We start from the raw sequence: 57671 nt of genomic DNA on the forward strand, positions 1-57671 counted from the left end.
TATTAATTTGGTTAAAATAAACAATTTAAAATGTTTTTCAGACACGCTCTAGAGCAGGGAAAGATGTTTGTAAAGGTTTTGAAAACCAACGATACCTGGTATGGTATGACCTACCATGAAGATGTCGCAGCTGTAAAGGACAGCTTCAAGAAGATGCTGGAGAACGGCGTATACAAGGCTGATCTGTTCAGTGATCTGTAATGGAAGCAATAAAGGTATTAGCCAAAATTCTCACAAACATCCTGACTGCTTTGTACGAGCCGTTTGGATTCTCGCTCCTGCTTTCATTCTTTGCCATGTTCTTCTATCTATATGCATATGAACCTGAAGAGGCTGGCAAAGGATGGAAGAGTGCCATAGTGACCTGGTATCAAAAATTCAAGGGGAGCGTGTTCTTTCGGAAGTTATTCTTGCTGGCTTTTGTAACATCGATGATTTTGTTTAGGACGTTACTAAACCGTAATCTATGGCTAAATCCTTTGTCCGATGTCATGGGTGGTTGGGGCATCTGGGAGACTGTGAATGGCGAACAGAAGCTGACCACCGAGTGCATCGAGAACGTAATTATGATGGTGCCATTTTCAGCAGTAGTGATGTGGACGTTCGGAGAGAAGATAGGAAACAGTTGGAAGAAGATACTGTGGTATAGCGGAAAGATAGCATTTATCTTTTCGATAAGCATAGAAATGCTGCAATTATTGCTTCGCTTAGGAACGTTCCAGCTATCAGACATCTTCTATAACACAGTCGGTGGAATGATCGGTGGATTGATGTATTGTGCGGCGATGAAGGCAAGAAAGCATCTGTAAAACTGGATGAAATTGTGATATACTGGGAGCGGATGCTCCCTACGCTGCTCTAATAATATCACACACCTCTCCGTGGTGAGCAGCGGGCAACGATCTTATGATCGGCTGAGATGTGAGAAAAGAAATCTGTTAGATTGGAGGGATTTCGTAATGACAAGTCTTGAAATGAGAAATTTGATATTTGAAGCTCTTGCAGAAAAAAATCCAGAAAAGACTCCTTGGAAAAAGACATTTGAAATGTACGGCTATAGGGGAACTGTTTCAGCTCTGCGAGCATTAGTCGAGTATATCGGCATTGAACATGGCGTGATAGAAAAAGTGGTAGAAATCCCGACAATGGCATGGGGAGTTCCGGGTGAATATCCATATTATCTGAGCAATACAAATTTAGATAATGATAATCTGGATTTGTTTAATGAAGAAGTTCATTTGATGACATATCATAATATTTTATCTCCTGGTGCAATTGGTGGTTACGGAGATAGCCTTCCATATTTTCATGTTACGAAATATGGATTGAAATGTATAGAAGAACGCGATATTTTTCCATATGACCCAGATGCCTATATGCAGAAGATTTCTTCGATTTCATCTATTGATGAATGGGAAAAATTCTATATTGAACAAAGTTTAAAATGCTATAATGCAGATGCGTTTGAATCAGCACTTATTATGCTTGGATTGGCTGGTGAGTATTTGGCAACGCAACTTATAGAAAAAATGGAAAGCTTTCTTGCTAATAAAGAACCGACATTACAAGCAACTTATGTAAATGCTTTACAGGGGAAGAATGTGGTTTCGCAGCGGTATGCGGAATATGAAAACATATTGCTAGAAGTTCTTAAGTTGAAAGATGCGACTACAAATCAGATTAAATATCCGACAGTGAAGGGTTTGTCGCCTTCGCTTGATAATGCGGCAAAGGCAATATATGCTACATATTTAAGATTAACTCGCAATGAACTGGCACACCCGTCTGGATTAAAAGTAGACAGAGTGCAATGCCTTTCTTTGATGACAAGCTATATCAAATACTGTGAGACACAGCATAAATATTTGGATTTTTATACTGCGAATTCATGATATTGCCCGTCCCCCAACACAGTGCTATACTTAAACAACTAATAAAGGAAAGAGGTTATCACGATGCCCAGAACGAAAGGCAGCAAAAACCGTCCCAAAACTAATAATGACTACGCATCCCAGATCGCAGAGAAGCAGGAATATATCACTTCCCTGACTGCTGAGATCGCATCCATCCAGAAAGCGATTGAAGAGCAGAAGAACACATTAAAAGAGAAGAAGACTGCTCTGAAGAAGGCCGAAAAAGAAGTGGCAACCCTGGAAGCGAAGAAGGCAAAGTCCGATGCTAAGGCTGCTGAAGAAGCAAAGAAGACCGAAGCAGAGGCTGTGCTGAAGAAGCTGCTGGCAAGCGGGATGAGTGCGGATGAGATTCTGGAAAAGCTGAAATAACAAGAACCCAAGAAAAAAAATAAATGCCGTGTGGACAAACTGAACTCCAGGAGTTCACACGGTAATTTTTGAAGGTTGTCATATAGTTTATAACGAAAATAAAAGAAGAGCAAAATTTAAAGAAATGGAGCGCGACACAAAATGAATTTATCAAAAGTACATCATATTGCAATTATCGTATCTGACTACGAAGCAGCTAAGGATTTCTATGTGAACAAGCTGGGCTTTTCTGTCATCAGAGAAAACTACCGCCCGGAACGCGAGGATTGGAAGCTGGATTTACGTGTCAATGAGCACACAGAACTGGAGATTTTCGCTGAGAAAAACCCTCCGAAGCGTGTGAACCGCCCGGAGGCCTGTGGCCTACGTCACCTTGCGTTCTGCGTTGATAGCGTGGAGCAGACGGTCAGAGAACTGGCGGAAGTTGGCATTGAATGTGAGCCAATCCGCGTGGATGATTACACCGGCAAGAAGATGACTTTCTTCCACGACCCGGATGGTCTGCCGCTGGAGCTGCATGAGTAAAATGAAGAAAACAAGAAAACCCGGCGGCGGTCGGAAGAAGCTGAAGCCGGAGTACGATGCCGGAAAGAATTTGAAAGAGCAGATGGATGCGGCTGTGGCGCTTTATAATTCTGAGATGTCCTTGCAGGCCATCGGCGATGCTCTGGCTCTAAACCCCATCAAGGTACGGAAGCTGCTCATCACGGCAGGTGTGTATGAATCAGAAGTGGCGGAAAAAGTAAAAAACACTTTTGAAGAATACAGAGAAACACAGGACTATAAAACCTCCATACTCTCAACTGCAAACACCCTGAAACTCTCCAAAGCCTCCGTCACTTCGTACCTGCCTTATAAAAAAGGCGTGTACTTCCCAAGTACAGAGAAAGAAAAGATCAGTGTCGGAGCAGAGCGGCAGAGAAGATACAGAGCAATGAAGCTGTGGAGGGCTCATCCGACAGAAGAAAACCTCTGGGGTGTGGTTCTGGCCTATGCCGGGATAAAATTCAAAACCTACTCCGGGTTGCCATTCTCTTACGAAATAAAAAAAGGTAGGAACGGCGAGTACACGAAAGAGCTGTGGATCGACCGCCGGGAGAAGAGTAAGAGTTTGGCATGGAGTTCTATAGTTTTGGCACTGGGAAATATAAAAGAAGAAGTAGTAGAGAGACCCAAAGCTCTGGGCAATATCCGGGGAGTGACTTACATTTATGGGATGTTCTATCGGTTTGGACTGATTGATGTGCCGGATGAAGTGAAGGAGAAGATGGGACATCCGAAAACCCGCAAAAAATAGGTTGCTATGTACAGAAGTGTGCGGTAATATGTGCCATAACTGAGGATGTGAATCTCAGTTGGGAAGGATGGTAGCATTATAGAAAAATTGAAGGAAATGCTGGAGGAGTATTTGAAGAAAACAGAGCCGGAGTATTACCCGCCGGTGGAGAACCTGCTGGATCTGATCTACGAGCATTACACGGAGAATAATCCAGTAGAGAAAAACACAGTTGCCGGGAAAACTGCAAAGGCCAAGGAAAAGGAGCTGGAAGAGTGGCTGCGTGGGCTAGATGGTATGGATAGGTTGGTAGATGATTATGTAGGAGATAAGATTCCGCTCTGGGAAAAGATCATGGACCGGCAGGGGACGGTGTGCTGCGCATGGGAGAAGACCGCTTTTGAGGAAGGACTGAAAGTCGGGATACGACTTATGATGGAAGTATATAGTTTGTAACGGAAATAAAATGAACTCCTGGAGTTCAAAAAAGCCCTCGCTTGTTACGGCGAGGGCGTGTGTTCTTATTTTTCAGGATTTTCAGCTTTTTTCTTTTTTGGTGCAATTTTGTGGCCTGAGTAGATTGCCATGCCCATGCAGACCAGAGAGCCGCAAGCGAAATACTTATGAGCCTGCATCAGTTTCTTGCAGCCTGTGTAGAAGCACCCTGCCATGCAGGCAAGTGCGCCGAGTGACCAATATTTATGTGCTTTCATTTTGTGTGTCCTCCTTATCTTCTTTCTGTATTTTGAGCAATTCCTCGATTTCCGTTTTACTCGCCGGCCGTACTGCCTTTTTATTATTGTGTGCTACCGCTCCACAGTCAGGACAACGGTCGGGTAGCTTCTCTGCAGAGAAGCAGTAGCGGCAGGCATCGCAAAAGTAGTAATTCAAGTCATATTCACCCCAATCTCTAATATATCTTCAAATGCAATAATGGTCGGCAGCTCTTTGCCGGTATCATTTATAAATCCTGTGTAAATTCGTAGTTCTTTAGTTATCGCATCCACAGCATCCAATACTCCGGCTACATTCTCATAGTAGCCGTCCGTGAAATATTTTATTGTGAGCTCTTGTCCTTTTCGAAGCTGGCTGATCTTTTGGCTCAGAGCTTGCTTGCCTTCTTCAGACAGCTCGATTCTGTTTCCTTTGAGATGATCTCTGCCTTCAGAAGTAATCTCATCCTCATAGCCTCGCAAGGCGGCAAAAGGAGAGAAGATTTTAGCGCGATTTGACATCGGCATCCGGGGATGATTATGTGGCGGCTCCGGGCGGGAAGCATGGAGTATTTTGCCATACTTACTTTGGACGGATCTGCCTTCCGGTGTGTTCTTGTAGTCCATGTTCTCCCTCCTCACTTGGCCTTGTGGCCGCCTATCTGTTGATTTCTTTCTCTCATCGTAGCGCCGTCCAGATAGTTGGTTCCTTTTAGTACAGCGTTCTTGCCGAACTTCTTCTTGAGACCCAGCATCGCATTCTGTAGCTTTTTCTCTTTTTCCAGTTTGGTTGTGTCCGTGAATAGGTCAACTTGGAAGAATCCCTCATCTTTGACCACACGGTTGGCAGCTATTGTGATCCGTCTTACCGTCAGGGTTTTATCAGCTATTCTCTCGAACAGCTCAGTTGTGGCAGAGATCAGGATGCTTCCGAGGTTGGTCGGATTATCCAGTTTTGTGCTGCCATGAGCACCTTTCGGAACAGTGCGGCCGTAGTGGTCAATGTGTACCGGACCTCTGTACTTGCCGCTGTCACAGTTTTCACGGTCATAGCCCACATCCAGTGTCAGGCTGTCCGTAACCAGACCTTTGTCCGTCAACTGTAATACTAAGCTGTCAGCCATCTCCATGACAATGATTCTGGCTTTGTCATATGGGTAAGGGCAGGAGAGTACCTGACCTTCGGAGATGCTGTTGGTGCTGGGCTTGTAGGCTTTGATTTCTTTCATACCGCAGGGCTCCAGCCCCCAGGCATGGTCAATCAGCAGTTCGGCGTCAACACCGAATTCATTATATAAGATATCCTGATTGACGGTGCTGAAATATGCCAGCTCGCCCATCGTATGGATGCCGTGCTTTTCTAGTCGCTTGACGGTACCGGGACCAGTCATCCAGAAGTCTGTGAGAGGCTTGTGATCCCAGAGGAGATAGCGGAAGCTCTCTTCATCCAACTCAGCGATGCGGACTCCGTCCTTGTCAGGCGCAGCGTGTTTGGCAGTGATGTCCATTGCCAGCTTCGCCAGATATAGATTGGTACCAATCCCGGCGGTGGCAGTGATGCCGGTCGTATAAAGCACTTCCCGGATCATTGTCATGGCAAGGTCGTGTGCGGTCATATTATAGTGGGATAGGTACGAGGTGGCATCGATGAACACCTCGTCGATGGAATATACCACGATGTCCTCCGGGGCAATGTATTTCAGATAGATGCCATAAATCTGCCGCGACACCTTTTCATAATATGCCATCCGGGGTGGTGCAACAAGGTAAGAGAGTTCGAGTGATGGGTCGGCGGCAATCGATAAGGAATCATAGGAAGCAGAGGAGAAGAATGGCCTACCGTCCTTATACACGGCTTTTCTAAGTCGTACCGCTTCCCTTAACCGATTCGCATTGACCTCCTTGACCTTCTGCACGACCTCGAACAGTCTGGCGCGACCCGGAATGCCATAGGCTTTCAGGGAAGGAGACACAGCGAGACAGATAGTTTTCTCAGTGCGGGAGGAATCTGCTACGACCAGATTTGTAGTAAGCGGGTCGAGGTGTCGAGCAGCGCATTCCGCACTCGCGTAATAGCTTTTAAGATCTATTGCAAGATATGTGCGTTGCATCGTGTGGTTCCCTCCTTTCTGACTATGTCCTTGTTATATTGCTGTTAATGTCCGGATCTCTCAACGAACCACCGGCCTAACCGACCGTTGAAGTGTGGATCAAGATGCTCAAAGAACAGATGCTTTTCCTGCCCTTGGATGAGCACAGTAAAGCAGTCACCAGAGTAACCGTTGTCTGCGGTTCCGGCAGGGCGGAAATCACGCACAGTTTCGATTGGGAAGGTACGTCCATCCGACCAAGTGATCGATGTCGGCTGCATATAGCCTGTAGAATCAAAGTCGGAGGATACCTTTACATAGACTCGTTCTTTTGTCATAAGCAGTCACCTCCATGTTTAATCATAGCACTTAGAGCAATTTTTCATGGAATCTTTCAGAAAGTTGCTCTTAAGCTCCGGCACAGCAGGAAGCTGGTACCCTTTTGCGGTAAGAATGTTCAGTTTAAAATCAACAAAGTTTTTTTCGACTCCAGCCACCTGTGCAATCTCCTCAAGGGTGGCGAATCCTGTATGCGTGTATTGAAAGTCTTGCAGAAGCTCGTGGTATTTCAAGGCACGGTATGTGCTGGAGCAGTGGGTTGGCAGAGAAGCCTCCATCTGAAGCCTGTCGGCATTAAATTCATAGAAGCCGATTGGTTTCAGCACATCATCATCTGACAACAGCAGTTCAGCAGCAAACGTATTCGCCCTGCGTTCTGCTTTTGCGTTGCTGAGACTATAAAAATATGTATCTTGGAAAGCCTGACCGGATGCCGCATGTTTCCGGTCAAAGATAGCGTGCCCAAGTTCGTGAGCCAGTGCGGATCTGCGTTGCTGCTTTGAGCAGTTTGGATTGATGCCGATGTATTCGCAATTTAGAAGCACCGTGTAAAACCCAAGGAGCTCTTCGCAGAACCGGATGTCTTTAATTTTAATGGCGCGCTGGGCAATGATAGCTTCCGGGTCATTGCTTTTGTATCGGCGGCTTACAGCGTCGGCGGCAGTAATAGCAAAGTTGTCCAACAGCGACTCCTTTCCTCTGCAATTCAATTACAGATATTTTTTAGGAGTAAACTTTTTTGCCTCTTCTTTTGCGTCAAGGAAGAGGGCTTCCATTTCCTTAATGAAATTAGCCTGATCTTCTTCGGACAGCTCGCCGCCTGCAAAAAGGGCAGAGGTCTGTTCTTTTATTTTCTTTGCCTGCGCTACACCGCGGGAGCCATACTTCTTACGGACATCAGCGTAGAATTGGTCATCGCTGAGTTCCTTCTGGAAGGTGGCATCATCCATAAAGTAGTCGGTCGTGACACCAAGAGCAGCAGCAATCTTCTGGATTGCGTCCACGCTTGGTTCGCGTTCGCCGGCTTCGATATAGCGGATGGCACGATCAGACATGGATGCTCGTCTGGAGAGTTCGGCCATGCTCATACCTTGTGCGGTTCGCAGAGCTTTGATCTTTTCGCCGTTGGTCGCATTCGGTGTAAGTGCAGTGGCTGCCTCAGCCCGGACATCCTGTGTGTTTAGTAAGTTCGTATCTTTTTTCATGTCATGCCTCCATGTGGGATATTTTGCTGTTTTTTGCCGGAAGGGAAAGTTGCCGGTGAGAAGCAGCGATTTTTTTTGTAAAGCCTACTCGACTCAACATTTAGAAGAATTTTCAGCAGCAATGGATGAGGAAGATTATGAAAAAGCAAAAATGCTTTATGATGAGTTAAAGGAAATGGTGAGTCCAGGAAGTAACGAAAGTAAGATTTTAAAACTGGATATGGAGATGATTGAAGCAGATGATAAAGCTTGAACGAGGAGAAAGACCAAAAGAACTCACAGATGAAGTCTGTGAAGAATTAAAAAAGTTGTATGCAGAAGATAGGGATAAAGATGTCTGGAACTCAACTAAAATTAAGAAGCCATTAAAAGAAGCTATGCTTGATATGAGTCATGGAAAATGTTCTTATTGTGAGTGTAGGTTAGAGATAGAATCTAAAGATGCGACAATCGACCATTTTTTGCCGAAGTCTAAAAATCCAGATGAGGTAGTAAACTGGGAAAATCTTTTTCCATCTTGTTTACGATGTAACAGAAAGAAAAATAATCGTGAGGAAAAAATTATTAATCCATGTGAAAATGAACCAAGGGAATATCTCGGAATCGTAAATGCTAATCGTTTCAGATTTAAAGCAATTGATTCCGGTGGAATTGGAGAAAGTACGATTGATGTAATAGGACTCAATGATATTCGGCGAGTGATGGTTCCAAGAATGGAAGAGTGGGAATCATTAAAAGAGCGTTTAATGGAGATTGAAACTGATTTAAAAGAAGAGGGATTTAAAAAGAAATACAAAAACAGATTACGAAAAATAATGGAAAATTGTTTACCAGATATGTCCTATTCAGCAACTAAAGCGACAAATCTTTTAAATGATGATACTTATAATGAAATAAAAAATATTCTTCTGGAATCAGAACAGTGGACAGCTGATTTAAAAAAGTTAGAGGAAGATATAGAACATATCGCATTAAGATTAGTATAATAACAAGACTCTCACATGATTTATATTAAGCATATTTCATGGGGAGTCATTTTTATGTATGCGTTCCAATTATATAAGCATAGAAGAAAATTCCGTTATTTTTCAGATTGTGTAGCAGATTCTTATGAAAAAGTGTTTGGAATCATCTTGACAATATGTCGAATACGACATATTATAATTATAAAGAGGAAGGAGCATTCTAATGTACGAGAGCATTTTATATGATACAGAAGATGCCCTGTGCAGGAACTATTAGATTCCCTGGATCCTAAGTTGCTGGCAAAAACTTTGCGGACAATTGACTTACTGGAAATGAACGGTCCATTACTTCGTGAGCCATATTAAAAACGGAGAATGGGATATTTGAGCTTCGCACCAAGCAGGGATCAGATATTACAAGAGTACTGTATTTCTTTGTTGTAGGCAAGAAGGCGATACTGACCAATGGATTTATAAAAAAATCGCAGAAGACACCAAAGGCAGAAAAAGAACTGGCAAAGAAGTATAAAGCAGATTATGAACGGAGGTATGGCAATGAGTAGCTATAAAGATTATAAAAAAAGAGCATTGCAGAATCCGGAGGTAAAGGCAGAATATGATGCATTGCAACCGGAATATGATATTATCCAGGCGATGATTGATGCAAGAGTGCAGCAGAATATGACACAGAAAGATTTATCAGCTAAAACCGGAATTACGCAGGCAGATATAAGCCGGATTGAGAACGGAACAAGAAATCCCAGCCTGAGTATGGTGAAAAAACTTGCACAGGGATTAGGGATGCAATTAAAGCTGGAATTTGTTCCGATGCCAACAAAAAATAAAATGTAAAGAGTATGAGAAAATGGGAACTGTACTTAATCAAGCAAAAGAAGCATTGCGAACATATGAACAAGTAAAAGAAGATGCTAAAAAATGTATTCTATGCATACTAGTACAGCGAAAATTAAGTTTCTGCTATATTGACGCAGGATGATTTCTTCAGCTGCAAGGCGGAGGAATGAGGCGTAGCGGTGGCTACGGCGATTGACGACAACGCCGCAGATGAAAAATCAGACAAGTCAATATAGCAGTTACTTAATATTCGCTGTACTAGAGAGGGTAATCCGAGTATGATGGATATATTAGCATCAGAAAAGGTAAGGGATGATGCTGGAATAGCAATATAAGATACTATGTTTTTTGTATCTATGAAGGAATTAGGTTCAATGATGGATTCACGGAGGAGCAACATGCTACAAATATTCAATTACAATGCAGGCAAAGGAGATTGCCTTCGCCTGCGCTACACAGGAGCATCTGGTATATCGCATAATATTTTAATTGATAGCGGTGAGATACGTTTTGGATTAGAATTTGAAGCGATTTGCAAACAAATCGTGGCAAATCACGAAAAAATTGATGTAATGGTGCTTTCGCATGTAGATATGGATCATCTGGGCGGGCTTCTGTACAACCTACGCAATAAAATAAAGCTGAGTATCGAAGAAGTCTGGATGAATCATGGCAGCTTAATGGGGAAAAATGCAGAGTTATCTGTGAAACAAAACGATGAAGTCTATACCGCACTCAAAGAACAAGGAATACCAGTTAAACCGGTGATAGCAGGAACGACCTATGAATTAGATGGAGCAGTTTTTCGAGTTTTATGGCCGGATGAAGAAACATTATATCGGTTGTTTCCGCAACCGCTTGGTAATGTAGTGCTCGGAAAGCCATCTGACTATGGATATTCTTTTGGAGAGTTGATGAATATGCCAATTAAAGGAAAGGATACCAGTCCTAACAATCGGGCAAGCGTCATTATGGAGGTCGCATATAAAGGGCAGAAGCTTTTATTTACGGGAGACGCTTGGGCGGAGGATATTTTGCAAGTTGTGGGAAATAGTAGCTATGATTTTATAAAGCTTTCGCATCATGGTTCCGTGCGAAATCTTTCAGAAGAGTGGAGTGGAAAGATAAAATGTCAAACTTATATGATTTGTGCGGATGGAAGTACTCATCCGGATAAGCAGACAATTGCAAAGCTTTTGAAGTGGAATGATGAAATTACAATTTATGGTTCGACAGACTGGTGGACGAGTATGTTGAATATTGAAGAGCAAGCAAAGTTGGAAAAGATACATTTTGAGGAAGGAGAATATTTATGGAAGCTTCCAAAGAAAGAATAATTGCTCAATTAGAACTGGAAACGCAAGAGTATTCGGTTTTCATCACAGATGAAAAGAGAACGTCGTCGGGAAGCGGAGTTTTATTTTATCCGGGAAGCGGAAGTAATCTTTATATCTTTACCTGTGCGCATGTACTAGATAACTTGGAAGAACCATTTCAGATTTATTCTTTACTTCCGCTAAATCGGGAGCAGGAACTATATCGGGTAGAAAAGCTGGAAGCGATGCGGGAGCAAGTAAAGTATTCTCCAATCGATAAAGTGAGTGAGAGCGCAGGAGGAGTAATAGAACATTCCATCGATGCAGCAGTCATTTGCTTGGAAATTAAAAAAGAGATAAGTTTGGAAACGACGGATTATGTGATTGGTGAAGCACGTAAAGGAGATGGCGTGCTGGCACAGGGCTTTCCGGGAAGTGAAACAGAGATTGAGGAACTTCTAAATTATGTGGAAGGTACATATGGAAGGATACTTCATAATGCGAATGATAAAGAGGTGTTATTGTGGCAGATAGAAGATGCTCATGTAGACTCTGGCAATCGAGTATATGAGCTAAATGGCTTTTCAGGTTCACCTGTGTGGAGTCTGGAAGCAAATGAAAAAACAATTGTTGGCTTATTTACAAGTGGAGTTGGAAGAAGCGTTTATCGAGGAAAGGTGCATGCTCTGAAGATGGAAGCCATAAGAAGTATTATGAAAATATTTTTTCAGATAAGGATGGAATCGAGAATACTTGGAATTCCAAATGAAGAGATTGCACCCCAAAAGGATAATCCGACGTATATTAGTAACGAAGCACAGCCAGAAATTAGGGATTTCTATGACGAATGGTTGGTTGCGCAGACCGAAAAGGTGAGAGCATATATTGATGATGTGAAATTTCAGAATGCGATTAACACAGCAAAAATGGCAATAAAGGATCAACGCTTTGAAAAGTGCAGTAAGAAGATAGCATGTACGCATATAAAGCACTTGTTATATTGTTATGAAGCTTGTCTTTTGGACGATGAGTATGAAGCTTTGGAACAGGAAATGCAGAAGAGAGGTTTTTTGGATGGGCATGATCCGTTGCGTTGGATTACGTTTAATTTTGGAAAGAAACAGTTTAAAGAAATAATCGCGTTTACAGAAGCGCTTTTACAAAAAGGTAATTTGGATGAAAAAGTAAAGATAATTGCAGAAGTATATGCCAGTATCAGTCGAGCTTATGTTGAAGATGCTCCGGTTGAAGAAACGATTGGAAAATTTCTCGATGAAAAAGAATGTTTGACGATAAAGATTGAAGATATGGAAACGGAAGCACTTGTCTATCAAATGTTGGGCTATGTGTATGGAGAGCATTATAAGCAATATGTGAAATCTGTCCGATGCTTAAATCGTGCATATCGATTGGGACAAGATCATGCAGTGCTTGAATCGCTTGGCTGTGCATATCATCTTTTGGCAATTCATGATGCACTTAGAGCAGACAATACTATAGAGATAGAAAAAGTGGATCGCAGTTCACTTTATAAAGCAAGAGAATGCTTCCTGATTTTATTAGATAAAGCAGATGAATTATATCTTCAGGCGATGATGAAACGAGAGGGAGGCATTATATATGACACGTTTTTCTTTGAACAAGACAATTATCGAATTTTGACGCTATATCCGACTTTGATTAAAAATTCACCGAATGATGTGAAGATAAAACGTGATTTTGAAATGAAGTATGCAAAAATAGTATGTCAATCCGGATATATTAATTTGACACAGTTCCATTATTTGACAGAAGAGGATAAAATTTTGCTCTCTATATTGGAAGAAGAACATGCTATGCTTCATATACTTGATTTTAAAAATCCTGAAGTTTTGAGAAGAAATTCGGATTTGGATCAAAAGCTATATGCTGTTCTGAATAAGGCAGAAAGGAGTCTGGCGAAGATCGATGAAAAAGAGCAGCTTTTGGTGAGGGCTTTATTGTTCAATCTTTATAGATGGGGAAAATATCTTTTTGGATGGAATACAATTTTCAATATGGAACGACATCTGGAATATATACGAAAGAATGGGAAAGAGGAAATGGTGATAACTTTTGAAAACTTTATCTATGAGTGTTCCCATGAGCCAGAAGAAGCGGAAGAGAGGTATATTAATAGTTGGAAAAAGAATCCGTGTTTTGAGTTATGGAAGGAAATTTTGCAGTTTTATAAAAGAAATAGTATGTTGGATAAAGCGGATGCTATGTTTGAAACGCTTTTCACAGAGCATACAGAGTATGTAGAAAGCGAGCCGGAATATGCATTTAGAGCATATATCAGTTATATTCTCGATTATCGGAGAGACTTAAAAAAAGCGTTGCATTTTTATATGATTCATAAGGATGAAATGAAAGATGAGATAGTCAGAGAGTTGTGGGAATCAGAGCTGATGATGTGTACAAATAGTTTTAATAATCCGGATGAATTTGTAGAAATGAGAAGCGTTTTGGTTGAGCAGGGCTTGATGTCGGAAAATGAGTTCCATCGAATTTCTTTGGTTGCGTATATGTGTAATCTTGATAGTGAAAATGCATGGAAATATTTCAGTAAAGAAAATCCATTATTCGGTAAGTTTGATAAAGCAGAAAATGAAGGTGTTTTTTTAACGAATGAAGGGGCACGATTTTTAGTATGGCAGAAAAAGTATCCTCCACATATGGAACGGGAATGGAGAGGAATCAACATTCAAGGGGCAAATGCAGCGAAGAGCTTGTTTGAACAAGAAGAGTGGCATCTTTCGCCAAAGAGCATTGCGAATAAATTACAATATGAAATTCATAAATCAATCGCAATCGATACGTGGGGATTATATTTGCTTGCAGTTGAAGAGAAGTTAGATCTCTTAGAACGGTTTGATCAGATATATGTCACACATTTTTCAGTGAGTAGAATGTTGGAAGAAATAACGCATTTTAAGAATGAAAATATGGAAGTAATACTTGCCTATCTTGAGAGTGCAGAGCATGTAAAACTGCAATCTCCAAATTTTGAAGTGCAGTTAAAAGTTAGAGAAAACGTAAATTACTATGAACCTTGTAGCACCATCGCTATGGCGGTTGAAGCAGAGATACCGGCTATTATAGGAGAGACCATGTTAGCACAGAATCTAATCGATAGATTTAAAAATTATATTGTCCGACCAGATGAGCTAGAAGAGATGATGGGGATAGCGTGTAACAGTTGCTTCGTGAGAGAATACCAAAATAACAAGGGATAAGTATTTACGCCTGCTTTTGTTGTAAAAAATGAAATGATGTACGAAAAAGATGTATAATGATTTTATATGTACCAATGCTAAAGATATGTACTATGAAGTGTTGGCTGTCTAAGGTAGGCGTGATAGCATTGCGGAATGTCGTGGGAAAGGAAGTCGTGGAGACGATGAGTCCGGAGTTTGTGGACTTTATACAGGAGGCGTATCAGCGCTTGAGGTGGGGCGAAAAATAGTGGCAGTACGCAGGTAGACTTGTTGGCTTGCTATTTGATCTGCTAAAAATTCATTAGGAAAGTATCAGATTCAGAGCAGATAAAAAGAGCAGTTCTGAGATGAATTAGAACTGCTCTGAATGCGATTCTTTCCAATTGTATCATATAGGTAAAGTAGAAGATTTAAGAAATATTATAATGGGAGTTTCAGAAGATGAAAAATAAATGATGGTGAGTTAAACTACCCCTAATTCATGTGAACATCCAGTAATTTTTCCACCTAAAGAAAAAAGAACGAAATAAAATCATAAAAAATCCCGGTTTTCTGCGGTTTTCCATTGCAGATAACTGGGAAATATAGTACGCCTATTTTAGACGGATAACCGCCTAAAAGGAGGGAGCTATGTATCTGGATTTTTTAGTGAAAGTACCAACCGTAAAAGGCAAGATCACACGGAGAAAAAAGTCAAATGTTGTATATATAGAGTATGAGTATGACCGGGTTTATGATCCATGAGTTACGGAATTACCGTGAAAAGATTTATATTTCTTATGATTCAACGAATAAAAACTGTCAGGCTGGAGACATAAAAATGGTTGAATTTGGGCATCCGAAAGTAGATATGGGAGAGCCGGTATTTAATTATGCAGTTGCGTATGATACTCATAATCAGGAACCATTATTTTATGAAAAATATCCAGGAAGTCTGAATGATATCTCCCAGCTTCAGTTCATGCTGGATAAAGCATCCGGATATGGTTATAAGAAGATTGGATTCATTCTGGACAGGGGATATTTCAGCTGCGAGAATATACAATATATGGATAAATGTGGGTATAGTTTTGTTATCATGGTGAAAGGGATGTCTGCCCTTGTGAATGAACTGATCCTGGAAAATAAAGGGACATTCGAAAATAAGCGGGTAAACAATATCTATGAATATGGAGTTTACGGAAAGACAATACGGCACAAACTGTATGCAAGTGATAAAAAAGAGCGTTATTTTCATCTGTATCATAGTATTTCCAAAGAAAGCGCAGAACGGATAGAGATTGAAAATCGGATCAACCAGATGACGCAGTATCTGAAAAAGTACCAGAATAAAGTAAAGGAATTCGGTCCTGGATTTGAGAAGTATTTTAACCTTCATTATGATGAAAAGAGTCAGGCTTTTATACTACCAGAAGAACGGTGCAGTGTGGTAGAAAGAGAACTGGATCTGGCAGGATATTTTTGTATCGTTACATCGGAAAAGATGAGTGCGAAGGAAGCAATCGAACTGTATAAGAGCAGGGATGTATCGGAGAAACTATTCCGCGGAGACAAATCATATCTGGGGAATAAGAGCATCCGGGTGTATTCAGAAGAATCAGCAAGAGCGAAGATATTTGTTGAATTTGTAGCCATGATAGTGCGCTGCAAGATGTATATAAAACTAAAAGAAGAAATGAAAAAACTGGATAAGAAACTGAACTATATGACTGTACCGGCGGCAATAAAAGAGCTGGAAAAAATAGAAATGGTACGTCAGTTAGACAATATATACCGTCTGGATCATGCAGTAACAGCGAACCAGAAAGTAATATTGAAAGCCTTTGGACTGGATGCGAATAGTATAAAATACTTTGCGTCAGAACTGAGTAAGGAACTGAAAGAAGCAGAATAAGGAAGGAAAATAAAGATGGCAAGAACAAGAAAAACAAGTAAGGAAGCATTGGAAGAAAAGATTGAAAAAGCAGAGGCTGATGTGATCGCAGCGAAGAAAAAGTATGATCAGGCAACAGCAAATCTGAAAGAACTGTTAGACAAGCGGGATGCCATAAGAAAAGAAGAGATCCTGTCAGCAGTTGTAAAAAGTGGGCGGTCATATGAGGAGATCATGAACTTTTTAAATGCAGGATCAGATGGAGAAAAGACGGAAAAATAGAATTGTTTTGAGTCGCAGATATAGCGACACTTGATTTAGGCGGAAAAAAACTGGAAGTTCACAATGAGCTGAAGGATTTTTAGACGAGCACAAAAAAAGGGTAAAAATGGTAATTTACAGAAAATTCAGTTAATTACTTGTAAAAATAGCTCTAGGAAAGCAGTAAAATCAAGGGTTCCGAGAAGCTACCGTAGAAACGAAAGTAAGCCCGAAATTCCGAAAAGAAAAAGAGAGCATCAGATATATCCAAGAGAAGAATCTCCGGATATGCTGATGCTTGACTTGTTTTTAGCTCATTTAAAGACAATGAGGAGCTGTCAGAAGAATATGGGGCTATCGTATAGATGTTTTGAGTTAAGAAGGGATACGTGGAATGAATAAGTAGAATTCTGTAGTTGCTATGTTCCCTCAAAAGATATATACTTAAATTACAAATAAAAGCTGGTCAAGGGAGAGACTTATGGATGTGAAAGACAGTATTTCTGTAACACTAAAGACGATAGATGGAAAAGAAACGAAAGATCAGTCAGCAAAGAATATTTTTTCATATAAACCAATTATGAGTAATATTCTAAAATATACTGTAGAAGAATATAGAGACTGCTCCCTGGAAGAAATTATGAATTGTATAGAAGGTGATACGATTCAGATAGGAACCGCGTTGGTAGAAGAGGATATGGCAAAAACCATACGTGGAGAGGATACAGAATTTCATACGACAGATGAAGCACCAGCAGCATTTGATATTCTGTTCCGTTCTTTAAATCCAAAAGCAGAAGGAAAGCTTCTGGTAAATCTTCATATTGATTTTTAGATACAGCAAAATTACACACTGGGTTATCCGGTTGTAAAAAGAAGTATATATTATGGCTGCCGTAAATTGTCTGCACAATTAGATAAGATAGGGGAAAATGGAAAAGGATATGGTCATTTAGAAAAAGTGTACAGTATCTGGATCTGCCTCGATAATATTCCCAGGAAACTGGAAAATACCATATCATATTATAAGATGCAGAATTACAAAAATGAGGGAATCAAAGACAAAGAGTTCCGAATTGATTCCTGGGAATCAGATCTTTTGGAGATTATAATAGTACGGCTCGGTGGAGAAGGACAGGAAGAAAAGGGACTTTTGGATCTCTTATATGGATTATTTTCCGGAAACCAGAAAAAAGTATTATCATATATTCCAGATTCGGATAATCAAGTTCGTCAGAAGGAGGTGTCTGATATGTTAAGTATGATTTCTTATGCAGAGGAAAATGGAATAAAAAAGGGCGAAAAAAAAGGTGAAAAAAAGGGTGAAAATCGATTAGGAGCACTTATAAATATTCTATTAAAGAATAAACGTTATTCAGATGCTGAGAAAGCATCTGAGGACGAGGTGTATCGTGAACAACTATATAAAGAATATAAATTATAGAAATGGGTGGTTATTTTGAAAACTCCGGGGACTTAAATTTTCGACGACTGGTGATGCTCGAAAGGGTGCTCGTTTCAATCGGAATTGGAGTCTGCATCCTATGAAGTCCAGGTTTTAGTTTTTGCCATTCTAAAGATAGTCTCAGCATATTGTGCTTTTGTCAAGGACATTGAGGTCAGACCGTGCGTCCAGCAAAGAGCATGCAGTCCGACAGGTGGAAATTATAATATAATAAGATTTAGGTAATTAAACAATATCGCATACATAATACAGAAAATGTACTATTTAATCGGAGAAAAATATGTATAGAGAAAGAGTGAACGAAAAACTACCGACAGAATATTTGTTGCATGAATTTGATGAATTGATTTCCTGTAAGAGCCTTGGTAGTTATAATTGTTGTGAAATGGTTTCGATATATCTATGCCAAAGAGAAAAGGAAATGCCGGATAATGTATATACAATTTTTGTATTTGAAACAAGACCGAACGTAGAAAAGAGCTCGGAGAGACTTTTAAAAAAGCTTAAAAGTATTACTGATACATATTCATTAGGAATACAGAGAAAGGTGCTGGATGTATCAGAAGTTCGAAGTATTTTTGAATTGTTATGCAACAGTAGAGATAAGAAGGAAGTAGACATCGGAGATGGAAGGTTAGAAACAGGATATCTGGAAGGGGTATCGAAAGTTTTTATTCAGCAGGACAGTACAAAAGAGATGCTTTTAAACAAAGTATTAAAAAATAATTTTATTAATGGAAGTTATATTTTGGAATTTTTTGACTGTGATAAAAAGATTGTAAATGTGTTGAACACAGTGCAGTTCAGAAAGATGACAGATACAATATTCGATGCAATTCCAATTGATTTGTTTTCTGTATCAGATCGTATTGGGAATTTTGTGTTTCAATTTCCGTCAACGAATGTAAGGGTTTCTTATAAAAAAGATGATATGGAGAGACAGTTAACGTATGATGTGTCATTTGATAAAGAATGTGAGTCAGATGATCAATTTCTGGTATTGTCAGAAGGCGTTTTTGATGATTCGATTATTTCATTTGGTACCAGGACATTTAAACAGGAAGGATGTAATACTACATTTGAAGTTGGTGATGCTTCCCGATTTTGCAGGACAACGATAATTGATGTAAAACGGCAATTGATTTTGTCGCGTCAGGAAACAAGCTTTATAAGAAGAATGACGTATGTGCTGCAGATGGGTGCACAGTATGGAGAACAGCGTATCATTTATGATGAAACAGGACAGGTTGTTGACATTATTGAACCCATATCAGCGGAGAATGTTAATATTATAGAACAACCTGTTATTCGGACGCGAGATAGTCATATACATAAGCGTCAGTATAGCAGACGAGTTGATGAGTTATATGCCAGAGCTGAGTTTAGACGGTATGGAAGAGATTCAGAACCGCAGAAAGCTTTGAAAGATGTGATTGCATTGATGAATCGTGCACAAACAGGGAAGGTGTATCTGTGGGATCCTTATCTGACAGTTGAGGATATTTTACATACTTGGTATTTTACGAAAAGTATGAATGTAACGTTATATGCAATTACATCTGGTGAAATTGCCGAAAAAAGTAAAATGAGTGTATGTGATTGGATAGAACAGCAGCAGGAAATTATGGAGAAAAGGAGTAATCATTATGGTATACATGTAGAGCTTAGATGCCAGTGGGCTGATTATGGTTACAGTTTTCATGATCGTTTTCTCATGGTGCTTAATTTAGATCAGGATACCTCTTCTGTCTGGTCACTGGGTACATCTGTGAATAGCCTTGGAAATAAACATCATATTATTCAAAGTGTGGAACATTCACAGATGATGATAGACGCATTTGAAGAATTATGGAATGAGTTGGATGCTCCGGAATGCCTGGTATGGAAGAAAGGAGTATGATGGAGAAGACAATAAAAAAAGATATTTGGGAAATGATCAGTTCGGTGAGTTATAGTACTCATATTGCTGGTAACGCAGGAAGGGCTGATCAGAAATTTTTTGAACATTTGCAGGAAGGTATTGCTGATAATGATTTGGATAAGATATATGAATTCATTGATGCGTATGAGAGGGGAAAAAGTATAAAACCTGATGAATTAGTCTGCAGATTGTTTCAAAAAGCATATAGGGAGGACTCTGCACGTTTATGCCAGCTTTTGGCAGAGAAAAATAACATTGTAGATTATTGGATATTTCTTTCAACTTGCTGTGAAACAGATATGCTTGTGGATTTTGCAAAGATGGATGTAGCATATCCTTGTTTCTATTATGAATGTGCCAGGATTTTGTTGAAACGGACATCGGGTATAGATGAAAAATGCAAAGAGGCAATAATTGCAGCGGTCAAGAGAATTGCTGACAGGGATTTGGCGTTGTGGGAGCGCTGGGTACAAAGAAAGGAACATAATACAAATTGGCAGCAGCTTCTTTTTAGCGTTCTTTCTAAAGTCAGCAGAGAAGCGCTGAAGCGTTTTGCACAGACAATCAATCTGGATATGATGCTGCAGAATCATAAAGAGGATATTGTGGCTTGGGAATTTGAAAGGTTATCGGATACATCAAAAAAATATATCTTAGAAAATATAAGTAAAGATATTTTGGAGAATTGGAATTTATTGTTCGAGAAAAAGAAGAAAAAACATGAGAATTTAAGAGAAATATGGTTTTCTGGTTACTTTAGTTTAATTTTGAATTCTCTTCAATATGATTTGAAAAATAAGGAGGAGTGGAAACTTAGTTTTTTAAATTACGAAAAAATATTAGAAAAAGATATGTATGCATGGTATGAGAAAACGACACATATGTGTTGCGCTTTTTTCTATGATATAACGCAGATATTTTATATTGTACTGGCAGGGCAGGAAAAGCAGATTATAGAGGCGGATGAAAGCGTGACTCAAAGTATCAGGAAGATACAGTTATTTATACGGCGGCATGAGGATTACTGGAAGGATCATGTTAAACAAAAAATAGAACTGGAACATAGACTAGAGGCGATGTTGTAGATTTAAGTGGAAATTCATAACCAGTAAAGGACAAAGGATGAATATTTTAATAGTAGGAAATGGATTTGATTTGGCACATGGTTTGCCCACGAAATATGCGGATTTTCTGAAGTTTATAGATTTTTTTTACAAGCATAAGGCACAAGAAAGTTCAAGATTAGAATTGATTGCGGGAGAGGATATCAATTGCTATAAGTATTTTACAGACTTATTTAACAGTAAACAAGATTCTGAATTTGATCAGTATTTATATGATCAATCAAGAAAAACAATTCATGAGTTAAGTGATTTGTGCAAGGATAATGCATGGATTAAATATTTTTCAGAGGTGTATAAAAGCAGAGAGCAAAAAGGAAAAGACGGGTGGATTGACTTTGAAAGTGAAATTTCCCTGATTATACAGACATTCAACAGTGTAAGCAGGGATATACAAGAGACCATACAAAAGGGAGGCGTAGGAACGGTGCTTTCACAAAGGCAATTAAACGTTCTTGCACTATTTTTGGAAAAGATGGATAGTTCATCAGGAATGGCGACCCATGTCTGGAAAAAAGAAGAAATTGACTTTTGGAAACAGAAACTTCTGGAAGATCTGAATAAACTTACACGTGCACTTGAAATTTATCTCTCAGATTATATTAGCAATTTTATGCTGGGAAATGGACTGCCAGATATAAAAAACTTGCCATATTTGGACAAAATTTTATCGTTCAACTATACATGTACATATCAGAGGATATATGGAGAACATCCGTTTTTGGAGTTTGATTATGTGCATGGAAAAGCTGATTTAAGGAATGATATCCAATCTACAAATATGGTGCTTGGAATTGATGAATATCTGGAAGGAGATGCGAGAGATAAAGACCTCGAATTTATAGAATTTAAGAAATTTTTTCAAAGAATACATAAGGAAACAGGGGGCTTATATGAAGGCTGGCTTGAGGAAATTCAGTCTGAGAAAAAAATATATGAAATATCAGCAATCGTTAAAGAGAATGGAATAGTTAAAAAGCATCACAGAGTAGTTAAGTACCATAAAGTTTTTATATTTGGACATTCATTAGACATTACGGATAAGGATATATTAAGAAAATTTATTTTAAACGAAAATGTTAAGATAATAATTTTTTACACCGATAAAGAGGATTATAAAAAGAAGATTATCAATCTGATAAAAATTATAGGGCAGGATGAATTGGTAAAGAGAACGGGTGGGAAAAATAAAACAATAGTGTTTCAAAAGATAAATACGTGCACATTGGAATCTGATTCCATGAGGGAAAAATAAAAAAGAATAAAGCAGGGGAAGATTTGTGAATTCAGACAATAGTGCATTTCAGTTTGCTCTGAATTCCAGAATATATGTGGATAAGACAGATCTTATTAGTATGCACGATGGAGAAAGAGATGAAGAAATGTCTTGTCAATGATTGACAATCGGTAGTATATCTGCTATATTGAGACATATATCTGAGAAAAATCGTTAACCGTTCGGTTATTTAATTTCCCTGTGTGACAATATGATAGAAATGATATACAGAAAAACATGACATATTAAAAGTAAAGGGTGATAAGATGCTTACAATTGTAAATGGAGTTACATCTAAACAGGTGCTTGCAAATGAAATTATAAATCTTTTGGAAACAATGGGATTAGACGGATATTTTTATTTGGGCTACCCTGTTTTAGGGGGAATTGATGGAAAAATTAAAGTTGATGCATTGTTAGTGAGCGAACAGACGGGTATTGTGCTTTTTGATCTGGAAACATTAGCAGAAGAAAATATGGAAGATAAAATTCAGTTATTGGATGAACTATATAATAATATGGAAGCCAAGCTGAAAAGATATGGATATCTGTCAAAAAGACGAGTTTTACAAGTGCCGATTAATGTACTGTCTTATGCACCCCTTTATAAAACGAAGAGTGATGAAATTTGTACATCAATAGAAGAAGTAAAGGAATATTTAGAAAGTCTGGAATGGAAACAGGGCGAAGAATATTATAAGAAATTACTGGAAGCGATTCAGATGATTTCACAACTGAAAAAAAGAGGTGGCAGAAAAAATCTTCAGAAGGCTTCGTCAAGGGGATCAAAATTAAAAGCAATTGAAGACCAGATTTCCTGCCTGGACAAGTATCAAAGTAAGGCAGTCATTGAAACGGTAGAAGGTGTTCAACGAATCCGGGGGCTGGCAGGATCGGGAAAAACAATTGTTCTGGCATTAAAGGTAGCATATCTGTATACTATGTATGAAAATAAGATGATAGCAGTTACATTTAACAGCCGGGCATTAAAGGGTCAATTTATTCAACTGATCACAAACTTTATTGTTGAAAATACAAATGAGGAACCTGATTGGAGCAGAATTAAAATAATTCATGCATGGGGAAGTAAAAATTCAGAAGGTCTGTATTTCAATTTTTGTAAGGCAAATAATCTAGTTTGTTATGATTATATGGATGCGTGCCAGAAATATGGAAGAAATTCATCTGCTTTTGACAGAGTATGTGAAGAAGCCGTAGAATCAGTAACGAATCCCCAGCCATTGTATGATGTGATTTTAGTAGACGAAGCACAGGATTTTTCAAAATATTTTCTTCAGATGTGTTATATGTCACTCCCACATGAAAGCCGTATGCTTGTATATGCATATGATGAACTCCAAAGCCTGGATAACAAAAACGTTGAATCTCCGGAAGACATTTTTGGATACAGTAATGGACGGCCGAATGTAGTGCTTGATAACAGTAATGGTAAGGCGGAGGATATTGTCTTATCAAAATGTTATCGTAATTCAAGACCAGTTCTTATTACAGCACACAGCCTGGGATTTGGAATTTACAGAAAAAAAGAGGCACGGGAGGAAACATCGTTAGTTCAATTATTTGAAGATAAACAGTTATGGGAAGATATTGGATATACAGTGAAAGAAGGTGTGATCAGAGATGGAGAATTTGTAACGCTATATAGAACAGAAGAAACAAGTCCTGCATTTTTAGAGGATCATTCGTCAATTGACGATCTTATACAATTTAGAAGATTTGAAAATAATGTACAGGAAGCGGATTGGATAGTTGAAGATATCGAAAAAAATCTGCATGATGAAGAATTAAGATATCAGGACATTATGATCATTCACCCTGATCCCAAAATTACGAAGAGTTACGTGTCACATATCCGTGTTAAATTAATGGAAAAGGGAATTAAATCGCATATTGTTGGGGTACAGACAACACCAGATGATTTTTTTCAGGAGGATTCTATTGCAATCTCTCAGATTTACAGAGCAAAAGGAAATGAAGCAGCAGTTGTTTATCTGATAAATGCGGATCTTTGCGCAAGAGGCATCAACTTATCAAGAAAACGAAATATTATATTTACTGCTATGACAAGATCGAAGGCATGGGTACGGGTTAGCGGAATCGGAGATGATATGGATCTGTTAATACAGGAGTTTAACAGCGTTAAGGAAAGGAATTTTCAATTAGAGTTCACGTACCCGGACAAATCACAACGAAAGAATATGAGAATTATTCATAGAGACATGACTCAAAATGAATTAAGAGATATCAGAAAAAGCAATTCTAATCTGGCGGATATTACCAGTAAACTTGCAAATGGAGAAATTCGAAAAGAAGATTTAGATGAAGATACTGTGAATCGCTTAAAGGATGTGCTGTATAATTGAAAGAACAAGAAAAAGTATTTCGAGAGTTAAAGAAAGTTACAAGGGAATTGATCAGATGTGGACTGGCAGAAGAATATAACTATCCTGTAATTCAACAAATGGATATTGTATGGGAAAAATATCAAAATATTTCGTTATATTTAAGGAATATGGATTACAGTACAATTTATGATGAAATAGAAAAAAATCATAATTATAATGTTAAATTGCCAGATGGTGGTATCATACAGTTGATGTATCGCTTTAATAGAACGGGAACAGAATTGATTTCGCACAGATTGGGGTATTATCCATCACCGTCGTATGAACTTTATCAGAATGATCCGGAATTATACGATGTTGACTATATTTACGGAGATATTTTAAATAAATCTGTATTGCCTGTGATTATTCGAGCTGATTACAATCGAGATCCGGAGGAGAGCGAACTGCATCATCCATATTCACATATTACTTTAGGGGGATATAAAAATTGTAGAATTCCTGTAGATCGTCCAATATCACCGATGAAATTTGTGAAATTTATTATGGAACATTTTTATTATGTTCCGAGTTCACAGTTGGAATTCAATTTTGAAATTGAGGGTATAGTAGCTTTCGAAGAACATATTGCAGAAAAAGACATAAATAAGAGCAGAATAATAGTATGAAAATGGAGAATGAAATATGGAAATTGTTAGAGAATCTATATTCATACAAACAGCTATAAAATTATAGTGTAAATTATAGTAGAAAAGTAATTGACATATTCATGGTGGCAAGTTAATATAATATTAACAACAGGCAACATGAGTGTCTGTCAAGCGTTGAAGTAAGGTGTTGTGCCAGGAGGCAGTGCCTTACCAGCTTTATAAGGGTTTAGCATTTACCACAATCTGGCTAGGGAGCAAAAGCTCTCAAAAGAAAATGCTGGGAGGCTCTGCCAAGTGCAGGGCCTTTCTTAATTTTATTATGAAAATAAAGGGAGTTGCGGAAAATATAGATGAGAACAGTTGTTGATTGTGTATCATCATTTATTCTTCTCTTATCAACAATCAACAGAGTATGAAATTGTTCTGGGAAGAAAAAATGTTGCGGTTAAACTTATAATAACGTTTGATAAGAAGGACTGTTTTCATTTGATGGGATTACATATATTATACGACAGATTGAAAAAAGATGTAAAATAGCAAGATTGCCTGATGGAAAATATTTATTCCATCAGGCAATCCTATGTAAACATTTCTTTAGTTTTGATTATTCTGCAGATTCTTTAGAAACAGAATTTTTCTTTTTTCTGGATTTACCAGAAATCATTTTATGACCGGAGTAGATAGCCATAATCATGCAGAGAAGAGAGCTGCAAGCAAAATATTTGTGAGCAGTTTTCATGTTTTTATAGCCGGTATAAAAGGTTCCAATCATGGCTGCCAATGCACCAAGTGACCAATATTTATGTGCTTTCATTTGAATATACCTCCTGCGTTTTTTTATATAATACCTCTTTTTAGAAAGCATGAAAACAGGAAATTTATAAATTCTGTTCTTTCTCAATCTGCTGTTCCTGTTCGTAGCTCTTCCCAAGGATCATATCAATATTGGCAGACACGGTACGAAACTCCCGTTCATAATTCCGGCGGTTAGAAAAATCTTCCCGTTGCATATTTCGCAATTCAATAAGTCGGTCTTTTTCAGCATAGAGGGCTTTCGTGGAGGGCAGCTTATTTCCGACAGATTTTTCTTTCAGTGTTCGGAGAGCTGTATCATAAAGAGAAACTTTTTATTTTTATGGTAATAGCTGTTTAGTTTCTGACATTCAGATTACAAACCTGTTTGCGGCAGAGTTATTGATGCCGTATGAAGTCTTTCGGAAAAATTTCTTTGCACATATGAACGAATTGGAAATAACTCCCGGGAAGGTACGGTTGGATGAGGCTATCCGTCTGATTGTTTGTCGGATGAGTGATTTTTTGGTTCCTTATGTGATTAGCATAAATTAAGTCTGCGAAGCAAACGATACTCCTTGGGCTTTGCACAAGGAGATTCATATTTAATGTATTTCACAGTGTATTACTGGACGCGGAGTGAACAGTAACCAGTAAATAAACAATTTATTGACAAATAACTGACCAGATGTAATAATACCACTCAGAGATAGTATTTGGACTCAAAACTATACTCTGGCTGAAATCACTGGAATCTTATATAAAAGCAGCCAGCCGGAATCCGGGAACGGGAACGGAGGGATGTATGTAATTTTAAAAGATACGAGCCGGTATTTATGATACAAAAAATCAGATTTCCAATAATCTATGGAATAGTAAAACGTATTTTATGTATCAGAAACAGGACTCAATATACAGGGAATCAATCAGAAGCGTTTCAGGGTCAAAGTGTATCCTGATGCGCTTTTTTTGCAGATCATAAAGGTATATTTCCTTTTTATGGTGCTGCTTGACTCTGATTTTTCCCGCAGGAAAGGACTATATAAGATGACAATAGAAATGTTAAAAGGAAAAATCCACAGAGCAACTGTTATCCAGGCTGAACTGGATTATGTGGGAAGCATTACTGTGGATGAAGAACTGCTGGAAGCTGCCGGAATACTGGAATATGAGAAAGTTCAGATTGTAGATGTGAACAATGGCAGTCGATTCGAGACATACACAATCTGCGGAAAACGCGGAAGCGGTATGATCTGTCTGAACGGAGCAGCAGCAAGATGTGTAAGCACAGGTGACAAGATTATCATCATGGCTTACGCAGGATATGAGCCTGAAGAGGCACGCACTCATAAGCCTGCAGTTGTATTTGTAGATGAAGAGAATAAGATCAGCAGAGTGACCAATTATGAGAAACATGGTCTGCTGAAAGACATGGCCTGAAAACGTTGATATCAGATTAGAGGCTGTCATAAGATGAAAGTGAATTCAGAAAAGAGGCTATCTCAAAATCTATGATACCGGTCCATTGACCGAGAAAGAGGCGATAACAATGCAGGTAACAAAAACAGTAGAAGAAACAAGAAAACAGATCAAAGCATGGAAAAAAGAAGGTAAAACTATAGGTCTTGTTCCAACAATGGGATTTCTTCATGAGGGACATGCAAGTCTGATCAAAAAATGCAGAGAACAGAACGACATTGTAGTTGTGTCTGACTTTGTCAATCCAACACAGTTTGGTCCGACAGAGGATCTTGAGGCATATCCAAGAGATTTCGAACGCGACAGCAAACTCTGTGAAAGTCTTGGCGCAGACCTGATCTTCTGCCCTGAACCTTCTGAAATGTATCATGATCCCCATGCATTTGTAAGTATCGATACATTATCTGAGACACTTTGTGGAAAAACACGTCCTATCCATTTCAAGGGTGTGTGCACAGTTGTAACCAAGCTGTTCCATATTGTAGCCCCGGACAGAGCATATTTCGGACAGAAGGATGCTCAGCAGCTGGCTATCATCCGCAAAATGGTCCAGGATCTGAATTTTGATATAGAAATCGTAGGCTGCCCGATTGTCCGTGAAGAGGACGGACTGGCAAAATCCTCCAGAAATACATATTTAAGCGATGAAGAGAGAAAGGCTGCTCTCTGTCTGTCCAGATCCGTAAAACTCGGACAGGAAATCATTCACGCAGGCATTTCCGCAGAAGAACTTCTCGGCAAAATGCGTGCAGTGATCGAGGCAGAGCCTCTGGCAAAAATCGATTACGTTTCCATGGTAGATGCACTTACCATGCAGCCTGTGGAAAAAGCTGATCATAATGTTCTCGTAGCAATGGCTGTCTATATTGGCAAAACAAGACTGATCGATAACTTCAGCTACGAGGTATAATATATGGAAAATATTTTAAAGAAAATAGGAAAAATCAGCAGTTTTGCATCCAGATATATTGGAATCATCATCATTGCCTTTTCATGCCTTGCCTTTTTCTGGAGGGATGGATTTGCATGGATGACAAATTATACATCTGTTTTTCTGGGCGTGATCATGTTTGGTATGGGACTGACAATACGTCTGGAAGACTTCCGGGCAATTTTTTCCAGACCAAAGGAAGTGATCATTGGCGCAGTTGCACAGTATACGATCATGCCAGTCGTAGCCTGGGTATTGTGTAAAATTATGAATCTTCCCGCAGATCTGGCTCTGGGTGTGATTCTTGTGGGATGCTGTCCTGGTGGAACAGCCAGCAATGTGATTACCTATATTGCAGGCGGTGATGTTGCACTTTCAGTAGGAATGACCATCGTTTCCACTCTGGCTGCTCCTGTTATGACTCCATTTCTTGTGTACATTCTGGCAGGTGCCTGGGTGGAAGTATCCTTCTGGGCAATGGTACTTTCTGTTGTAAAAGTAATTCTGGTTCCTGTACTTCTTGGAATCCTTCTCCGTACACTTGCAGGAGATCATGTAGATAAAGTTTCAGATGTTATGCCATTGATCTCTGTTGTAGCCATTGTTATGATCATTGGCGGAATCGTGGCAATTAATGCAGAGAAAATCTTAAGCTGCGGAGTTCTGGTCCTTGGCGTTGTTGCGATCCACAATTTCTGTGGTATGATGCTTGGGCTCCTTGCAGCAAAAATTTTCCATGTAGAATATACACGGGCAACAGCTATAGCTATTGAAGTGGGCATGCAAAACAGCGGACTGGCAGTTTCTCTGGCAGCAGCTAACTTTGTAGCCAATCCACTGGCAACTCTTCCAGGTGCTATTTTCAGTGTATGGCATAATATTGCAGGCTCCATCTTTGCAGGAATCCGCCGTTCCGGCGTAGAAAACCGGACACGCACAGGTGAAAATGGTGTGTCAGCAGCATAAATAACAAGGGAACGTAGAAAACAAAAAATCCCCGGAATCCTTGGCTTAACAGTGATAAGAAACTAATTTGCTTATCTACTGCCAGCTAACGGATTCCGGGGCAAAAATAACTACTTGAATTTTTTTGCTTTTATGACATCTATAATTATCCCTTTGTTTTTTATAAGCTTTATTCGCCAACTCTCAATTTCTCAGCATTTTGAACGGAATATCCCATATCATAGGCTTTTTTGAAAACACTTTGATTTCTGACTAATCCGGCATCCATCACGTTTGCTGCATATATCTTTCCTGCAATCTTGTATTCTTCCAGATGTTCTACAAAACCATCCAGATCACCAAGCGGTCTTTCAATGATGTCCTCGCCCAGACCAGCCGATATAATATAGTAAACTTCTTTTTTACCAAGATGCTGCCAGATAGGATAAGTGCGGTCAATAAAGGTCTTCATCTGGGCACTGATTCCATAAAAATAAACCGGAGTAGCCAGTACAAGTACATCTGCTTTCCGAAACATTCCGAGTATTTCAGCCATGTCATCTTTTAATACACAGGTACCGCCATTTCTCATACAGCCGTCGCAGGCTCTGTACCATGTTCACCTGATGTCCTTTTGCTTCTGCACCTTTTTTGAACTGCTCACAGCTAAACAGTTCTCTGACTGTATTTTCATATACCACACATTTCTCTGCCTTCTTAATCTTTTTGGCATATTTTTTACTGTTAGTAAAGAATGTCATGGTTCGACCCTATGAAGTACGGCCCTATAAAGTATAGATATTTATCTACAATCTCCCAGTAGCCGCTCTTAGGCGAACCATTCTTCTTAATGACAGCTATGGCTTACGCATCCATGCTCGCCACATGTATGTCCTTCCCCGTGGTTGTGCTCGTGATGAGAACACTTCACATTTGGATTATACGCAAGTGTTTCATTGATAAAGGCTTCTACCGCTTCATCTGCATCTCCGGAAACTCCTCCGAAAAGCTTAATACCGGCTGCCGCTAAAGCTGTCTGTGCGCCCCCTCCGATTCCGCCACAGATCAAAACATCTGCATTCAATGCATTAAGAACTCCTGCCAATGCGCCATGTCCGCTTCCGTTGGTATCTACTACCTCTGAATGTACCACTTTCCCTTCTTCTACATCATAAATCTTAAATGTTTCTGTGTGTCCAAAGTGCTGGAAAATCTGTCCGTTTTCATATGTTACTGCTATTCTCATAATACCTTCTCCTTTTTCCACTGCATATTTTTGATAAAGCTCCTGCTTGTAACATCCTCCAAGGTTGCAGTCGCTACTTTGACCATCGCAGATTCTGAAATCCCCGCCCTCAATTCTAAGCGGATGTCCATCAATAAGTGCATCTGCTATTTTCTTCCTGGCAATCTCGTAAATTCGTTGAACTGTTGTTCTTGCGATCTGCATAGATACTGCACACTGCTCCTGACTGTAACCTTTCTTGTCCAAAAGACGAATTGTTTCATACTCATCTACCGTCAGAATAATGGGGGCTTTTTTCTCCGTATCATCTGCCGGAAGAAATTCTAAAACATTGGGAAAATGGCAGACTTTTCTGCATTTTATTGGTCTTGGCATAAACTGCTCCTTTCTTGTTATAATATAATAGTTCTATAAAGGGCATATGTCAATAACATTTTTGACATATGCCTTTTTAACCAAATCAAGTAAGTCCCCTGCTTCAATTGCGAAGAGCAAACGGGCATCGGAGAGACTTCTGGAAAGCAGTACGAAATATCTTGAAGAGAAGCTGAAACTCACAGTCAACAGAGAGAAGCTTAATGAGATACTGACTGGTTATCTCCATTACTATGGCATCACTGACAATTCAGAGAGAATTACAGCATTTCGTTATAATGTTATGAAAAGCTACAATTTTAAATATCAGGGGAAATCGAGGTCTCTTATCTTCAAATATTCCACAAGCTTAAAAGACATTCTCAACAGAAACTCTGTCATGGGATCGTTTAAATCGGCTTTACCTATTTCAATGATTTTTTCCATTCGATAAGCCAGCGAATTCCTGTGAATACACAAAATGTTAGCTGTTTCCTTATTGTTATGGAAACACTGTAGATATACCTCAAGTGTATGGTAAAGTTCATTTCCCGTTCTCTGGTCATATTTATTCAGTCTGTAAAGGGCAGGGTGGATATAATCTGCAAGTTTTTCTGGTTCTTTGATCTTGTTCATCATTTCGTAGAACTCAATTTCAGAATACCGATGAATTTGATGCTCCATCGGATACCTTTGATCCCATGATATTTCCTTCTTAAGGTTATCAGGGATTCTGTGATTCCATTCAAGAACTGTCCGCGCCTGCTGATAAGCTCTGTAAAATTCATCCATTTTTGAAAAAACCAGGGAGATTCCTACATCCAGATGATACTCTGCCATCGTTTTAAGCATTATTTTTTGAGTATCTACAAATATAACAGAACTCTGATCTGGTACAAGAAGGACTAGTGCATTGTCGTGGACAGTCATATATGCTTCCGGAAAGATATGTCGGATCACAGGATAAAGCTGCTGCTTTAATTTATTTTCCTTCAAAATGTCTTCGGTTGGATACAAAGTGCATACATTGCATCAGATACTCGAAGATGAGAAATGGAATCTGCCAATATATCAGCCGGAGTTCCAATCAGCAGGGCTTCAAGAAGCTGCTGGTCCGCACTGGTGTACTGAAACAGTTCAGGATGATAATGTCCAACTACAGAGCTGATTGCCCGGCTTACATCACTCATAGCTGCTAAGTGTTCTGCGGTAAAAGGGATATTGTTTTCTATCATCAGAACAAAACCAACCTGAACACCGTTTAAAAACACTTTCGAACTACATTTACGATATGGTGATTCCGGGCAAGATACTTCAACAGCCTCAATGCTGGCTGAAGCCCCCTGGACAGCTTCCAATGACATTACATTTTTAATGAAATCGTATGTACAATATCCACGTTCAATATTCTTTTTCCATAATTTATCCGTAACCGGAATTGATGTAGAATATGACAGGATACGGAATTTCTTGTCACAAAATACCAAGGAATATCCTAATTTGATGGATGCAGAGTTAATCACTTCATCCAGGCTATGGGAAGAGTGGCCTTTTTGAACCAGTTCTTCATATAAACTAACCTGTTCATGTGTCTGAAGAAACTGTTTTGCTGCATTAAAAACTGCAAAAAGCTCTTTTGCCTGTACTGTTGCACGATCCGTACAGGAATAAGGAAAAAGATAGTTTTCTCCACGAACAAGGACACATTGAGAAGGCTGCATATCAGGAGACAAAACATTGGGATAACCAAAATAGACAATATCTGTGGCGTATCTTGTTTGAGTGCCATCCAGCAGCTCTACATCTCGTATTTCATGAAGATCAGTAGAACAATTTAGTATTATGTTAAAATTTTTTTCATTTTTTAAATAATCAATAAGATCGGAAAACAGCATTTTCATACTCCTCTTTACAATTCTTTGTGCATAATGTACAGTGTTTTGCTGATTATTATTAATTATAGTGCATTGTGCATAAATATACAATGTCTTTTTTATATTTATGCCGTTGTTTTTTTAACAAAGAAAATGTTATTTTTAAGCCATAATAATCAAGAGACGCAAGTAAAGGAGGGTGTACATGTATCAGGAAATTTTTAAACAGGGAAAAATTGGAAATATTACACTTAAAAACCGACTTGTAATGTCACCGATGGGTACAAGCCTGGCGGAGATGGATGGGTCTCCATCGGAAGACATGATTGCATTCTATAAGGCACGTGCAATTGGTGGCGCAGCGCTTATTATTCCGGAGATTGCAAGGGTAAACGATCTGCATGGTGCAGGGATGATGCGTCAGCTGTCTGTTTCAAAAGACAGACATATCGAAGGTCTTGCAAAGCTTGCAGAAACAGTACATAAATATGGGACAAAGATATTCATCCAGCTGCATCACCCTGGACGTGAAACAGTAACTGCTCTTACAGGCGGCCCGGTAGTATCTGCTTCAGCAATACCGTGCAAATATCTTCAGCAGGAAACAAGGGCTCTTTCAACAGAAGAAGTAAAAGCTTTGATCCAACAGTTTATCTCAGGTGCTGTACGAGTAAAAAAAGCGGGTTGCGATGGAGTAGAGCTTCATGCGGCTCATGGGTATCTATTACAACAGTTTCTTTCCCCTTACACAAATAAACGCGAAGATGAGTATGGTGGTTCCTTTGAAAACAGGCTTCGTATGATCACTGAGATCATAAATGGAATCCGCGTACAGTGTGGACCGGACTTTCCAATCGGTGTCCGTTTAAGCGTGGAAGAATTTCTGGATAAGACAGGAGTAACAGAGGATTATATCCATATCCAGGATGGAGTTAAGATTGCAATGGCGCTTGAGAAATGCGGGATTGATTTTATTGATGTGTCTGTTGGTTTATACGAAACAGGAAGTGTATGTGTAGAGCCGATCTCCTTCCCCCAGGGTTGGAGAAAAGATCTGATCAAGGCCGTAAAAGATCACGTTTCTATTCCAGTGATAGGAGTTTCCTGCATACGTGAACCACAGGTAGCTGAGAGTTTTCTGGAAGGAGGTATTGTTGATTTTGTCTCCATGGGAAGAAGCTGGCTCGCAGACGAACAGTGGGGACTCAAGGTATTTGAAGGAAGAGAGAATGAAATTTGTAAATGTATCAATTGTCTGCGCTGCTTTGAGAGCCTGAATGCATGGATGGGCGCGGGTATTCCGGCGGAATGTGCAGTTAATCCACGTGCATGCCGCGAACGTCTTTATGGAAATGCAGAATATGACACTCAGGAACATAAGGTAGTAGTTGTTGGTGGCGGTCCATGTGGTATGATCGCTGCTAAAACACTTGCTGAACGCGGCATGAAGGTAACACTGGTTGACCGCCAGAGTGAGCTTGGAGGTACGATAAACCTTGCAAAGAAGCCTCCTTTCAAAGAACGTATGGGCTGGATTGCCGATTATTATAATGTTGAATTTGAGAAACTTGGAGTTGAATTAAAACTTGATATGGAAGCGACTGCGGATAAAATTGCAGAAATGAATCCGGACGCGGTGCTTGTAGCAACAGGTTCTAAATCTGTCATTCCAGGATCTATTCCCGGAATAACCGGAGAAAATGTATATACAATCGAAGATATTCTTTCCGGAAAAGCCGGACTGAAGAATAAAAAAGTAATGATCATCGGAGCAGGTGTTACGGGACTTGAAACAGCAGAATATCTCTGTCACGAAGGAAATACTGTTGTACTTGCGGATATGCTTGACAAAGTTGCTCCTAATGCAAATCATACAAATGTTGCAGATGTATGTGGAAGATTGAAAGAATACAATGCCCAGTTCATGATGGCACATGCCCTTAAAGAGATCAAAAAAGATGGAGTTGTTCTTGAAAGACTGAACGATAAGATAAATGTGGAAGTCGCTGCAGATGCTGTTGTTCTTTCACTTGGTTTCCGTCCGGACAACCATCTTGTTGAAGAATTAAAAGAAAAAGGAATCCATGCTCAGGCTATCGGAAATGCTGTGAAAGACGGTACGATTGCTCCTGCATCCAGAAGTGGTTTTGAAGCAGCAAGAAAATTGTTTAAGACATCTGTCAAAACTCCAAGCTTTATCACCGCTCCGGAGGAAATGCCTAATTTCGGTAAGATCTCTCTTATGAAAAATCAGGAGGGAATATATCTTGCATACCTCACCGATCCTGCGGCGGTTGCAAAGGTTCTGCCTGCACCGTTAAAACCATTTTCCGTGCCTGTAGTTACGGTATCTGTGTGCCATGTTAAGGAGCCTACCTTTGCTGATGATTATTATGAAGCAATCCTTGGTGTTTACTGTACATATGGAACACAGCTTGGATTATATCCAATAGGGCTTGTACTTGGGGGAACTGGTGCAGAAATGGCAGTTCAGTGTGGACGTGACAATGGATCAATTCCAAAGAAACTGGGATCTGAATTTGTAATCCGTCGAAACAATGATCATGTGACCGCTCAAGTCTGCCGTCGTGGTACTGAACTTGTAAATATTGATCTCAAGATTGGTGAATATAATAACGCAATGACCGGAATGCTGTATCAGTTCCCAGAAGCCGGTAAAAAGACATATGGCGGTGGTTTCTACTTCCACCTTGACCGCGAACCGGATAAAGAAGGAAAATCACATTTCCAGAATGGTGCTCTGCTTCAGAATCTCTGTGAATACAATTACCATTCATGGGAGCCTGGTTTTGCAGCGATTAAATTACAATCGTCCATTGATGATCCATGGGGAGAACTTCCAATCAGAACAGTCATTGGAGGTGCGTATTCCTCAAATGATCTGATGGTTCATAAACTGAATTTATGTGAAGAGATTGACGCAGATGTTCTGGCACCGTATCTGCTTACCGCACGGTATGACAGAACAGCATTCATGGAAACAGGAAGAAGATAAGGAGGGCATTGCCATGAAGTTTGAAAACAAAGTAGCAATCATTACTGGTTCAACAAGAGGAATCGGAAGAGCAACCGCAGAACTCTTTGCAAAAGAAGGAGCAAAAGTCATAGTTGTTGGAACAAAGGAAGAACTGGGAGAAAGCTGTGTGAATGAAATCAAGGCAGCCGGAGGAGAAGCAATTTTCTGTAAAACAGACGTGACATCTGATGAAAGTCTTGATAACCTGGTTAAAACAGCTCTGGACACCTACGGAAAAATTGACATTCTCGTAAATAATGCAGGAGTAGGCGGAACAACTGCCACTATGGATCAGATTACAATGGATGAATGGAACACCGTTCTTGCAACAAATCTCACAGCACCATTTGTTCTTTGCAAGAAAATAATCCCTATTATGGAAAAACAAGGGGCTGGAACCATCGTCAATGTAGCTTCCATGGCAGCAACCGCAGCAGGCCGCGGAGGGCTTGCTTACACTTCTGCCAAACATGGCCTTCTTGGACTCACCCGTCAGATGTCATTGGATCATGGACGTACAGGAGTGCGTATAAATGCTGTTCTTCCAGGACCGATTGCAACAGATATGATTGCACGTGTGCTTGCAATTCCACAGCATCCGGTAACAATGAAGATTGGAATGAGTCCGGCAAAACGTCCTGGAGAACCTATCGAAGTAGCACAGGCTATTGCATTCCTTGCATCAGACGAAGCTAGTTTCATCCATGGAGCAGCTTTGGCTGTAGATGGCGGATATACGATATTTTAAAAATAATTGATATGCATTAGAAAAAGGAGTCATTTGGACTCCTTTTTTCAGTACGTAGGATCCTTAACTTCCAAAAATGAGTAGCCCTAACGAAAATAAAATTAAAAAAAGCCCGTATTTCTGCGGAAATTATTGCAAAAATACGGGTTTTGCTGTATAATAAATTTAGGGCTATATGAGCCTAAATAAAGGAGGCGAATATGTACCTGAAATCAAGAGTAAAAATACCAGATGTACATGGAAAATTGATCCGATTAAGAAGAGGGGATATCACATATATTAAGTATGAGTATGATCGCTATTATAATCCGGAGAAAAAATATACCTATCCACAGAGAGCAACTATAGGCAAGGTGTGTGCGGATGATGACACTATGATGATTCCTAACGAAGCCTTTCTGAAATACTTTCCAGATGCAGTTTTATCAGGTATGGAAGACCGAACAGAGCGCAGCAGCTGTCTGCGGGTTGGTACATATGCTGCAATACATAAGATAGTATCGGATTATTCGTTAGATAAGATGCTTGGACAGTTCTTCTCTAAGCGGGATATGGCATTACTGCTCGACCTTGCCTCTTACTCTATTGTAGAAGAAAGCGATGTAGCACAGCATTATCCGGATTACGCATACAATCATCCACTGTATAGTTCTGGTATGAAGATCTATAGTGATGCGTCAGCAAGTGATTTCTTTAAGAGCATCACTAAGGATAAGAGCACAGGCTTTCTGAATGAATGGAATGCAAAGAGGAATCGAAGGGAGCGTATTTATATTTCCTATGATTCTACGAATAAGAACTGCCAGGCCGGAGAGATTGAACTGGCTGAATTCGGTCATGCCAAGGCAGATATCGGTTCAGCTATCATCAACTATTCGGTTGGATATGATCTTAAAAATAAAGAACCGCTCTTTTACGAAGCTTATCCTGGAAGTATTAACGACGTATCACAGCTTAGGGCCATGCTTGGCAGGATCACTGGGTATGGCTATAAAAAAATCGGTTTCATTTTGGACAGGGGATATTTCAGCCGTGGAAATATACGCTATTTAGACGAATGTGGTTATAGTTTTGTGATCATGGCTAAAGGCATGTCTTCTTTCATAAGTGATTTGATCTTAGAGAACAAAGGAACGTTCGAAAATAAGCGCTCCTGTGATATGAACGCTTATGGTGTGTATGGAAAAACAGTACAAAAGACTTTATTTGAAGGTGATGAAAAAAAGAGATACATTCATATTTATCACAGTATTTCAAAAGATGCTGATGAACGGGAGAGTTTTGAAAACGCACTGAGAGAGCGGATAACTTTGCTGATGTCGCATCAGAATGAAACAGTAGAGTTCGGTTCAGCTTACGAAAAATACTTTTATCTTCACTACGATAAAGATGGCGTGTTTTTATATTCGGAAGAAAAAACAACCGTGACAGAACGGGAAATATCATTATGCGGATACTTTGTTATTATCACATCCGAAAGGATGACAGCAAAGGAAGCACTGCATCTTTATAAGGGCCGTGATGTATCTGAGAAACTTTTTGCCTCTGATAAATCATTCTTTGGAAACAAGAGCATGCGTTCGCATACAAACGAAGGCGTTGAAGGACGGATTTTCACACAATTTATCGCACTGATAATCCGAAACAAAATTTATACTGCATTACAGGAAGAGAACGAAAAACTTGAGAAGAAACAGAATTATATGACAGTTCCGGCAGCAATCAGGGAACTTGAGAAGATTGAAATGACACGCCAGACGGATAATATATACCGGCTGGATCATGCTGTAACAGCAAAGCAGAAAGTAATATTGAAAGCCTTTGGATTGGATGCGAATAGTATAAAATACTTTGCATCGGAGCTGAGTAAGGAACTGAAAAAATCAGAATAAGGAAGGAAAATAAAGATGGCAAGAACAAGAAAAACAAGTAAGGAAGCATTAGAAGAAAAGATTGAAAAAGCAGAGGTTGATGTGATCGCAGCAAAGAAAAAGTATGATCAGGCAACAGCAAATCTGAAAGAACTGTTAGGAAAGTGAGAATCAGTTATATGGAAAAAAATTACATCTGGCAGGGAGAGTATGGAAAAAGATCACACCTGAAAGCATTATTTAAAGAATTACTAAAAGAACAGGATTCATCTTCGTTGGAAATGCTAGCAATTTTTGTGAATAATAATCCATATAATTTTGAATTTTATATCGCGGTAGTTTATGATATCCCCAAAGAAGAACACGTAGAAAAGATGATAGGATTATTTGAAAATGCCGGGTTGGTTCTGAGAAATGATCTTACTTTTTTCATGTTTATGAATTCGATGAAAGATAGAAGATTTAATTCATGTGCTTTTCTGGGAGAACAGGATATTGACTTAAAATTCGAAAATATGTTTGGTTTTGTGGAGATTGAAGATTTGAAGAAAAAGGGATATTATATGCAGCCATTTGGAAAAGAAAAACAGGTCTTTATCAGCCATTCTTCGAAGGATAAAAAGGATGTGGAAATGATAATTCCCTATTTAAATGGACAAGATCTACCAGTTTGGTTTGACAAATATAGTATTCCTGTCGGTGCATCAATTACGGAGCAGGTACAAAGGGGAATTGAAGAGTCTGATATGGTGATTTTCTGGGTGACAGACAATTTCTTGAATTCAAATTGGTGTCAGATGGAGATGAAAGCATATATTAGCAGAATGATACAGGAAAATATTCGAATATGTATTGTAATGGACGATGATATAGAAATTAAGAAACTTCCTTTATTTTTACGAGATATAAAACATATTCGAAGAGATCACCGATCGGTCATAGAAGTAGCGGAAGAGATTGCAGGAATTATCAAACATATGTAAAGATATATACATAAATAATGCTGGCATTCATCAACGATTTGTTTGCTGTTTTTCTCGATAATGTCGTGAATCAATGTTGCGAAGCTGTTTCCCTCCGTGCGGTAACGAACAAGATACTGTTTTGTAACGGGAAACATTTTTATGTAATGTAGTCCGTGACGATTTTTTGGTCTTGTCTGCGGACGAGGAGGCAGAGCAAAGTACTGATCTTTGGGTGCCGATGCGGGAATGTTTGAACGAATGGGAACAGCAAAGTCATAGCAGGCATCCTTGTATTTTAAACGGACAACTAGAACATAAGGTCTGGTTGATTTCTGTAGTACCTCTGAATCGCCGGTGTATTTGAGCAACAGCGCATTATTTATTGTAACGAGTTTCATGACTGGTTTTCCTTCCTAAAAAAGAAGAGCCTGCCTTTCGGCAAGCCCTTCCTACACGTAAGCGATATTCTACGCTTTGCAGCACCCCGTCGCTTGCGGAAGCTAAACATACACGTTCATCATATTCTAGCCGTGATGACCGACAAGCCATTAACTCACTTATAGTATACTCAATAATCGCCGCAAATGCAACGGGTTCAAAAGATAATTTTTAGGATAATAAGCGGGAAGGTTACTGTTCAGAGGTATGCATAAGTCATTGTAAAAAATGACGAAATTTATTTTTTTATTTTGTGGATAACCATTCGCGGCAGGAAAAACTGTGTTTATAGTTTTTCCTGCTGTTCTTTTTGTCAAAAGTTATACACTAGATTCTGGTTTTGGGAACCCATTCTTGAAGCTTCAAGGTCTGCATGAATACTTTTTTTATTATAAAACAGCTATTTATCCACAGTCAGATTGACGAAAAGGTACTTTCTGGTGATTCGCTTTTTTTCTATGTTTCTGTTATACTTTTTCTCAAGAAAGAGAGGTTCACTTCTGACGTTTCTTGCAATTGTATTTGGTTCTACTGTTTTTACGAGGACTCCGGGGATCAGGCAGTATCAGCTAGAGATATTCTGGTCATGGAAGGAAATCCTGGGGATTGGTACATGTGGCAGACTGGGAAGTACTACGGGAGATGGTTTACTGCAGGAGAATCTGTTGAATATTCTGCTACTTTTTCCGGCAGGGATTTTATTGCCGGGGTTGACAGGCAGAAAACTGAAATGGTGGATGGGATTGCTTGTGGGAATTGCGGTATCATCTGCTATCGAGATTAGTCAGCTGCTGCTTTGCAGAGGGTTGTTTGAGTTTGACGATATTATTCATAATAGTTTGGGATGTATGCTGGGGTGTTTGTTGGGGAATAGGATGTTAAGGTTGGTGCATGGAAAGTAAAGGGCAGGACCAGATGAAAAAACTGACAAGTCATCTTGAATTGCGATTTCAGGAAGGTCACGTTCAAAACTTAACAGTTTTTGTGAAGCATTTTGAAAACCGTCCCTGCTATCAGCAGGGGCGGCTTTCATTTGTGCGCCTATTTATTGTTTTCGCTGACATGAAGATAGTTCATAAGCGCAACCTGAAAAATTTTGGAACAATTGACTCCGTTCACAGCAATGTCTTTTTGACGTAAAATTGTTTATAACAGTAAAAATGTTTAACAAAATCTGTTAAAATGCTATAATGTAGATATGAAAAAGATAATCTTGAGAAAATCCATAATGTATGATAAAAGGATTACTATAAACTGGTACTGTGAAAATACGACAGAAGAGGAGTAAAAAGATGTTATATATAGGAAATCACACAAGCTCATCCCGGGGATATCTTGCAATGGGGAAGCAGATGCTGGCAAATGGCGGCAACACATTTGCATTTTTTACCAGAAATCCAAGAGGAGGGAAAGCCAAAGACATTGATCCGCAGGATGTGCAGGCATTTGGGCAGCTGGCAGAGGAGAATCATTTTGGAAAGCTGGTGGCTCATGCGCCTTACACTATGAACTGCTGCGCTGCCAAAGAAAACCTCAGGGATTTTGCCAGAGAAATCATGGCAGATGATCTGAGACGTCTGGAAATGACACCGGGAAATTATTACAATTTTCATCCGGGCAGTCACGTAGGACAGGGTGCAGAAGTAGGAATCAGTAAAATTGCAGAAATTCTCAATGAAGTGCTGACAAAAGATCAGAGTACGATTGTACTTCTGGAAACTATGTCAGGAAAGGGCACAGAAGTAGGAAGAAATTTCGAAGAACTTCGTCAGATCATTGACAGGGTGGAGTTAAAAGATAAATTAGGTGTTTGTCTGGATACCTGTCATGTCTGGGATGGTGGATATGATATTGTAAACGATCTTGACAGCGTATTTGAAGAATTTGACCGAATAATAGGTCTGGACAGACTAAAAGCCATCCATTTAAATGACAGCATGAATCCCCTTGGCAGCCATAAGGACCGCCATGCCAGAATCGGAGAAGGTGAAATAGGACTGGAGGCACTTGTCCGCGTGATCAATCATCCTGCTACAGAGGGAATTCCGTTTATTCTGGAGACACCAAATGATGATGAGGGATGGACTCATGAAATTGCGTTGTTCAGAAATGAGTATAAACAGAAATGAGTATAAATATATCTGTCCGAATCAGGAAGATAAATTGGGGCGTGCTGACAAGTTGTAAGTGCAAATCGAAAGAGTAGGAGTGAGATCAAAAGGAAGGAATGCAGGAAAGATCAGAGATGCAGCAAAGACAAGGATATCAGGCAGTAGAGAAGCTGAGAGAAACACTGGACGAGAAGTATCTGTGGGAGGTTATTTTACTCTATGCAGGTGAGAGTTTCAAAACCTATACAGGGCTTCCGTTCACTTATGAAGTAAGAAAGGGTCGGAATGGAGACTACACAAGGGAGTTGTGGATCGACCGTAGGGAGAACAGTAAGAGTCTGGCGTTAAGTTCAGTGCTGCTGGCATTGAGAAACATAAAGAAGGTGGGAACTGTGGTTGACAGACCCAAAGCTCTGGGCGACATCCGCGGAGTGAGTTATATCTATGGAATGTTCTACCGCTTTGGGCTGATCGATGTGCCGGATACAGCCAGGCAGAAGATGAAGTTCACAGGATATATTTTTTAGGAGGAAAGAGACTAAAGAGATTAATTTTCAGCCTCATTGTGTGGATTCTACAAAACCGGAAAATCTGATCAGCTATACTAATATTGAGGTGGATGGGATCGTCACATTCCGCGGAAACAGTTTTCGCGATGCTCCTTCCCATGGTTATGCAGATATGACTGATTTCAGGCTGGACAAACTGTGGTCTGCAGATACAGGTTCTCTTTCTTCGGGCAGCGCAGTCTGGACAGGAAGTGGCTGGACAGGACAGCCGCTTATGATGAAATGGCCCAAAGAAGTTAAAGCACATATGAATATGACAGAGAAAGCAAAGGCAGATGATGAACTGGTTGAGGTGATTTATGCCTGTATGGATGGTTATGTGTATTTTCTGGATTTGAGAACGGGAGAAAAGACGCGTGACCCATTATATCTGGGATATACTTTTAAGGGTGCGGGTGCCCTTGATCCGAGAGGATATCCGATTATGTATGTTGGCGCCGGATATAACAGTAACGAAGGAACTGCAAAGGTATTTGTAGTAAACTTGCTGGATTGTAGTGTTATGTATACTTTTGGAGACAATGATGAGTTTTCACTCAGAGGAAGTCTAAGCTTTTTTGACGGATCAGCACTTGTGGATGCAGAGACAGATACCCTGATCTATCCGGGAGAGAACGGAATTCTGTATCTGATCAGGCTGAATACAAAATATGATCTGAACAGTGGGACTTTATCCATTGATCCGGGCAGAACTGTAAAATGGCGCTACTATGGAACAAGAAGCAGTACAGAGTCTTTCTGGCTTGGAATGGAAGACAGTGCGGCAATCTATAAAGGCTATATATTTATGACCGATAATGGGGGAAATCTTATGTGTCTGGATCTGAACACTCTTCAGCTGGTATGGGTTCAGGATACATTGGATGATTCTAATTCAACGCCTGTTCTGGAAATCGAAAAAGGACATCTGTATCTGTATGTAAGTACTTCCTTCCGCCTTGGATGGAGAAGTTATGACACAGCCACTGTCCCTGTCTGGAAGATTGATGCAGAAACCGGTGAGATCGTGTGGCATACAGATTATGAATGTACTACTGATGACGGTGTTTCCGGTGGAGTTCAGTCTACGATTGCCTGTGGAAAGAACAGTCTTGCCGATTATATATATGTGACAGTGGCAAAGACCTCTGACAATGCATCCGGAGTTCTTGCCTGTCTGAGAAAATCTGACGGATCTAAAGCATGGGAGGATTCTTCCTCATATGCTTGGTCTTCTCCGGTGTGCGTTTATAACAAAGACGGATCAGGAAAGGTTCTTTATTGCAACAGTACAGGTGATATCCGCCTTCTTGATGGTAAAACAGGTAAACAGGAAGATGTATTATCTGTCAGCGAGGGCGTGATAGAGGCTTCCCCGGCTGTCTACGATAACTATGCGGTTGTAGGCACCAGGGACTGTAAAATATGGGGAATCAGACTGCAGTAAATAGCAATATTTATTTGCTTTCTCCCATTCTTTATTAACTTGCTATTTATCGCACTAAATGGTAAAATTTAAATATCTTACAGTTTTACGACACAATATTTTGAAAAAACTGAAAACAGAGGAGAGGAAGCGATGGAAGAGAGAAATAACAGACTGCTGAATGCGAAGCTGAACAAGTATATTGTTCCGGGGATTATGATGTCTCTGGCGCTTCAGCTGGGAAATATCGTAGATACGATATTTGTAAGTAATCTGATCGGGGTGGAGGCAATGTCTGCAGTTACCCTGAGCCTGCCTGTGGAGACAATCGTTCAGCTGACAGGATACTGCCTTGGTATCGGCGGTTCCATAGCAGTGGGAAACATGCTTGGCAAACGAGACAAAGAAGGGGCATCGAAATTGTTTTCTGCCACATTTATAGTAACACTTGTGGTGGGAATCATTTTTTCAATCTGCGCCCTTCCTGCAGCAGAACCTGTTGCCAGACTTCTGGTATCAGGTGACGGTGTCCTGACCGGTTATACCAGAGATTACATACGTGTAAGTATGCTGGGGGCACCGGTGATCGGAATTGGACTGATGATGGTCAATTACCTTGGTGTGGAGAATCATCCGGAGCTGGCGTCAGCCTACCTTATCGCAGCCAATGTGATCAATCTTGTGCTGGACTATATATTCCTCAGATATACTCCGCTGGGAATTACAGGTGCATCCTTATCAACTGTTCTTGGTTTCCTGTTTGCAATGGGAATTTTTGTGCTTTATATCCGCTCTGATAAGCGAAACCTCCACCTGATCCTGCTAAAGCCGGGCGAACTTGGAATCACAAAGGAAGCAATCATCACAGGCGTGCCAATGCTGATCTTTATGGCAGCTAATTTTGTAAAGGCGCTTGGACTGAATACCATTATCATGAACCAGCTGGGCGAGGAAGGTATGGCAGTATTTACTGTCTGTGACAATGTGCTGCTGATCGTCGAGATGCTTACAGGCGGAATCATCGGTGTGATCCCCAATGTGGCAGGAATCCTTTTTGGAGAGAAGGACTACGTGGGAATCCGGGTTCTCTGTAAAAAGATGCTGAAATACAGTTACATCCTGCTGGCTGTGATCTTTGTCTTTATTATGCTGTTTACCGAGGAAATCACTGTCATGTTCGGAAGCGGCGGTGGCGAGCTGGGCAGTCATATGGTCCAGGCGCTGCGCATCTTTGCTTTGTGTGTGGCACCTTATCTGTGGAATAAGTTTATTATCAGCTATTACGAGTCCATTGAGGAGACAGCCATTGCAAGTTTTGCCACATTTCTGGAGAATGCGGTGGTAGTTCTGCCTGCAACCCTGGTGGGAATCCTTGTATGGAAACAGATTGACGGGATCGGTATCGACGGAATTGCAGCAGGATTTGTTGCCACTGAGATCATAACTGCAGTTGCAGCCTGTATTTTCAGAAAAATCAGGCATAAGAATACAAGCTTTTATATTGTTCCTGACAAAAATCCGGGGATTAATCTGGATTTTTCCATTAAGAGTACCATGGAGGAAGCACAAACGGTTCATAAGAGGATCATAGAGTTCTGCCAGGAACAGGGAGCTTCTAAAAGCAAGGCAAATCTTGCCGCAGTGTGTGCGGAGGAAATGACTGTAAATATTATACGATTCGGGGGAAAAACCTCCAACTGGATCGACATTAACCTCTGTCTGGAGGATGATCTCTGCAGACTGAGGATCAGAGATAACGGTGTAAATTTCAACCCTCTGGAATATCAGTATGACAGTGAAGACTTTGATATACATGGGATTGAACTTGTCAAGAAGGTATCAAAATCCATGGATTATATTCGTGCGATTGATATGAATAATACCATAATATCTTTTTAGGAGGTACATGAAAATGAAAAATATTAATGAAAGGAACAATTTTGTTTTTGAGTTTCGGCCGGTAACAGAATTGTTCGAGGAACAGGTGAAGCTTCATCCAGAGAAATGTGCAGTTGTCTCCGGCAAAGAGAGCTTCACCTATGCACAGCTCAACGAACGGGCCAACAGGATTGCCAATGCACTTGTGGAAAAAGATGTCAGACGGGAGACCATCGTAGGTGTGGTTCTTGAGAGATGCTGTGATTTCTATGCAGTGCGGCAGGGTATCCTGAAGGCAGGAGGCGCATTTGCAGTTGCCACACCGGATTATCCTGATGACAGGATCCGATATATTTTTGAGGACTCAGGAGCTCCCTTTATTATCACAACAAAGGAAATCGCAGAGGAGCGCAGAGAGCTGTTTGCGAAGCTTCCCTGCACAGTACTTCTGATCGAGGAACTTCTGGAGAATGAGAATACAGAGAATCCTCAGGTAAAGATCGGGGAGCATGATCTTTGTTATTGTATCTATACTTCCGGTTCCACAGGCAAGCCCAAAGGTGTGCTGATCGAACATATCAACCTTGCTAATTTTGTAAATCCGGATCCGAAAAATGCGGAAACTTATGGTTATGTAAGCAGAGGAAGTGTATCTCTTTCCATGGCAGCCATGACCTTTGATGTGTCTGTTCTGGAGGAATTTCTGCCACTTACCAACGGGATGACTGCGGTGATCGCCTCTGATGAGGAGATTCTGAATCCTCTTATGCTGGGTGAGCTGATTGTCAGAAATAAAGTGGATATTATGACCACAACTCCTACTTACCTGTCCAATATGATCGATCTGCCCCAGCTTGAAAAAGCAGTTTCTCAGATTAAGGTGTTTGATGTAGGTGCAGAGGCTTTTCCTCCGGCTCTGTATGACAAGATTCGCAGAGTAAACCCGGATGCTTATATTATGAATGGTTATGGACCTACGGAAACTACCATCAGCTGTACCATGAAGGTAATTACGGACAGCAGAAACATTACCATTGGTACGCCTAACGGTAATGTGAAGGTATATATTGTAGATAAAGAGAATAAGATCCTTCCGGACGGAGAGACCGGAGAGCTTGTGATCGCAGGACTGGGTGTTGGCAGAGGTTATATGAATCTGCCGGATAAAACAGAGGCTGTATTCATTGATCTTAACGGAGAGAGAGCTTATAAGACCGGTGACCTTGCAAGGATCAGCCCTGAGGGTGAGATTGAATTTTTCGGAAGAATAGACAATCAGATCAAGCTTCGCGGTCTGAGGATTGAGCTTGGTGAGATCGAGGAAGTGATCAATTCCTATGAGGGAATCATTACCAGCATTACTCTGCCTGTAGATAACAAATTCCTCTGCTGCTATTTTATGGCTGACCGCCAGATCAATACAGAGGAGCTTTCTGCCTATGCATCAGAGTCCCTGGCTCATTATATGGTTCCTGAGGTTTTTGTCCAACTGGAAAAGATGCCTGTGACACAGAATGGCAAAATTGATAAGAAAGCACTGCCAAAGCCGGTTGCACAGCCAAAGAATCTGAAAGAACCCCAGACTCCTATGCAGAAGAAGATTTTTGAAATCGTTGCAGACGTTGTGGAGAATGATTTTTTTGGAACTGACACAAGTTTTTACAGGGCGGGGCTGTCTTCTATCAGTGCCATGAAGCTTTGTATTCTGATCTCAGAGGAATTCGGAGTGACTGTGAAAACTAGTGATATCCACGAAAACAATACGGTGGAGAAACTGGAAAAATATGTGATGCTTGCACCGAAGATCAGAACCTATGAAAAGAGAGAAGTTTACCCTCTTACCGGCTCCCAGAAGGGTATTTTTGCAGAGTGCATGAAGAATCCTGAGAGTACGGTATACAATATTCCGTTCCTGTTTGAACTGGAAAGCTCTGTTGACGTTCAGAAGCTGTCAGATGCCATTTCTCAGATGATCGCTGCACATCCGTATCTGCTGACAAAGGTTTATTTAAGTGACAGCGGAGAGATGGTGCAGAAGCCTTGTGAGGAAGCCTTTGTACCAGAGGTGGTCCAGATCACAAATGAGCAGTTTGAAAAGATAAAAGATGAGCTGGTGCGTCCCTTTAAGCTGGAAAAGGGACGGCTGTTCCGGGCGGGGATTTATGTGACAGAAGACAGGAAATATCTTTTTACAGATTTCCACCATATTCTGGCAGATGGTAATTCCTATGATATTATTTTTGAGGATATCGATCGAGCCTATCTGGGTGAGAAATTGGAGAAAGAATCCTACACAGGCTTTGATGCTGCCCTTGATGAAGAACAGCAGATGAAAGAGGGAAAATATAAGAAGGCCGAGAAATATTATGACAGTATTTTCGAGGGAATTGAGACAGAATCCCTGCCTCTTCCTGACTGCTCAGGAAAGACTCCTGAGAGAGGATATCTGTCGATGCCTGTGGACACCGGAGAGTCTCTGGTACTTTCTGCCTGCGAGAAGCTGGGGGTTACTCCAAACATTCTGTTTACAGGTGTATTCGGCATTCTCATGAGCAGATATTCCAATTCCGAGGAGAGTCTTTTTGCAACTATTTATAATGGAAGAAATGATTCCAGACTGGAGAATACAGTCTGCATGCTTGTAAAGACTCTGCCGGTTTACTGTTCCTGTGATCCGAAAGTTACCATACAGGCCTATATGACAGAGCTCTCTGAGCAGATTCTGTCTTCCATGGCAAATGATATTTTTCCGTTCTCTGATATCTGTGCAAAGTACGGGATTAATTCTGATCTGGTATTTGCATATCAGGCAGAGCTTGGGGATGATTTTCCGATCGGTGATACCGTTGCCAGGGGCCATGACCTTTCTCCGGATATGTCAAAGATGCCTCTGTTGATCCAGGTAAGAGAATACGATCATAAATATGTGCTTACTGCAGAATACCGCAGTGACATGTACAGTGAAGCCTTTGTACGTGGAATGCTGGAATCCTATGAGGCAGCTATGGATTCCCTGCTGAAAGCAAAATATATTTCGGAAGTTTCTGTTCTTTCCCAAAATGGAGCGGACACAATTGCGGAATTTAATAATACTGCCTGCGAATATGACAGAAGTAAGACCATCGCTGATATGTTTGAGGAGCTGGTACAGACCATTCCTGACCATACGGCTGTGGTATTTAAGGATAAAAAATAGTAGAATTTTTTTCTCTCGCACAAGATAGATTTAAGTCGGTTGAGGGATTAGAAAACGCCGGAAACCCGCATAAACACTATGTTTTTGCGTGTTCTCGGCGTTTCTTTTATCGCCTGTTTTGGTGGTGCGTTTTCGGCTAATGGTGCCCAAATGGTGCCCAAATCCCACGCGGGGCTATAAAAGGCTATAAGAAGCAGTAAAAAGATAAGGCGGTTAAAGCTCAATTTCGCTGCTCTTTTTCTTCGCCGCACTCTTTGCTTTCTTCGGCTCGGCTTCCTTTGCCTTTGCCGGGTCTGCCTGTTTGACAGCCCCATGATAAGCGTCCAGGACTTCTTTTTTCCGTTCAAGCCGCACGTCAACATAGCGGGCAGTAACGGCTTCAAAGTTCATAGACAATCCAAGCGATACGCCGATACCCGCAAGCGTATGTCCTAACACTTCGCCTACGGTGTAGAAGTCGCCCGTCAGTTGGTGCATATTCGTAGCCGCCGTATGGCGTAAATCGTGAAAGCGAATATGCGGCATATCCAAATCTTCAAGCAGTTTTCCAAACTGTGAAGATACCCACGACGCGGAGATAGGGGAACCGTCCGGCTTTGCTACAACAAGGTCATTGTCATAATAAGGTTTCCCGTCTTTTTCTGCCTGTTCGCGCTGTGCTTCCTGCATGGCAAACTGTTTTAGGAAGAACGGGCGGGCAAGCTCTGTAATCGGCAGCGTGCGCCCGTTGGACTTCGGCGGTGCCATTTCCTCGATAACCTTTGTTTTTGGCGGCACCTTAAAGGGAAGCTGCTCGGAAACATCAAAAGTGTTGTTTTCCAAGTCAACATTGCGCCAACGCAAGCCCAAGATTTCAGAACGCCGCATACCATAAAGCCCGCCTAAAATGACGGGCATTTCCCACACTGTACCCTCGACGCGCTGCATAAGGGCTTTTACCTGTTCCGGCGTGTAAGGGTCGGGGGTCTTGTCGCTCTTTCCAAACTTCGTCAGCGTGTCCTTTGCCGCGTTGGTTTCGATATAGCGGTATTTGCGGGCATGGCTCAACGCCACGCTTAAAACACGTTTTGCCCCGGCAGCGGTGGACGGTTTCAATCCTTTGTCGATAATCTGCTGAAACATCTTGTCTACCATAGCGGGGGTAAGCTGATTGAGAGCAACGCCGCCGATATAGGGATTGATATAGTTTGCAATCGTCTTTTTGTACCCGTCATAGGTAGAGGGGCGCAAGTTCACTCTTGCGTAGCTTTCCACCCAATCGTTAAGGTAGCTTGCGACGGTCTGTTTCCGCTGTGAAGTGATTGACGCAATTTGCCCCGGATTTTGGAGCTTCGTTTTCATTTCCGCTTCGTGCTGCGTCGCTTCCTTTTTGGTGGCAAAGCCCTTTTTCGCATAGGACTTCTTTTTCCCGTCCGGGGCGGTGTATTTTATATTCACGTCGTAGACTGTACCCGGTCGCCCGGTCAGTACGCCGTTACTGTCGCGTTTGTTCTTAACTTGTCTTGATGATACCGCCATAGCTTAACCTCCCTGTCGTGCCGGGGGCTTCGCTGTTTTCTTTGCTCTGTGATACCAGTCCCAGATAGCAGCGTCAGCTATCAATCGGCGGTTTCCATTCTGTATATATTCAAGCTCGCCGCTATCCATAAGCTCGCGCAGTTTATTTTCCCCGATACCGCTAACTTTGCTCATTTGCTCAACGGTCTTTAACATAGGGAATACAGGGATAGCGGGGCTTGCAGTTTCCTTTTTTGCCATAGGAAAATACCCCCTTTCATAAATGGCTAAAAAGTCAGATTTACAAAAAGTGGGCTTTAATCAGACGGCTTCGGCAAGCTCCACGGGAATTGCACCCCTGCATGGTTCTCATGCAGCCCTACCCATTACCTGCGACGCTTCTAACGCTCGGATTATGGCGGTAGGGGAGTATCATTATACCGATATATGGATTGTGGCGGCAGACGTGCCAAGGTCTGCTATGGAACGCTGATAGTTCTCGCTCGGTGTTTCTCCCGCCTTTCGGTCATCGCGTATCAGCCCAACGGCTCCCCATATATCGAATGTATCTGATTTGCCCTATGCTGCGTCGCCGTTATCTTGCGCCGCTTTCTTTGTCAAGGTGCTGCGATAGTCTGAATATGTGGAACGGAAAGGGGAACGTCCACATACTATGTCAGTCTATCTTATAGTCCAGAACAGCCCGCATGAGCTTCGCTTGCAGCCGGTCGCGCATATCCTCGTCTATGCCGTAATAAACATTGCCGTATTCATCACGCACTTTACGGGTAGACAGGTAGGCTATGTAGCTTGCGTAGTGCTGCACAACGATTTTCATTGCTTCGGGGTCGCCCTTTGTTGCGGCTAAAATAACCGGGTAAGGCAATAAGCCGCGTTCGTCGGGATTGTTGCTAATCGGTTCATTCATCGGCTTTCCTCCAAAAATCTTTTTAACAGCTCAAAAGAGCTTGTCCGTCGAAATTGTACTGTGCTGCGCGGTATCTTCATCAGCTCCGCGATTTCTGCGTCTTTCATATCAAAGAAGTAATACAACAGTACAGCTTGACGCTTTTCTTCCGGCAAAGAGTGAAGCGCGTCGGCAAGCTGTTTCGCCGTAATTTCTTTCCCAGCGACAAAGAAAGATTTTTCAGCTTCATCATTTACAAAATACTTGTCGCAAGTGTAAAGCTGATTTTCTTCCTGTGGCGACAGGTCTGAAAAAGTGACTTCATGCTTTTTCCGATACTTTCTTTCTCGGATAGCGTCGATAGCTTCATTCCTCAATACCGCTTTGCAAAAGCCGTTGAATGTGCAGCGTTTCTGCCATTCAATGCGATTAGGTTCCATATTCTCACCCCCTTTCGTACCCGGTGGGGGCAGGTTTATTTCTCCCCTTTCGCAAACCCTCGACGGACGCGCGAAAGATTTTGCCAACTGGGGAGCAAACTTTTTCAAAAAATTTTTGAAAAAGCAAAATGCGCCTGTCCGAAAAGCCCGGACAGGCGCATAAGTATAGTAAAAAGTATTCAGATGATTTGACAGTTCATATTCAAGGGTAGAAATGTCCCCGGCGGTGGTCGGGCTTTTTTTGATAAGTCAAAGAATGTAAGAATTTGTCGATACAGTTTATAGCTCATGGCGGTTCCCTCCTAAAGCCGCCATGTCTTTTACATGGTTTAGGGTCGTCGTAGGTTTCTGATAGGCAAAAAGAAACGGCGGCTCTGAAAATCAAAGCCGCCGAAAAATAGTAGGCGCGTGAAAATGCTTCTGCTCTGCGACGGCTTTTTTTCTTTTGCCGTCGTCCGGCAGATTATTTTTTTATGAGTAAGGGAGAAAAATCAATCGTAATCTTAAAAATATGGTCTTGTATCTCAATTATTGGATTTTTGCAATTCATCAACAGCAACAGCTTTTTTACAATATAAAGTCCCTGTCCAGATGTACCGTTACTCCTTGAAATATCTGCCACATAAAAGCGCTCCAACAATTTTGAATATTCTTCTGTAGGAATAGTTGCAATAGGATTTTTGATACACAGTTGAACAGAATCTGTATTATAAATTAGCTGAACTACAACATTACTTGTAGTGGAAGTTATCGCATTGAATATAAGATTCTGTATAATGCGAATACACGCTTTTCTATCAGCATTAAGATAAATATTCACATCAGGTATTTCTATTTGCGGTTCAATTCCATTAACACTGAAAGTCGAATAGTTGTCCAACAGGATTTCGGTAAGCAATGAGCATAATTCAACTTTTCCATAATAAAATGGATATTGTCCTGCTTCCAAAAGAGAGATTTGATAAAAGTCGTCTATGAGACGTTCTAATCTCAAGGCTTTTCCTGATAATGCTGAAATATATTCTTGTCTTTTTTCGTCCGGCGCACTTGATAAAAGCTGCAAATATCCGCGAATAGAAGTTAGTGGTGTCCGTAAATCGTGAGAAAGGCAAGAAATATTCTCTTTAAGTTCATCCTCCTTTTTTCGGATTTCTCCCAGATAAATGTTATCTTTTGATACGATTTGATTTATGATTTCCACTAAATGCTCCAACCGCCTATCAGTTAAAGATATTGTAACTAACTTTTTCGTTTCTCCATTCAGAATAGCATTTAGTTGGACGTTCACTTTGTGTATCTGCATTTTCCAGTTAATTAAAGAAATTGAAAGGATAATGACCAATACTACTAGAACAAGAAACAGAATCGCCCAACCCATATTCTACCTCCTTGTTTTTACTTGATTTCTTTCTTACTCATAGCAATGCCGCCGACAATCAAAAGCAAAATGCCCCCCATGAAATAAAATGGTAAATGTTCGATAATCCCCATTGTGCGGCAAGAACAAAAATTCATCCAATAGTACATAGGATTTCCATACACAAAAATTTTCAAAGGTATTGAAGCCGCGTCCATATTACTCCATAGCATTAAATAAACAGACGCTCCGCTGAATACATATAAGCAGCAAATTCCAGTTACAACCCCTATATTTTGAATGATAACACACAGGAAAATAGAAATGCTTTCAAATGCTAACAAAACGATTCCACAAGCCAGTGCCCATCCAAACAGGGTTAGTGCTTCACTCGCAGACGGAATATAACCGGATTGTATGATTTCGATAACGAAAAATGCAGCGACAAAAATCAGATATGTTATCAGGGACACTGCCAATATTGTAATTGCCTTGGTGTAATAGAGAATAGTCCGTTTAGTACCGTATGCAACAGACAACTTGATTGTGCCCGTGTTATATTCTTTTGTAAAAAATATGGTCGCAAATACAAGGCAAACAATCCAGAAAAAGGCTGTGTATGCAAGGGATGAGCGGGCAACAGTTTGAAAAGTTGGCATTTCACTGGATAAGTAACATTTAGCTTGAAAGCCGATTACACTTTCTGTTCCGTCTCCTGCTCCGAAAAAAGTCATATCGCCAAGTGCAAAGGAGACCATTACAAGTGCCACACATACGCCTAATATAGCTATCATTATTTTTGAGCGAAACAATTTATAAAATTCAGCTTTAAAATGGTTAATCATTTTTGCACCCTCCAATCAAATTAGTATAATAAGTTTCAAGGCTGTCTCCGGATTGTGCCAACTGATAAATTATAATATTATTCGCACTTAGCAACGCTGATACTTTTCCGGCATTTTCAACATAATCATATAGATGAATACTTTTATCTGGCATAACAGAAAAATTTGAAGTATTCAGTTCGCTTTCCAACAAAGCACTGGTAGTAGCTACATCATTAACCTGTAATAATAAATGCTTTTTGCAGCGTTGCTCTAACTCTGCCGCAGTAATTTCCTGCAAAAGTTTCCCCTCATGTAAGATACCGTATCTATTGGCTAATTGATGAAGCTCCGAGAGAATGTGACTTGAAATTAAAATAGTAATTCCACGTTCTTCATTTAACCTTTTTAGTAAGTTTCTTAATTCAATAATTCCAGTAGGGTCTAATCCGTTAATTGGTTCATCCAGTACGAGAAATTCAGGATTTCCAAGCAAAGCGATTGCAAGAGCTAATCGCTGCCGCATACCCAAAGAAAAATCTTTTGCTTTTTTCTTTCCGGCGTCTCTCAGATTGACCAATTCCAGAGCATTATCAATGCAAACCTTTCCAGGAATACCACGTTGCAGGCGTTGTACCTCCAAATTTTCATGGGCTGTCATATCAAGATAAAGAGAAGGACTCTCAATAATACAACCAATGCGCTCACGCTGTTTTGCGAGTTTCTTATCACTCTTACCGAACAAAGCAATATTGCCAGTTGTAGGTTCTGCTAACCCAGTTAATAAACGGATCATGGTCGTTTTACCTGCACCGTTTTCTCCGATAAACCCATAAATGTCTCCCTGCATTACAGACATAGATACTTGATTTAGGGCCAGTGTGTTGCGATACTTTTTCGTGATGTTGATAGCTTCAAAAACTGTTGTGTTCATATTTTCACAGCTCCTTTCTTATTACTTAGTATCGCAGATAATTTCTTGAATAATCTAAGGCAAATCTAAAGAATAGCTAAAGTTTATTTTGCAAAGCGGTAGCCCAAGCCCCATACGGTTTTAATTCGGCAGCCTTCGCTCCTTAATTTTTTGCGTAAGTTGCTTATATGTGTGTTAATGACATCGTTATCCCTTGCAAATGGTTCTTGCCAAATACTTTCATAAAGATTTTGCTTTGAAAAAACCTTATCGGGATATTTCGCCAATAGTTCTAAAAGTTGATATTCTTTTGCGGTAAGCACAATGATTTCGTCTGCAACAGTAACTATTTTTGATGCTGTATCAATGGAAAGTTCTCCAAATTTCAAACAAAGATTAGGCGTACATTTTTGACTTCTCAATAAGTTGCGCTCAATCCGTGCTAATAATTCGTCCAAATCAAATGGCTTTGTTAAATAGTCATCAGCACCCAAGCGAAAGAGTTCAACTTTATTAAATGTCAAACTCTTTGCAGAAACAACAATTACAGGTACATTTGAAAATTTTCTAATAGTTCTAATTAACTCATCTCCACTGATAAAAGGAAGCATTAAATCTAAAATAATTAAATCTGGGGTCAATTCTTTTACACGTTCAAGCGCATTTGCACCAGTAAATGTGAAGAATACTTGATAATTGTATTTTTCCAGATGGTCTTTTATCATAAAGCATATTTCTTTATCATCCTCAATAATTAGCACCTTGTTCATGGCGTAACTCCTTTCTCTGTTTTGTTCTCCCGTCAATCGGCTTTTCCGCGTCCTTTGGTATCAGCCACATATACCCAAGTTTTGAAACGCCCGGTATGCGGTTCTGGCTGCAAAGTATCTGTACCCGTCGTTCCGAAATGCCCCATTTTTCCGCTGCCTGTGGCGCAGACATATATTCCATAATTCTCCCGTCCTTTCTGCATACAGTATCAGTATAATTATACTCGGACAGGCGAATAATAGCAAGTGTCTGATTATGAATTATTTTGGTGCATAGTAGGAATTGTGTAAGCATATCCAACGGGAAAGGGGAACAGTAAAATGTAATCGGGTGAATGAATATGGCAAAAAGACCAGTAGAAAAGTATGACTTCAAGGCTTTTGGGGAAGCGATAAAAGAAGCTCGGAAAGGGCGCAAGGAGAGCCGCAAGAAAGTAAGCGACGAAATGTATATCTCCCCGCGTTACCTTGCGAACATTGAGAACAACGGGCAACACCCAAGTTTGCAGATTTTCTTTGAGCTTATACAGCGTTATAATATATCCGTAGACCAGTTCCTTTTTGACAGCCCCGCCGGGAAAGACACAAATCGGCGGCAGCTTGACGCGCTCCTTGACGATATGAGCGATACGGGCATACGGATTGTGACCGCAACAGCAGAGGAAATAGCTAAAGTCGAAAAAGAGGGCAGATAAGATGTGTCCGGCAAAACTGAACAGGATTTAAGAAGCGTTGTAATCTTTTTTTGAGATTGCAGCGTTTTTCTTTTGCGGAAGTTTGGCAAAATCGGGTGTAGCTCCGTAGTAGGAAGTAAGGAAAAACTTTCGTAGCAAGCATAGGAAAGGGGTACCCTTTCCGTATTTTCGCCCTCCTGCGCTGCGGCGCGTCGGTTGAAAATTGCTTGTTGGGAAGTGTCCCAAACCCTCGGAATGGAAAGGAGTGTGAGCCGATGAACGGCAGGAAACGGACAGTACAAATTAAATTCAGAGTAACAGAGGAAGAACGGGCGTTCATTGAACAGAAAATGCAGCTCGTCCCTACCCGGAACATGGAAGCCTACTTGCGGAAAATGGCAATCGACGGGTATATCATTCAGATAGACCATGCCGACATAAAAGCTATGACAGCGGAGATACAGAAAATCGGGGTCAATGTCAATCAGATTGCAAAGCGCGTCAATGCGACGGGCAGCGTCTACCAAGAGGATATAGAAGAAATCAAGGAGGTGCTTGCGGAGATATGGCGGTTACAAAGATTAAGCCTATTAAAAGCACGTTAAAAAAAGCCCTTGACTATATCCAAAACCCGGACAAGACGGACGGGAAAATGCTGGTGTCCTCGTTCGGGTGCAGCTATGAAACGGCAGATATTGAGTTCGGATTTACATTGTCGCAAGCTCTTGACAGAGGAAACAACCTCGCACACCATTTGATACAATCTTTTGAGCCGGGGGAAGTCGATTATGAGAAAGCCCATGAAATCGGAAAACAGCTTGCCGACGCGGTAACAAAGGGGCAATATGAATACGTCCTTACCACTCACATAGATAAAGGGCATATCCATAACCACATCATTTTTTGTGCGGTAAACTTTGTAGACTACCACAAGTATGTTTCCAACAAGCGCACCTATTACGGAATACGCAACATCAGCGACAGGCTGTGCCGGGAAAACGGCTTGTCCGTCCTTGTGCCGGAGAAAGGCGGCAAGGGAAAGAATTATGCGGTGTATAAGAAAGAGAAAACCGCCAAAGCAAAATTGAAACTTGCCGTCGATACCCTTATCCCCCAAGTGTCCGACTTTGAAGAATTGCTCGCGCGGTTACAGGCAGAAGGCTTCACAATCAAACGGGGAAAATATGTGTCCTGTTTGGTTCCGGGACAGGAACGGTTTACCCGTTTGAAAACCCTC

59 protein-coding genes and 2 pseudogenes (1 of these 61 running past the window's edge) are annotated in these 57671 nt (G+C 40.5%); 40 read left to right on the top strand and 21 right to left on the bottom strand.

Annotated elements, in window-relative coordinates:
* Positions 1–63 precede the first annotated feature (63 nt).
* The 7 genes from LJE09_RS06530 (at position 64) to LJE09_RS06560 (ending at position 4014) form a co-directional block, all read left to right on the top strand.
* A complete protein-coding gene (locus LJE09_RS06530) occupies positions 64–201 on the top strand; it encodes a hypothetical protein (protein ID WP_227311065.1) in 138 nt (45 codons plus the stop codon).
* Positions 201–809, top strand: coding sequence for a VanZ family protein (locus LJE09_RS06535; RefSeq protein ID WP_055058495.1), 609 nt, complete (start codon positions 201–203; stop codon positions 807–809). Before LJE09_RS06530 ends, LJE09_RS06535 begins: the two co-directional genes overlap by 1 nt.
* Before the next feature lie 150 nt (positions 810–959).
* Positions 960–1892, top strand: a complete 933-nt coding sequence (locus LJE09_RS06540) for a hypothetical protein (protein WP_055058494.1) — start codon at positions 960–962, stop codon at positions 1890–1892.
* Positions 1893–1955: 63 nt separating this feature from the next.
* A complete protein-coding gene (locus LJE09_RS06545; RefSeq protein ID WP_055058493.1) occupies positions 1956–2282 on the top strand; it encodes a hypothetical protein in 327 nt (108 codons plus the stop codon).
* Positions 2283–2423: 141 nt separating this feature from the next.
* Entirely contained in the window at positions 2424–2807 is a 384-nt protein-coding gene (gene gloA2, locus LJE09_RS06550) for an SMU1112c/YaeR family gloxylase I-like metalloprotein (RefSeq protein ID WP_055058492.1), read from the top strand.
* Position 2808: 1 nt separating this feature from the next.
* On the top strand, positions 2809–3579 hold the full coding sequence (locus LJE09_RS06555) for a hypothetical protein (RefSeq protein ID WP_227311066.1): 771 nt from the start codon (positions 2809–2811) through the stop codon (positions 3577–3579).
* A 111-nt stretch (positions 3580–3690) separates the two neighbouring features.
* Positions 3691–4014 (top strand): hypothetical protein, encoded by a 324-nt coding sequence (locus LJE09_RS06560; RefSeq protein WP_155512383.1) that lies wholly within the window; start codon positions 3691–3693, stop codon positions 4012–4014.
* Between the two features lie 65 nt (positions 4015–4079).
* On the opposite strand, the gene LJE09_RS06565 is transcribed toward LJE09_RS06560, so the two are convergent.
* The 6 genes from LJE09_RS06565 to LJE09_RS06590 form a co-directional block, all read right to left on the bottom strand.
* Positions 4080–4271, bottom strand: a complete 192-nt coding sequence (locus LJE09_RS06565) for a DUF6219 family protein (RefSeq protein ID WP_055058490.1) — start codon at positions 4269–4271, stop codon at positions 4080–4082.
* A 174-nt stretch (positions 4272–4445) separates the two neighbouring features.
* Entirely contained in the window at positions 4446–4898 is a 453-nt protein-coding gene (locus tag LJE09_RS06570; RefSeq protein WP_055058489.1) for a YolD-like family protein, read from the bottom strand.
* Between the two features lie 11 nt (positions 4899–4909).
* Positions 4910–6382: a Y-family DNA polymerase gene (locus tag LJE09_RS06575; RefSeq protein WP_173681000.1), complete on the bottom strand. Its 1473-nt coding sequence runs from the start codon at positions 6380–6382 to the stop codon at positions 4910–4912.
* Positions 6383–6426: 44 nt separating this feature from the next.
* On the bottom strand, positions 6427–6699 hold the full coding sequence (locus tag LJE09_RS06580) for a hypothetical protein (RefSeq protein WP_173681001.1): 273 nt from the start codon (positions 6697–6699) through the stop codon (positions 6427–6429).
* Between the two features lie 18 nt (positions 6700–6717).
* Positions 6718–7383, bottom strand: a complete 666-nt coding sequence (locus tag LJE09_RS06585) for an ImmA/IrrE family metallo-endopeptidase (protein ID WP_215680368.1) — start codon at positions 7381–7383, stop codon at positions 6718–6720.
* 27 nt (positions 7384–7410) lie between these two features.
* A complete protein-coding gene (locus LJE09_RS06590) occupies positions 7411–7905 on the bottom strand; it encodes a helix-turn-helix domain-containing protein (protein WP_118633131.1) in 495 nt (164 codons plus the stop codon).
* 55 nt (positions 7906–7960) lie between these two features.
* Here LJE09_RS06590 and LJE09_RS06595 point away from each other — a divergent pair, with 55 nt between their 5' ends.
* The 15 genes and pseudogenes from LJE09_RS06595 to LJE09_RS06665 all read left to right on the top strand — a co-directional run bounded on the left by LJE09_RS06595 (position 7961) and on the right by LJE09_RS06665 (position 25231).
* Entirely contained in the window at positions 7961–8158 is a 198-nt protein-coding gene (locus LJE09_RS06595) for a hypothetical protein (protein WP_147413757.1), read from the top strand.
* Complete coding sequence (locus LJE09_RS06600) at positions 8145–8891, top strand: retron system putative HNH endonuclease (RefSeq protein ID WP_118633133.1); 747 nt, start codon at positions 8145–8147, stop codon at positions 8889–8891. The genes LJE09_RS06595 and LJE09_RS06600 overlap by 14 nt, the downstream gene beginning before the upstream one ends.
* 202 nt (positions 8892–9093) lie before the next feature.
* Positions 9094–9433: pseudogene (locus tag LJE09_RS18725) on the top strand (type II toxin-antitoxin system RelE/ParE family toxin).
* A complete protein-coding gene (locus LJE09_RS06610; protein ID WP_044952070.1) occupies positions 9420–9722 on the top strand; it encodes a helix-turn-helix domain-containing protein in 303 nt (100 codons plus the stop codon). The pseudogene LJE09_RS18725 and the gene LJE09_RS06610 overlap by 14 nt, the downstream one beginning before the upstream one ends.
* Positions 9723–10123: 401 nt before the next feature.
* Positions 10124–11062, top strand: a complete 939-nt coding sequence (locus LJE09_RS06615; protein WP_118633134.1) for a ComEC/Rec2 family competence protein — start codon at positions 10124–10126, stop codon at positions 11060–11062.
* A complete protein-coding gene (locus LJE09_RS06620) occupies positions 11038–14298 on the top strand; it encodes a hypothetical protein (protein WP_118633135.1) in 3261 nt (1086 codons plus the stop codon). Before LJE09_RS06615 ends, LJE09_RS06620 begins: the two co-directional genes overlap by 25 nt.
* A 724-nt stretch (positions 14299–15022) precedes the next feature.
* Positions 15023–16174: pseudogene (locus LJE09_RS06625) on the top strand (IS1634 family transposase); the annotation flags it as partial.
* Between the two features lie 15 nt (positions 16175–16189).
* A complete protein-coding gene (locus tag LJE09_RS06630; protein ID WP_008704376.1) occupies positions 16190–16435 on the top strand; it encodes a hypothetical protein in 246 nt (81 codons plus the stop codon).
* A 460-nt stretch (positions 16436–16895) separates the two neighbouring features.
* Complete coding sequence (locus LJE09_RS06635; RefSeq protein WP_055058992.1) at positions 16896–17249, top strand: hypothetical protein; 354 nt, start codon at positions 16896–16898, stop codon at positions 17247–17249.
* Positions 17250–17666: 417 nt separating this feature from the next.
* Positions 17667–17858 carry a hypothetical protein gene (locus LJE09_RS06640; RefSeq protein ID WP_133303294.1) on the top strand — a complete coding sequence of 64 codons (192 nt, stop codon included), beginning with the start codon at positions 17667–17669 and terminating at the stop codon, positions 17856–17858.
* A 442-nt stretch (positions 17859–18300) separates the two neighbouring features.
* The gene (locus LJE09_RS06645) at positions 18301–19779 is read left to right on the top strand and encodes a VPA1262 family N-terminal domain-containing protein (protein ID WP_227311068.1); all 1479 of its coding nucleotides are present in this window, start codon (positions 18301–18303) and stop codon (positions 19777–19779) included.
* A complete protein-coding gene (locus LJE09_RS06650) occupies positions 19776–20885 on the top strand; it encodes a hypothetical protein (RefSeq protein WP_055058989.1) in 1110 nt (369 codons plus the stop codon). Before LJE09_RS06645 ends, LJE09_RS06650 begins: the two co-directional genes overlap by 4 nt.
* Before the next feature lie 37 nt (positions 20886–20922).
* Positions 20923–22176 (top strand): AbiH family protein, encoded by a 1254-nt coding sequence (locus LJE09_RS06655; RefSeq protein WP_118575916.1) that lies wholly within the window; start codon positions 20923–20925, stop codon positions 22174–22176.
* Between the two features lie 287 nt (positions 22177–22463).
* Entirely contained in the window at positions 22464–24581 is a 2118-nt protein-coding gene (locus LJE09_RS06660) for a DEAD/DEAH box helicase (RefSeq protein ID WP_118575914.1), read from the top strand.
* Entirely contained in the window at positions 24578–25231 is a 654-nt protein-coding gene (locus tag LJE09_RS06665; RefSeq protein WP_055152347.1) for a DUF2290 domain-containing protein, read from the top strand. Before LJE09_RS06660 ends, LJE09_RS06665 begins: the two co-directional genes overlap by 4 nt.
* Before the next feature lie 586 nt (positions 25232–25817).
* On the opposite strand, the gene LJE09_RS06670 is transcribed toward LJE09_RS06665, so the two are convergent.
* A complete protein-coding gene (locus LJE09_RS06670) occupies positions 25818–26027 on the bottom strand; it encodes a DUF6219 family protein (RefSeq protein ID WP_008704367.1) in 210 nt (69 codons plus the stop codon).
* Between the two features lie 1025 nt (positions 26028–27052).
* On the opposite strand from LJE09_RS06670, the gene panD reads away from it, so the two are divergent.
* The 3 genes from panD to LJE09_RS06685 all read left to right on the top strand — a co-directional run bounded on the left by panD (position 27053) and on the right by LJE09_RS06685 (position 29381).
* Complete coding sequence (gene panD, locus LJE09_RS06675; protein ID WP_008704365.1) at positions 27053–27445, top strand: aspartate 1-decarboxylase; 393 nt, start codon at positions 27053–27055, stop codon at positions 27443–27445.
* Between the two features lie 109 nt (positions 27446–27554).
* Complete coding sequence (gene panC / locus LJE09_RS06680; protein ID WP_117845821.1) at positions 27555–28394, top strand: pantoate--beta-alanine ligase; 840 nt, start codon at positions 27555–27557, stop codon at positions 28392–28394.
* A gap of 3 nt (positions 28395–28397) precedes the next feature.
* A complete protein-coding gene (locus LJE09_RS06685; RefSeq protein ID WP_055152343.1) occupies positions 28398–29381 on the top strand; it encodes a bile acid:sodium symporter family protein in 984 nt (327 codons plus the stop codon).
* 169 nt (positions 29382–29550) lie between these two features.
* On the opposite strand, the gene LJE09_RS06690 is transcribed toward LJE09_RS06685, so the two are convergent.
* The 5 genes from LJE09_RS06690 to LJE09_RS06710 all read right to left on the bottom strand — a co-directional run bounded on the left by LJE09_RS06690 (position 29551) and on the right by LJE09_RS06710 (position 32855).
* Positions 29551–29916, bottom strand: a complete 366-nt coding sequence (locus tag LJE09_RS06690) for a flavodoxin family protein (protein ID WP_242859432.1) — start codon at positions 29914–29916, stop codon at positions 29551–29553.
* A 1-nt stretch (position 29917) separates the two neighbouring features.
* Entirely contained in the window at positions 29918–30121 is a 204-nt protein-coding gene (locus LJE09_RS06695) for a hypothetical protein (RefSeq protein WP_226839703.1), read from the bottom strand.
* An 86-nt stretch (positions 30122–30207) separates the two neighbouring features.
* Positions 30208–30981, bottom strand: coding sequence for a NifB/NifX family molybdenum-iron cluster-binding protein (locus LJE09_RS06700; RefSeq protein WP_025580427.1), 774 nt, complete (start codon positions 30979–30981; stop codon positions 30208–30210).
* Positions 30982–31287: 306 nt separating this feature from the next.
* On the bottom strand, positions 31288–31956 hold the full coding sequence (locus LJE09_RS06705) for a PucR family transcriptional regulator (protein ID WP_227311069.1): 669 nt from the start codon (positions 31954–31956) through the stop codon (positions 31288–31290).
* Positions 31953–32855, bottom strand: a complete 903-nt coding sequence (locus LJE09_RS06710) for a hypothetical protein (protein ID WP_227311071.1) — start codon at positions 32853–32855, stop codon at positions 31953–31955. Before LJE09_RS06710 ends, LJE09_RS06705 begins: the two co-directional genes overlap by 4 nt.
* Before the next feature lie 184 nt (positions 32856–33039).
* On the opposite strand from LJE09_RS06710, the gene LJE09_RS06715 reads away from it, so the two are divergent.
* From LJE09_RS06715 to LJE09_RS06765, 12 genes are all read left to right on the top strand, one after another.
* Positions 33040–35850, top strand: a complete 2811-nt coding sequence (locus LJE09_RS06715; protein ID WP_227311072.1) for an oxidoreductase — start codon at positions 33040–33042, stop codon at positions 35848–35850.
* Between the two features lie 13 nt (positions 35851–35863).
* Positions 35864–36619 carry an SDR family NAD(P)-dependent oxidoreductase gene (locus tag LJE09_RS06720; protein WP_227311073.1) on the top strand — a complete coding sequence of 252 codons (756 nt, stop codon included), beginning with the start codon at positions 35864–35866 and terminating at the stop codon, positions 36617–36619.
* Between the two features lie 200 nt (positions 36620–36819).
* On the top strand, positions 36820–38511 hold the full coding sequence (locus LJE09_RS06725; RefSeq protein WP_227311074.1) for an IS1634 family transposase: 1692 nt from the start codon (positions 36820–36822) through the stop codon (positions 38509–38511).
* Positions 38512–38526: 15 nt separating this feature from the next.
* On the top strand, positions 38527–38658 hold the full coding sequence (locus tag LJE09_RS17925) for a hypothetical protein (protein ID WP_008704358.1): 132 nt from the start codon (positions 38527–38529) through the stop codon (positions 38656–38658).
* A gap of 11 nt (positions 38659–38669) precedes the next feature.
* A complete protein-coding gene (locus LJE09_RS06730; protein ID WP_227311075.1) occupies positions 38670–39473 on the top strand; it encodes a toll/interleukin-1 receptor domain-containing protein in 804 nt (267 codons plus the stop codon).
* Positions 39474–40351: 878 nt separating this feature from the next.
* Positions 40352–40795: a VanZ family protein gene (locus tag LJE09_RS06735; RefSeq protein ID WP_227311084.1), complete on the top strand. Its 444-nt coding sequence runs from the start codon at positions 40352–40354 to the stop codon at positions 40793–40795.
* Positions 40796–40808: 13 nt separating this feature from the next.
* Positions 40809–41033: a hypothetical protein gene (locus LJE09_RS06740; RefSeq protein WP_227311076.1), complete on the top strand. Its 225-nt coding sequence runs from the start codon at positions 40809–40811 to the stop codon at positions 41031–41033.
* A gap of 152 nt (positions 41034–41185) precedes the next feature.
* Positions 41186–42022: a deoxyribonuclease IV gene (locus LJE09_RS06745; protein ID WP_118633142.1), complete on the top strand. Its 837-nt coding sequence runs from the start codon at positions 41186–41188 to the stop codon at positions 42020–42022.
* A 116-nt stretch (positions 42023–42138) separates the two neighbouring features.
* A complete protein-coding gene (locus tag LJE09_RS06750; RefSeq protein ID WP_227194671.1) occupies positions 42139–42531 on the top strand; it encodes a hypothetical protein in 393 nt (130 codons plus the stop codon).
* Positions 42532–42571: 40 nt separating this feature from the next.
* Positions 42572–43999, top strand: coding sequence for an outer membrane protein assembly factor BamB family protein (locus LJE09_RS06755; RefSeq protein WP_227194672.1), 1428 nt, complete (start codon positions 42572–42574; stop codon positions 43997–43999).
* A gap of 132 nt (positions 44000–44131) precedes the next feature.
* Positions 44132–45877: an MATE family efflux transporter gene (locus LJE09_RS06760; RefSeq protein WP_008704346.1), complete on the top strand. Its 1746-nt coding sequence runs from the start codon at positions 44132–44134 to the stop codon at positions 45875–45877.
* Positions 45878–45890: 13 nt separating this feature from the next.
* On the top strand, positions 45891–49052 hold the full coding sequence (locus LJE09_RS06765) for a non-ribosomal peptide synthetase (protein ID WP_227311077.1): 3162 nt from the start codon (positions 45891–45893) through the stop codon (positions 49050–49052).
* A gap of 213 nt (positions 49053–49265) precedes the next feature.
* Here LJE09_RS06765 and LJE09_RS06770 read toward each other — a convergent pair whose 3' ends face one another.
* The 9 genes from LJE09_RS06770 to LJE09_RS06810 form a co-directional block, all read right to left on the bottom strand.
* On the bottom strand, positions 49266–50570 hold the full coding sequence (locus tag LJE09_RS06770; RefSeq protein ID WP_005928658.1) for a tyrosine-type recombinase/integrase: 1305 nt from the start codon (positions 50568–50570) through the stop codon (positions 49266–49268).
* Between the two features lie 3 nt (positions 50571–50573).
* Positions 50574–50810 (bottom strand): helix-turn-helix domain-containing protein, encoded by a 237-nt coding sequence (locus LJE09_RS06775; RefSeq protein ID WP_005928655.1) that lies wholly within the window; start codon positions 50808–50810, stop codon positions 50574–50576.
* 415 nt (positions 50811–51225) lie between these two features.
* Complete coding sequence (locus LJE09_RS06780; RefSeq protein ID WP_005928652.1) at positions 51226–51477, bottom strand: helix-turn-helix domain-containing protein; 252 nt, start codon at positions 51475–51477, stop codon at positions 51226–51228.
* Entirely contained in the window at positions 51474–51896 is a 423-nt protein-coding gene (locus LJE09_RS06785) for an RNA polymerase sigma factor (protein ID WP_005928648.1), read from the bottom strand. The genes LJE09_RS06780 and LJE09_RS06785 overlap by 4 nt, the downstream gene beginning before the upstream one ends.
* 463 nt (positions 51897–52359) lie before the next feature.
* Complete coding sequence (locus LJE09_RS06790; protein WP_005928646.1) at positions 52360–53274, bottom strand: sensor histidine kinase; 915 nt, start codon at positions 53272–53274, stop codon at positions 52360–52362.
* Positions 53275–53291: 17 nt separating this feature from the next.
* Complete coding sequence (locus LJE09_RS06795; protein ID WP_005928643.1) at positions 53292–54098, bottom strand: ABC transporter permease; 807 nt, start codon at positions 54096–54098, stop codon at positions 53292–53294.
* Positions 54091–55011, bottom strand: a complete 921-nt coding sequence (locus tag LJE09_RS06800; RefSeq protein WP_005928640.1) for an ATP-binding cassette domain-containing protein — start codon at positions 55009–55011, stop codon at positions 54091–54093. Before LJE09_RS06800 ends, LJE09_RS06795 begins: the two co-directional genes overlap by 8 nt.
* 83 nt (positions 55012–55094) lie before the next feature.
* The gene (locus LJE09_RS06805; protein ID WP_005928637.1) at positions 55095–55760 is read right to left on the bottom strand and encodes a response regulator transcription factor; all 666 of its coding nucleotides are present in this window, start codon (positions 55758–55760) and stop codon (positions 55095–55097) included.
* Entirely contained in the window at positions 55738–55941 is a 204-nt protein-coding gene (locus LJE09_RS06810) for a helix-turn-helix domain-containing protein (RefSeq protein ID WP_015542398.1), read from the bottom strand. Before LJE09_RS06810 ends, LJE09_RS06805 begins: the two co-directional genes overlap by 23 nt.
* 160 nt (positions 55942–56101) lie before the next feature.
* Between LJE09_RS06810 and LJE09_RS06815 the strand changes: the two genes are divergently transcribed.
* The 3 genes from LJE09_RS06815 to LJE09_RS06825 all read left to right on the top strand — a co-directional run.
* Positions 56102–56455, top strand: coding sequence for a helix-turn-helix domain-containing protein (locus LJE09_RS06815; protein ID WP_015542399.1), 354 nt, complete (start codon positions 56102–56104; stop codon positions 56453–56455).
* A 254-nt stretch (positions 56456–56709) separates the two neighbouring features.
* Positions 56710–57039, top strand: a complete 330-nt coding sequence (locus LJE09_RS06820; protein WP_005422959.1) for a plasmid mobilization protein — start codon at positions 56710–56712, stop codon at positions 57037–57039.
* Positions 57000–57671, top strand: partial view of a relaxase/mobilization nuclease domain-containing protein gene (locus tag LJE09_RS06825; protein ID WP_227311078.1) — the 5' portion only. It continues 669 nt past the right edge of the window; the window shows 672 of its 1341 coding nt (coding positions 1–672); its start codon is at positions 57000–57002; its stop codon lies beyond the right edge, outside the window. Before LJE09_RS06820 ends, LJE09_RS06825 begins: the two co-directional genes overlap by 40 nt.

This window comes from Blautia sp. DFI.3.45 (assembly GCF_020593505.1).
GTDB lineage: Bacteria > Bacillota > Clostridia > Lachnospirales > Lachnospiraceae > Blautia_A > Blautia_A wexlerae.

What these genes read in the sequence shown, in the direction of transcription:
- LJE09_RS06660 (WP_118575914.1), top strand. Translation starts at nt 22,464, where the DNA reads ATGCTTACAATTGTAAATGGAGTTACATCTAAACAGGTGCTTGCAAAT.
- LJE09_RS06615 (WP_118633134.1), top strand. Translation starts at nt 10,124, where the DNA reads ATGCTACAAATATTCAATTACAATGCAGGCAAAGGAGATTGCCTTCGC.
- panC (WP_117845821.1), top strand. Translation starts at nt 27,555, where the DNA reads ATGCAGGTAACAAAAACAGTAGAAGAAACAAGAAAACAGATCAAAGCA.
- LJE09_RS06545 (WP_055058493.1), top strand. Translation starts at nt 1,956, where the DNA reads ATGCCCAGAACGAAAGGCAGCAAAAACCGTCCCAAAACTAATAATGAC.
- LJE09_RS06740 (WP_227311076.1), top strand. Translation starts at nt 40,809, where the DNA reads ATGAAAAAACTGACAAGTCATCTTGAATTGCGATTTCAGGAAGGTCAC.
- LJE09_RS06725 (WP_227311074.1), top strand. Translation starts at nt 36,820, where the DNA reads ATGTACCTGAAATCAAGAGTAAAAATACCAGATGTACATGGAAAATTG.
- LJE09_RS06820 (WP_005422959.1), top strand. Translation starts at nt 56,710, where the DNA reads ATGAACGGCAGGAAACGGACAGTACAAATTAAATTCAGAGTAACAGAG.
- LJE09_RS06590 (WP_118633131.1), bottom strand. Translation starts at nt 7,905, where the DNA reads ATGAAAAAAGATACGAACTTACTAAACACACAGGATGTCCGGGCTGAG.
- LJE09_RS06535 (WP_055058495.1), top strand. Translation starts at nt 201, where the DNA reads ATGGAAGCAATAAAGGTATTAGCCAAAATTCTCACAAACATCCTGACT.
- LJE09_RS06800 (WP_005928640.1), bottom strand. Translation starts at nt 55,011, where the DNA reads ATGAACACAACAGTTTTTGAAGCTATCAACATCACGAAAAAGTATCGC.
- LJE09_RS06700 (WP_025580427.1), bottom strand. Translation starts at nt 30,981, where the DNA reads ATGCCAAGACCAATAAAATGCAGAAAAGTCTGCCATTTTCCCAATGTT.
- LJE09_RS06795 (WP_005928643.1), bottom strand. Translation starts at nt 54,098, where the DNA reads ATGATTAACCATTTTAAAGCTGAATTTTATAAATTGTTTCGCTCAAAA.
- LJE09_RS06815 (WP_015542399.1), top strand. Translation starts at nt 56,102, where the DNA reads ATGGCAAAAAGACCAGTAGAAAAGTATGACTTCAAGGCTTTTGGGGAA.
- LJE09_RS06580 (WP_173681001.1), bottom strand. Translation starts at nt 6,699, where the DNA reads ATGACAAAAGAACGAGTCTATGTAAAGGTATCCTCCGACTTTGATTCT.
- LJE09_RS06610 (WP_044952070.1), top strand. Translation starts at nt 9,420, where the DNA reads ATGGCAATGAGTAGCTATAAAGATTATAAAAAAAGAGCATTGCAGAAT.
- LJE09_RS17925 (WP_008704358.1), top strand. Translation starts at nt 38,527, where the DNA reads ATGGCAAGAACAAGAAAAACAAGTAAGGAAGCATTAGAAGAAAAGATT.
- LJE09_RS06710 (WP_227311071.1), bottom strand. Translation starts at nt 32,855, where the DNA reads ATGCTGTTTTCCGATCTTATTGATTATTTAAAAAATGAAAAAAATTTT.
- LJE09_RS06650 (WP_055058989.1), top strand. Translation starts at nt 19,776, where the DNA reads ATGATGGAGAAGACAATAAAAAAAGATATTTGGGAAATGATCAGTTCG.
- LJE09_RS06770 (WP_005928658.1), bottom strand. Translation starts at nt 50,570, where the DNA reads ATGGCGGTATCATCAAGACAAGTTAAGAACAAACGCGACAGTAACGGC.
- LJE09_RS06730 (WP_227311075.1), top strand. Translation starts at nt 38,670, where the DNA reads ATGGAAAAAAATTACATCTGGCAGGGAGAGTATGGAAAAAGATCACAC.
- LJE09_RS06720 (WP_227311073.1), top strand. Translation starts at nt 35,864, where the DNA reads ATGAAGTTTGAAAACAAAGTAGCAATCATTACTGGTTCAACAAGAGGA.
- LJE09_RS06785 (WP_005928648.1), bottom strand. Translation starts at nt 51,896, where the DNA reads ATGGAACCTAATCGCATTGAATGGCAGAAACGCTGCACATTCAACGGC.
- LJE09_RS06635 (WP_055058992.1), top strand. Translation starts at nt 16,896, where the DNA reads ATGGATGTGAAAGACAGTATTTCTGTAACACTAAAGACGATAGATGGA.
- LJE09_RS06745 (WP_118633142.1), top strand. Translation starts at nt 41,186, where the DNA reads ATGTTATATATAGGAAATCACACAAGCTCATCCCGGGGATATCTTGCA.
- LJE09_RS06735 (WP_227311084.1), top strand. Translation starts at nt 40,352, where the DNA reads ATGTTTCTGTTATACTTTTTCTCAAGAAAGAGAGGTTCACTTCTGACG.
- LJE09_RS06575 (WP_173681000.1), bottom strand. Translation starts at nt 6,382, where the DNA reads ATGCAACGCACATATCTTGCAATAGATCTTAAAAGCTATTACGCGAGT.
- LJE09_RS06765 (WP_227311077.1), top strand. Translation starts at nt 45,891, where the DNA reads ATGAAAAATATTAATGAAAGGAACAATTTTGTTTTTGAGTTTCGGCCG.
- LJE09_RS06780 (WP_005928652.1), bottom strand. Translation starts at nt 51,477, where the DNA reads ATGAATGAACCGATTAGCAACAATCCCGACGAACGCGGCTTATTGCCT.
- LJE09_RS06670 (WP_008704367.1), bottom strand. Translation starts at nt 26,027, where the DNA reads ATGAAAGCACATAAATATTGGTCACTTGGTGCATTGGCAGCCATGATT.
- LJE09_RS06530 (WP_227311065.1), top strand. Translation starts at nt 64, where the DNA reads ATGTTTGTAAAGGTTTTGAAAACCAACGATACCTGGTATGGTATGACC.
- LJE09_RS06640 (WP_133303294.1), top strand. Translation starts at nt 17,667, where the DNA reads ATGTTAAGTATGATTTCTTATGCAGAGGAAAATGGAATAAAAAAGGGC.
- LJE09_RS06790 (WP_005928646.1), bottom strand. Translation starts at nt 53,274, where the DNA reads ATGGGTTGGGCGATTCTGTTTCTTGTTCTAGTAGTATTGGTCATTATC.
- LJE09_RS06570 (WP_055058489.1), bottom strand. Translation starts at nt 4,898, where the DNA reads ATGGACTACAAGAACACACCGGAAGGCAGATCCGTCCAAAGTAAGTAT.
- LJE09_RS06690 (WP_242859432.1), bottom strand. Translation starts at nt 29,916, where the DNA reads ATGGCTGAAATACTCGGAATGTTTCGGAAAGCAGATGTACTTGTACTG.
- LJE09_RS06760 (WP_008704346.1), top strand. Translation starts at nt 44,132, where the DNA reads ATGGAAGAGAGAAATAACAGACTGCTGAATGCGAAGCTGAACAAGTAT.
- LJE09_RS06805 (WP_005928637.1), bottom strand. Translation starts at nt 55,760, where the DNA reads ATGAACAAGGTGCTAATTATTGAGGATGATAAAGAAATATGCTTTATG.
- gloA2 (WP_055058492.1), top strand. Translation starts at nt 2,424, where the DNA reads ATGAATTTATCAAAAGTACATCATATTGCAATTATCGTATCTGACTAC.
- LJE09_RS06810 (WP_015542398.1), bottom strand. Translation starts at nt 55,941, where the DNA reads ATGGAATATATGTCTGCGCCACAGGCAGCGGAAAAATGGGGCATTTCG.
- LJE09_RS06685 (WP_055152343.1), top strand. Translation starts at nt 28,398, where the DNA reads ATGGAAAATATTTTAAAGAAAATAGGAAAAATCAGCAGTTTTGCATCC.
- LJE09_RS06775 (WP_005928655.1), bottom strand. Translation starts at nt 50,810, where the DNA reads ATGGCAAAAAAGGAAACTGCAAGCCCCGCTATCCCTGTATTCCCTATG.
- LJE09_RS06620 (WP_118633135.1), top strand. Translation starts at nt 11,038, where the DNA reads ATGGAAGCTTCCAAAGAAAGAATAATTGCTCAATTAGAACTGGAAACG.
- LJE09_RS06715 (WP_227311072.1), top strand. Translation starts at nt 33,040, where the DNA reads ATGTATCAGGAAATTTTTAAACAGGGAAAAATTGGAAATATTACACTT.
- LJE09_RS06695 (WP_226839703.1), bottom strand. Translation starts at nt 30,121, where the DNA reads ATGACATTCTTTACTAACAGTAAAAAATATGCCAAAAAGATTAAGAAG.
- LJE09_RS06540 (WP_055058494.1), top strand. Translation starts at nt 960, where the DNA reads ATGACAAGTCTTGAAATGAGAAATTTGATATTTGAAGCTCTTGCAGAA.
- LJE09_RS06630 (WP_008704376.1), top strand. Translation starts at nt 16,190, where the DNA reads ATGGCAAGAACAAGAAAAACAAGTAAGGAAGCATTGGAAGAAAAGATT.
- LJE09_RS06555 (WP_227311066.1), top strand. Translation starts at nt 2,809, where the DNA reads ATGAAGAAAACAAGAAAACCCGGCGGCGGTCGGAAGAAGCTGAAGCCG.
- LJE09_RS06565 (WP_055058490.1), bottom strand. Translation starts at nt 4,271, where the DNA reads ATGAAAGCACATAAATATTGGTCACTCGGCGCACTTGCCTGCATGGCA.
- panD (WP_008704365.1), top strand. Translation starts at nt 27,053, where the DNA reads ATGACAATAGAAATGTTAAAAGGAAAAATCCACAGAGCAACTGTTATC.
- LJE09_RS06645 (WP_227311068.1), top strand. Translation starts at nt 18,301, where the DNA reads ATGCCGGATAATGTATATACAATTTTTGTATTTGAAACAAGACCGAAC.
- LJE09_RS06600 (WP_118633133.1), top strand. Translation starts at nt 8,145, where the DNA reads ATGATAAAGCTTGAACGAGGAGAAAGACCAAAAGAACTCACAGATGAA.
- LJE09_RS06655 (WP_118575916.1), top strand. Translation starts at nt 20,923, where the DNA reads ATGAATATTTTAATAGTAGGAAATGGATTTGATTTGGCACATGGTTTG.
- LJE09_RS06750 (WP_227194671.1), top strand. Translation starts at nt 42,139, where the DNA reads ATGCAGCAAAGACAAGGATATCAGGCAGTAGAGAAGCTGAGAGAAACA.